This window comes from Mucilaginibacter ginsenosidivorax (assembly GCF_007971525.1).
In the GTDB taxonomy this organism is placed as follows: domain Bacteria; phylum Bacteroidota; class Bacteroidia; order Sphingobacteriales; family Sphingobacteriaceae; genus Mucilaginibacter; species Mucilaginibacter ginsenosidivorax.
Genome location: NZ_CP042437.1, coordinates 4374888 through 4432558, shown reverse-complemented (window position 1 = coordinate 4432558; position 57671 = coordinate 4374888). Strand labels below are relative to the sequence as shown.

The 57671-nt window shown below is 41.3% G+C and carries 56 protein-coding genes and 1 tRNA gene (2 of these 57 cut by a window edge); 20 read left to right on the top strand and 37 right to left on the bottom strand.

The window, feature by feature from the left end:
* The 11 genes from FSB76_RS18550 to FSB76_RS18500 form a co-directional block, all read right to left on the bottom strand.
* Nucleotides 1–983: the 5' portion of a lytic transglycosylase domain-containing protein gene (locus FSB76_RS18550; RefSeq protein WP_147055908.1), read on the bottom strand. The gene continues 304 nt to the left of window position 1, outside the view; the window shows 983 of its 1287 coding nt (coding positions 1–983); it begins with the start codon at nt 981–983; its stop codon lies beyond the left edge, outside the window.
* Between the two features lie 65 nt (nt 984–1048).
* Nucleotides 1049–2473 (bottom strand): Asp-tRNA(Asn)/Glu-tRNA(Gln) amidotransferase subunit GatA, encoded by a 1425-nt coding sequence (gatA, locus tag FSB76_RS18545; protein WP_147055906.1) that lies wholly within the window; start codon nt 2471–2473, stop codon nt 1049–1051.
* A 100-nt stretch (nt 2474–2573) separates the two neighbouring features.
* Nucleotides 2574–2741: a twin-arginine translocase TatA/TatE family subunit gene (tatA, locus tag FSB76_RS18540; protein ID WP_147055904.1), complete on the bottom strand. Its 168-nt coding sequence runs from the start codon at nt 2739–2741 to the stop codon at nt 2574–2576.
* Between the two features lie 78 nt (nt 2742–2819).
* Nucleotides 2820–3245 (bottom strand): Sec-independent protein translocase subunit TatA/TatB, encoded by a 426-nt coding sequence (locus tag FSB76_RS18535; protein WP_147055902.1) that lies wholly within the window; start codon nt 3243–3245, stop codon nt 2820–2822.
* A gap of 204 nt (nt 3246–3449) precedes the next feature.
* The gene (locus FSB76_RS18530; RefSeq protein WP_147055901.1) at nt 3450–4733 is read right to left on the bottom strand and encodes a murein hydrolase activator EnvC family protein; all 1284 of its coding nucleotides are present in this window, start codon (nt 4731–4733) and stop codon (nt 3450–3452) included.
* Between the two features lie 16 nt (nt 4734–4749).
* Nucleotides 4750–5538 carry a DUF4292 domain-containing protein gene (locus tag FSB76_RS18525; RefSeq protein WP_147055899.1) on the bottom strand — a complete coding sequence of 263 codons (789 nt, stop codon included), beginning with the start codon at nt 5536–5538 and terminating at the stop codon, nt 4750–4752.
* Nucleotides 5516–7144, bottom strand: a complete 1629-nt coding sequence (locus tag FSB76_RS18520; protein ID WP_158642935.1) for a tetratricopeptide repeat protein — start codon at nt 7142–7144, stop codon at nt 5516–5518. The genes FSB76_RS18525 and FSB76_RS18520 overlap by 23 nt, the downstream gene beginning before the upstream one ends.
* A gap of 216 nt (nt 7145–7360) precedes the next feature.
* A complete protein-coding gene (gene dut, locus FSB76_RS18515; protein WP_147055895.1) occupies nt 7361–7795 on the bottom strand; it encodes a dUTP diphosphatase in 435 nt (144 codons plus the stop codon).
* The gene (locus tag FSB76_RS18510; RefSeq protein WP_147055893.1) at nt 7792–9291 is read right to left on the bottom strand and encodes an MATE family efflux transporter; all 1500 of its coding nucleotides are present in this window, start codon (nt 9289–9291) and stop codon (nt 7792–7794) included. The genes dut and FSB76_RS18510 overlap by 4 nt, the downstream gene beginning before the upstream one ends.
* 33 nt (nt 9292–9324) lie before the next feature.
* Nucleotides 9325–9603 carry an acylphosphatase gene (locus FSB76_RS18505; RefSeq protein WP_147055891.1) on the bottom strand — a complete coding sequence of 93 codons (279 nt, stop codon included), beginning with the start codon at nt 9601–9603 and terminating at the stop codon, nt 9325–9327.
* Between the two features lie 113 nt (nt 9604–9716).
* Nucleotides 9717–10883: an amidohydrolase family protein gene (locus FSB76_RS18500; protein ID WP_147055889.1), complete on the bottom strand. Its 1167-nt coding sequence runs from the start codon at nt 10881–10883 to the stop codon at nt 9717–9719.
* Nucleotides 10884–11043: 160 nt separating this feature from the next.
* Between FSB76_RS18500 and rlmN the strand changes: the two genes are divergently transcribed.
* The gene (gene rlmN, locus FSB76_RS18495) at nt 11044–12105 is read left to right on the top strand and encodes a 23S rRNA (adenine(2503)-C(2))-methyltransferase RlmN (RefSeq protein ID WP_394349437.1); all 1062 of its coding nucleotides are present in this window, start codon (nt 11044–11046) and stop codon (nt 12103–12105) included.
* Between the two features lie 24 nt (nt 12106–12129).
* The gene (locus FSB76_RS18490) at nt 12130–12828 is read left to right on the top strand and encodes a ComF family protein (RefSeq protein ID WP_147055885.1); all 699 of its coding nucleotides are present in this window, start codon (nt 12130–12132) and stop codon (nt 12826–12828) included.
* A gap of 130 nt (nt 12829–12958) precedes the next feature.
* Here FSB76_RS18490 and FSB76_RS18485 read toward each other — a convergent pair whose 3' ends face one another.
* Both FSB76_RS18485 and glyA read right to left on the bottom strand, forming a co-directional pair.
* A complete protein-coding gene (locus tag FSB76_RS18485) occupies nt 12959–16090 on the bottom strand; it encodes a PAS domain S-box protein (protein WP_147055883.1) in 3132 nt (1043 codons plus the stop codon).
* Nucleotides 16091–17377, bottom strand: coding sequence for a serine hydroxymethyltransferase (glyA, locus tag FSB76_RS18480; RefSeq protein ID WP_147055880.1), 1287 nt, complete (start codon nt 17375–17377; stop codon nt 16091–16093).
* A 373-nt stretch (nt 17378–17750) separates the two neighbouring features.
* On the opposite strand from glyA, the gene FSB76_RS18475 reads away from it, so the two are divergent.
* Nucleotides 17751–18284, top strand: a complete 534-nt coding sequence (locus tag FSB76_RS18475; protein WP_225976244.1) for a GNAT family N-acetyltransferase — start codon at nt 17751–17753, stop codon at nt 18282–18284.
* A gap of 54 nt (nt 18285–18338) precedes the next feature.
* A tRNA-Ala gene (locus FSB76_RS18470) sits at nt 18339–18415 on the top strand.
* Nucleotides 18416–18528: 113 nt separating this feature from the next.
* Here FSB76_RS18470 and FSB76_RS18465 read toward each other — a convergent pair.
* Nucleotides 18529–19164 (bottom strand): hypothetical protein, encoded by a 636-nt coding sequence (locus FSB76_RS18465; protein WP_147055878.1) that lies wholly within the window; start codon nt 19162–19164, stop codon nt 18529–18531.
* Between the two features lie 540 nt (nt 19165–19704).
* Between FSB76_RS18465 and FSB76_RS18460 the strand changes: the two genes are divergently transcribed.
* The 4 genes from FSB76_RS18460 to FSB76_RS18445 all read left to right on the top strand — a co-directional run bounded on the left by FSB76_RS18460 (nt 19705) and on the right by FSB76_RS18445 (nt 22734).
* Nucleotides 19705–20469 carry a hypothetical protein gene (locus FSB76_RS18460; RefSeq protein WP_147055876.1) on the top strand — a complete coding sequence of 255 codons (765 nt, stop codon included), beginning with the start codon at nt 19705–19707 and terminating at the stop codon, nt 20467–20469.
* A gap of 9 nt (nt 20470–20478) precedes the next feature.
* Nucleotides 20479–20694: a hypothetical protein gene (locus FSB76_RS18455; protein WP_147055874.1), complete on the top strand. Its 216-nt coding sequence runs from the start codon at nt 20479–20481 to the stop codon at nt 20692–20694.
* A 331-nt stretch (nt 20695–21025) separates the two neighbouring features.
* A complete protein-coding gene (locus FSB76_RS18450; protein WP_158642934.1) occupies nt 21026–21817 on the top strand; it encodes a hypothetical protein in 792 nt (263 codons plus the stop codon).
* A gap of 107 nt (nt 21818–21924) precedes the next feature.
* Nucleotides 21925–22734, top strand: a complete 810-nt coding sequence (locus tag FSB76_RS18445) for a hypothetical protein (protein WP_147055870.1) — start codon at nt 21925–21927, stop codon at nt 22732–22734.
* Between the two features lie 458 nt (nt 22735–23192).
* Here FSB76_RS18445 and FSB76_RS18440 read toward each other — a convergent pair whose 3' ends face one another.
* Genes FSB76_RS18440 through FSB76_RS18430 form a run of 3 tightly spaced genes read right to left on the bottom strand, consistent with a single transcriptional unit; the run spans nt 23193 to nt 25717 of the window.
* Nucleotides 23193–23726, bottom strand: a complete 534-nt coding sequence (locus FSB76_RS18440) for an HAD family hydrolase (RefSeq protein ID WP_158642933.1) — start codon at nt 23724–23726, stop codon at nt 23193–23195.
* A gap of 2 nt (nt 23727–23728) precedes the next feature.
* Nucleotides 23729–25069 carry a DNA-processing protein DprA gene (locus tag FSB76_RS18435; protein WP_147055867.1) on the bottom strand — a complete coding sequence of 447 codons (1341 nt, stop codon included), beginning with the start codon at nt 25067–25069 and terminating at the stop codon, nt 23729–23731.
* An 18-nt stretch (nt 25070–25087) separates the two neighbouring features.
* Nucleotides 25088–25717: a phosphoribosyltransferase gene (locus FSB76_RS18430; RefSeq protein WP_147055865.1), complete on the bottom strand. Its 630-nt coding sequence runs from the start codon at nt 25715–25717 to the stop codon at nt 25088–25090.
* Nucleotides 25718–25874: 157 nt separating this feature from the next.
* On the opposite strand from FSB76_RS18430, the gene FSB76_RS18425 reads away from it, so the two are divergent.
* A complete protein-coding gene (locus FSB76_RS18425) occupies nt 25875–26336 on the top strand; it encodes a LexA family protein (RefSeq protein ID WP_158642932.1) in 462 nt (153 codons plus the stop codon).
* Entirely contained in the window at nt 26320–27579 is a 1260-nt protein-coding gene (locus FSB76_RS18420; protein WP_147055861.1) for a Y-family DNA polymerase, read from the top strand. Before FSB76_RS18425 ends, FSB76_RS18420 begins: the two co-directional genes overlap by 17 nt.
* Nucleotides 27580–27608: 29 nt before the next feature.
* Here the strand turns inward: FSB76_RS18420 and FSB76_RS18415 are convergent, their stop codons facing one another.
* The 3 genes from FSB76_RS18415 to FSB76_RS18405 all read right to left on the bottom strand — a co-directional run bounded on the left by FSB76_RS18415 (nt 27609) and on the right by FSB76_RS18405 (nt 30589).
* A complete protein-coding gene (locus FSB76_RS18415; RefSeq protein ID WP_147055859.1) occupies nt 27609–28847 on the bottom strand; it encodes a tyrosine-type recombinase/integrase in 1239 nt (412 codons plus the stop codon).
* 473 nt (nt 28848–29320) lie between these two features.
* The gene (locus FSB76_RS18410) at nt 29321–29722 is read right to left on the bottom strand and encodes a DUF5655 domain-containing protein (RefSeq protein WP_147055857.1); all 402 of its coding nucleotides are present in this window, start codon (nt 29720–29722) and stop codon (nt 29321–29323) included.
* A gap of 201 nt (nt 29723–29923) precedes the next feature.
* Nucleotides 29924–30589 carry a Type 1 glutamine amidotransferase-like domain-containing protein gene (locus tag FSB76_RS18405; protein ID WP_147055854.1) on the bottom strand — a complete coding sequence of 222 codons (666 nt, stop codon included), beginning with the start codon at nt 30587–30589 and terminating at the stop codon, nt 29924–29926.
* Between the two features lie 411 nt (nt 30590–31000).
* Here FSB76_RS18405 and FSB76_RS18400 point away from each other — a divergent pair, with 411 nt between their 5' ends.
* The 3 genes from FSB76_RS18400 to FSB76_RS18390 all read left to right on the top strand — a co-directional run bounded on the left by FSB76_RS18400 (nt 31001) and on the right by FSB76_RS18390 (nt 33290).
* The gene (locus tag FSB76_RS18400) at nt 31001–31354 is read left to right on the top strand and encodes a YciI family protein (RefSeq protein WP_147055852.1); all 354 of its coding nucleotides are present in this window, start codon (nt 31001–31003) and stop codon (nt 31352–31354) included.
* Between the two features lie 48 nt (nt 31355–31402).
* Nucleotides 31403–32641, top strand: coding sequence for an RNA polymerase sigma factor (locus FSB76_RS18395; protein WP_147055850.1), 1239 nt, complete (start codon nt 31403–31405; stop codon nt 32639–32641).
* Between the two features lie 148 nt (nt 32642–32789).
* Nucleotides 32790–33290: a VOC family protein gene (locus tag FSB76_RS18390; RefSeq protein WP_192910089.1), complete on the top strand. Its 501-nt coding sequence runs from the start codon at nt 32790–32792 to the stop codon at nt 33288–33290.
* A gap of 53 nt (nt 33291–33343) precedes the next feature.
* Here the strand turns inward: FSB76_RS18390 and FSB76_RS18385 are convergent, their stop codons facing one another.
* Nucleotides 33344–33862, bottom strand: a complete 519-nt coding sequence (locus FSB76_RS18385; RefSeq protein WP_147055847.1) for a hypothetical protein — start codon at nt 33860–33862, stop codon at nt 33344–33346.
* Between the two features lie 175 nt (nt 33863–34037).
* Between FSB76_RS18385 and FSB76_RS18380 the strand changes: the two genes are divergently transcribed.
* Nucleotides 34038–34982 carry an SDR family NAD(P)-dependent oxidoreductase gene (locus FSB76_RS18380; RefSeq protein WP_147055845.1) on the top strand — a complete coding sequence of 315 codons (945 nt, stop codon included), beginning with the start codon at nt 34038–34040 and terminating at the stop codon, nt 34980–34982.
* A 69-nt stretch (nt 34983–35051) separates the two neighbouring features.
* On the opposite strand, the gene FSB76_RS18375 is transcribed toward FSB76_RS18380, so the two are convergent.
* The gene (locus tag FSB76_RS18375; protein ID WP_147055843.1) at nt 35052–36083 is read right to left on the bottom strand and encodes a HAMP domain-containing protein; all 1032 of its coding nucleotides are present in this window, start codon (nt 36081–36083) and stop codon (nt 35052–35054) included.
* A gap of 246 nt (nt 36084–36329) precedes the next feature.
* Between FSB76_RS18375 and FSB76_RS18370 the strand changes: the two genes are divergently transcribed.
* Nucleotides 36330–37835 carry an NAD(P)H-hydrate dehydratase gene (locus FSB76_RS18370; protein ID WP_147055841.1) on the top strand — a complete coding sequence of 502 codons (1506 nt, stop codon included), beginning with the start codon at nt 36330–36332 and terminating at the stop codon, nt 37833–37835.
* A gap of 346 nt (nt 37836–38181) precedes the next feature.
* On the opposite strand, the gene FSB76_RS18365 is transcribed toward FSB76_RS18370, so the two are convergent.
* The 8 genes from FSB76_RS18365 to FSB76_RS18330 form a co-directional block, all read right to left on the bottom strand.
* A complete protein-coding gene (locus FSB76_RS18365) occupies nt 38182–39033 on the bottom strand; it encodes an anti-sigma factor (RefSeq protein ID WP_147055839.1) in 852 nt (283 codons plus the stop codon).
* A gap of 2 nt (nt 39034–39035) precedes the next feature.
* The gene (locus tag FSB76_RS18360) at nt 39036–39587 is read right to left on the bottom strand and encodes an RNA polymerase sigma factor (protein WP_147055837.1); all 552 of its coding nucleotides are present in this window, start codon (nt 39585–39587) and stop codon (nt 39036–39038) included.
* A 24-nt stretch (nt 39588–39611) separates the two neighbouring features.
* Complete coding sequence (gene lipA / locus FSB76_RS18355) at nt 39612–40493, bottom strand: lipoyl synthase (RefSeq protein ID WP_147061025.1); 882 nt, start codon at nt 40491–40493, stop codon at nt 39612–39614.
* Between the two features lie 367 nt (nt 40494–40860).
* Complete coding sequence (gene ytxJ, locus FSB76_RS18350; RefSeq protein WP_147055835.1) at nt 40861–41190, bottom strand: bacillithiol system redox-active protein YtxJ; 330 nt, start codon at nt 41188–41190, stop codon at nt 40861–40863.
* Nucleotides 41191–41556: 366 nt separating this feature from the next.
* Nucleotides 41557–42051 (bottom strand): 6,7-dimethyl-8-ribityllumazine synthase, encoded by a 495-nt coding sequence (gene ribH / locus FSB76_RS18345; RefSeq protein ID WP_147055833.1) that lies wholly within the window; start codon nt 42049–42051, stop codon nt 41557–41559.
* Between the two features lie 208 nt (nt 42052–42259).
* A complete protein-coding gene (locus FSB76_RS18340; protein WP_147055830.1) occupies nt 42260–42937 on the bottom strand; it encodes a tetratricopeptide repeat protein in 678 nt (225 codons plus the stop codon).
* Nucleotides 42938–43083: 146 nt separating this feature from the next.
* A complete protein-coding gene (locus tag FSB76_RS18335; protein WP_147055829.1) occupies nt 43084–44430 on the bottom strand; it encodes an efflux RND transporter periplasmic adaptor subunit in 1347 nt (448 codons plus the stop codon).
* A gap of 39 nt (nt 44431–44469) precedes the next feature.
* Entirely contained in the window at nt 44470–45918 is a 1449-nt protein-coding gene (locus FSB76_RS18330) for a TolC family protein (protein WP_147055827.1), read from the bottom strand.
* 94 nt (nt 45919–46012) lie between these two features.
* On the opposite strand from FSB76_RS18330, the gene FSB76_RS18325 reads away from it, so the two are divergent.
* The 4 genes from FSB76_RS18325 (at nt 46013) to FSB76_RS18310 (ending at nt 50466) form a co-directional block, all read left to right on the top strand.
* The gene (locus tag FSB76_RS18325) at nt 46013–46639 is read left to right on the top strand and encodes a polysaccharide deacetylase family protein (protein ID WP_147055825.1); all 627 of its coding nucleotides are present in this window, start codon (nt 46013–46015) and stop codon (nt 46637–46639) included.
* Nucleotides 46640–46797: 158 nt separating this feature from the next.
* Complete coding sequence (locus FSB76_RS18320; protein WP_225976243.1) at nt 46798–47208, top strand: four helix bundle protein; 411 nt, start codon at nt 46798–46800, stop codon at nt 47206–47208.
* A gap of 307 nt (nt 47209–47515) precedes the next feature.
* Complete coding sequence (locus FSB76_RS18315) at nt 47516–49783, top strand: aconitate hydratase (protein WP_147055823.1); 2268 nt, start codon at nt 47516–47518, stop codon at nt 49781–49783.
* 116 nt (nt 49784–49899) lie between these two features.
* On the top strand, nt 49900–50466 hold the full coding sequence (locus FSB76_RS18310) for a hypothetical protein (RefSeq protein ID WP_147055821.1): 567 nt from the start codon (nt 49900–49902) through the stop codon (nt 50464–50466).
* 59 nt (nt 50467–50525) lie between these two features.
* Here the strand turns inward: FSB76_RS18310 and FSB76_RS18305 are convergent, their stop codons facing one another.
* From FSB76_RS18305 to FSB76_RS18280, 7 genes are all read right to left on the bottom strand, one after another.
* Nucleotides 50526–52157, bottom strand: coding sequence for an ABC transporter substrate-binding protein (locus FSB76_RS18305; protein WP_147055819.1), 1632 nt, complete (start codon nt 52155–52157; stop codon nt 50526–50528).
* A 234-nt stretch (nt 52158–52391) separates the two neighbouring features.
* Nucleotides 52392–53414, bottom strand: a complete 1023-nt coding sequence (recA, locus tag FSB76_RS18300) for a recombinase RecA (RefSeq protein ID WP_147055817.1) — start codon at nt 53412–53414, stop codon at nt 52392–52394.
* A gap of 210 nt (nt 53415–53624) precedes the next feature.
* A complete protein-coding gene (gene nth, locus FSB76_RS18295) occupies nt 53625–54383 on the bottom strand; it encodes an endonuclease III (protein ID WP_147055815.1) in 759 nt (252 codons plus the stop codon).
* 306 nt (nt 54384–54689) lie between these two features.
* Nucleotides 54690–54833: a hypothetical protein gene (locus FSB76_RS32200; protein WP_158642931.1), complete on the bottom strand. Its 144-nt coding sequence runs from the start codon at nt 54831–54833 to the stop codon at nt 54690–54692.
* 276 nt (nt 54834–55109) lie between these two features.
* Nucleotides 55110–55694, bottom strand: coding sequence for an RNA polymerase sigma factor (locus FSB76_RS18290; protein ID WP_147055814.1), 585 nt, complete (start codon nt 55692–55694; stop codon nt 55110–55112).
* A 458-nt stretch (nt 55695–56152) separates the two neighbouring features.
* Nucleotides 56153–56485 (bottom strand): hypothetical protein, encoded by a 333-nt coding sequence (locus FSB76_RS18285; protein WP_147055812.1) that lies wholly within the window; start codon nt 56483–56485, stop codon nt 56153–56155.
* Nucleotides 56475–56708 (bottom strand): hypothetical protein, encoded by a 234-nt coding sequence (locus FSB76_RS18280; protein WP_147055810.1) that lies wholly within the window; start codon nt 56706–56708, stop codon nt 56475–56477. The genes FSB76_RS18285 and FSB76_RS18280 overlap by 11 nt, the downstream gene beginning before the upstream one ends.
* A gap of 387 nt (nt 56709–57095) precedes the next feature.
* On the opposite strand from FSB76_RS18280, the gene uvrA reads away from it, so the two are divergent.
* A protein-coding gene (gene uvrA / locus FSB76_RS18270) for an excinuclease ABC subunit UvrA (protein ID WP_225976542.1) crosses the window boundary here: on the top strand, nt 57096–57671 show its 5' portion. Its footprint extends 2361 nt past the window's final position; the window shows 576 of its 2937 coding nt (coding positions 1–576); it begins with the start codon at nt 57096–57098; its stop codon lies off the right edge, out of view.

The window sequence follows — 57671 nt, the reverse complement described above, 5'->3', positions numbered from 1 at the left end:
GCACTATTTAATACATTGTATAGAGCAGCAAAGTTCTCTTTAGCGGTTTGCGGAAGGATAAGCCTGCGTGGGGCTTTTGGTGTACCGTTTACAATTAGCCTGCGATAGGCTGGGTTAAGGATAGTTATTTCACTGATGCCCACATTTAAAGCACGGGCCACATTACTTAACGACACAAACTTTTTAACCATAACAGTATCCGTCTTCAAGGAAAAGTTACAGGCCTGCGCTACAATATTATGCTTGCCAAAATAGTTCATCACATAATTCATGGCTATAAAAGCAGGTACATAACCACGTGTTTCGGCAGGCAAATACTGACGTATAGCCCAAAAATCGCTACCGCCACCTGCTTTTTCCATAGCATGTTCCACATTACTTTTTCCGCAGTTGTATGATGCTATTGCCAACAGCCAGTCGCCAAATTCCTGGTACGCATCCTTTAAATAGGCTGCTGCAGCATAGCTTGCTTGTATTGGGTCGCGGCGTTCATCAACATACTCATTCATGTTTAGTCCATATATTTTAGCGGTAGTACCCATAAATTGCCACAAACCCGTTGCCCCCACCCGCGATACTGCGTTTGGATCAAGTTTAGACTCAACTATCGATAAAAATTTTATTTCGTCGGGAATCCCCGCATCATGAAAGGCCTTCTCATAAATAGGAAAATAATACCTGGTAAGGCCGGCAACCTGGCCCATTTCATCGCGGTTGTGCATGTATAGCTCAATGTAGCTTTGCACATACTCATTATAATCAAGCTGGATATCCTTCCTGATCGAGTCAAGACGGCGCTTATAAATATTGCCTTGCGCGCCTATTGGCAACGGATGGTTTATAACCGGCAAAATGATGGTATCGGCATTAATTTCGCCATGAAAAGCAGCAAAATGATGACTTTGCTTTACAGACGGGAGAGCATTAGCTTGAATGATTTGTAACAGCGACAGGCAGATGGTAAGCGTAAATAATCTCTTCATTTAGTTGGATTTGATTAAATAATGATGCTTCCTGCATCGGTTAATTTTACTAAAATATGGCTTTTTTACAGTTTTAAGAAATATTCAGCAAAATCTAACAGTTGTTGTTCGTTAAAATGTTTTGTTAATAATTGTAAACCTAACGGCAAACCCTTGCTATTATTGCCGGTGGGCAACGATATGGCGGGTACACCGGCTAACGATGCTTGTACGGTAAAAATGTCATAAAGATACGTTACCACCGGATCTTTTTCTTCGGCACCTATCGGAAATGCAGGTTCCGGGGCGGTAGGGATCAATATAAAATCGTATTCGTTCAATATCTCCTCCGTTTTTTCTTTTATCAATCTGCGTACTTTTTGGGCCTTGGCGTAATAGGCATCATAATACCCGGCGCTTAGTACAAAGGTGCCCAGCATAATGCGCCGCTTAACTTCTTTACCAAAACCTTCGGAACGCGACCGCTTATAGGTTGATTGCAAATCATCGGCCGCCGGGCTGCGGTAACCATAATGCACACCATCAAAACGTGCCAGGTTTGATGAGGCTTCGGCGGTAGCCAATATATAGTAGGTAGGTACCAGGTAATCTAATTGTTCAAACGCTATGGGTTTTACCGTATGGCCTTCGGCGCGTAATTTGTCAATGTATTGTACCAGTACGTCTTTAACTTCGGCATTAACGCCGGGACTCGACAAGGCTTCCTGTAAATAGGCTATTTTTTTCTTTCCCGGCTTTTGAGTATCCACGATTATTGGCGATACCGGCTGCTGAATTAATGTGTTATCATACTCATCGGGTCCAGCCATAACCTCGTATAACAAGGCAGTGTCTTCAACCGAACGGGTAATTGGCCCCACCTGGTCAAACGACGAGGCGTAGGCTATAATGCCGTGCCTGGAGATACGGCCGTAGGTAGGTTTAAAGCCTATCACCCCGCAAAATGCAGCCGGCTGCCTAACTGAGCCGCCTGTATCGGTACCAATGGCTGCGTGGCACATATTGGCCTGCACAGCAACCGCCGAACCACCCGATGACCCACCCGATACTCTTTTTTGATCGGCATAGTTTTTTACCGGACCATAAAATGAGTTTTCATTGGAGCCGCCCATAGCAAATTCATCGCAATTGCAGCGGCCTATAATTACGGCATCTTCTGCAAGCAGCCGTTCAACTATGGTTGATGAATATATGGAAGTAAAACCTTTAAGAATTTTGGACGAGGCCGTTACCTGGTGCCCTTTGTAGCAAATGTTGTCTTTTATGGCTATAACCATACCGGCCAGCTTGCCGGCTGTTCCGTTTTTAATCCGCTCATCAACATTTTTGGCATTGATAAGCGCTTCTTTTTCAAACACTTCATTAAAAGCGTTTAAGTGGGCGTTCTTTTTAATTTCGCCCAAATAGTTTTTCACCAAACCCTGAACAGTAATTTCCGCACGCTGCAACCCGCTCTTTATTTCGGTTAAAGAGGAATAAAATTTAGCCATGGGGCTAAAATAAAAAACTTATCCGTTGAAATAACAAATTAATTCAACAGATAAGTTTATATCGCAAATAAAGCTGCTAAAAGTATTACCTGTTAAGGTATTATACTTTCGGTTTTTCTTCTGTAGAAGTGCCTTCGTTGTTTTGCGCGTCTTTAAATTCTTTAACGCCTTTTCCTAAGCCTCTCATTAGTTCTGGTATTTTTTTACCGCCAAATAATAAGAGAATTGCCAAGATGATTAGAATAATTTCTGGTGCCCCTAAACCCATGATTTTAAGTTTTTATATAAGTTAATATTATTATTAATGATAGAATGCTCTTTTTATTAAACTGCCAACGCAGCTTTTTTAGTGTTTACTAAGGTCGATTTTTGATTCGGTAACCGTCTCCTGATCTGTACCTACGTGAAACTCAGCCGCAGGGATTGTATTCGGAACTTTATTTTCGGCAATCACCGGGTTGGGATGATGCTCGATACTTTCGGCAACTGGTGTTTCATCAACCGAATGTTCCTCAATAAGCGGTGTTTTATGCTCTTCAATTACCGGCTCAACAGTTTTAGTAGCCTCCGGTTTTTCCTGGAAATTATTGATCTGGTTATTGATTTCGCGTTTAACATCTTCAGATGCATCTTTAAAATCGCGCAGGCCTTTACCTAACGTGCGCGCCATACCCGGAAGCTTTTCGCCTCCAAATAGCATTAATGCTGCAAAAAGTATCAGTACCATCTCGCCTGTACCAATATTTAAAAATAAAAAAACTGTACTTAGCATTGCATTTTTTTTAAGGTTACAAATATAAACAATTAATATCTTTATAATTAAGAATCAAGAGTTAAGGGTCAAGAATCAATACAGCTGCAAAAAAGTTTTATATTAACTTACTGCCTTGTAAGCTATTTCTTCAGCTAAGCTGAGCGTAATTTAGCCCATTATTGTTCCCTGTCTTGACTCTTAATTCTTTTTTTTGATTTACAACTAATTAGGCGCCAGCCAAAACTTAGGATTTTGCGCTTCTTTAGCTTTATAAATATCAAAGTTCACTTCCGTTTCGCCTGTTGACGGATCGGTTGCCACAACACCCAAATTTTGTTTAGTGGTCACTTTTTGCCCGCGTGCCACTGTAACCGACCGCAAGTTCCCGTACACGGTAAAGTACTCCCCATGTTTTATCATTACCAGGTAGGTACCACTCACATCAACCACCCTGATCACTTCCCCCTCGAATACCGCTCTCACAGCACTGCCGGCATTTGTGCGAATATCTACCCCGGTATTTTCACTTCTAATACCTTCAGAGGTATACGTTCCAAATCCCTGGGTTATTATACCGTTACTAACCGGCCACGGTAAACGCCCTTTATTGCCTAAAAAGTCGTTAGATAATTTGGCCGCCTCTGGTGTGGCATTCAAATATCCCGAACTGGTTTTTACAACGGCTTTACGTTCAACAGGCGCCGGCTTATTTTCGGCTTTGGCTTTAGCTGCGGCCAAACGTGCTGCTTCTCTTGCCTCGGCCTCTGCCTTACGCTGCGCTTCCTCTATCTCGCGGCGAATAGCGCTTGCAATCTCGCGGTTTGTTTTGGCAAGCTTATTTTGAACATCTTTTTGTTGCTGCTTTAACAACCCCTCATGTTGCGACAAATCTTTAACTACTTTAACCTGGTCGTTCTTTTGTGCTCCCAGGGTTTTCTTTTCCTTTTCCTGATCTTGAAGCAGATTGCTTTTTTCCTGCTTGGTTTTATCAAGCTCGTTTATTTTCACATGCAGTTCTTTTTGCGTTCCCTGTATGTAACCAGCCTGCCGCTCACGATAAGCACCAAACTGCTGTAAATACTTCAACCGTTTGTAAGCCTGGTTAAAATCTTTTGATGCGAAAATAAACATCAGCTTGTTGTAAGCACTTTGGTTACGGTAGGCGAAAAGTATCATTGCTGCGTACTCCTTTTTTAGCTGATCCAACTGGCTTTGTAAGCTATGTACGGTATTATTGCTCTCGGAGATTTGACTATCCAAATTTCTTACCTCAGAGTTAATGTTATTTATCTTCTCTTCCCTTAGGTTTATCTGCGCTTTTAATAAGCTCAGTTGTTTTAATGTAGCTCTTTTATTATTTGATGTTTCCTGGTAATCCTTATTTAATTGATCAAGCTCTTCTGATAATTTATCGCGCCTGCGCTTTAGTTCGGCACTGCTTTGTGCATGTGCATCAACAGCGATTAGTACTGCTATAAAAAAGAGAATTGCTTTTAAAAATTTCATCAAACAAAAATAGGAATTATTTGGCCGGCTCATATCTATCCGGAATACTAAATGGATATTCCAGTTGCTGGTCAAAATCGACCTTGGTATAATGCAGGTTTACATGGATCTTTTTATCTTTTACTACCGATGCAATATCAATCTGCGACGGCAGGATACGGTTATTGGCTTGTATAAACGTATTATTGGCCACCTGCAACGATTGCCCTTCGTTTTGGTTGTTCAGGTTGGTTTGCGTTACTTTATTATCGGCACCAACTATCAATTTGTAAAGCAAGTCATCAAGGGTGCCGCTTAAAGTAGTATTGCCGTTGGCGGTTGCAAAATCAGCGTTTTCGGTAAGCAGCTCGGGGATAGCATTACCTATCAGCAATGATTCGAGCGTTTTATAATTCACCTGTTTGCTGGCATAGGCATAAACGTAGCTAAACGGCTTTTTCAGATAAACACCTTCCAGCCTGTTTATCAACAATATGCTATCCGGAGTAATTACAGCGCGGGCTACCTCAACGCCTAATATCGCTGTAATGGATACCCATATTTTTTTGCCTTTATTGATGCGGATATTAAGTGTAACATCATTGCTGTTGCCGTTAATATCCAGGTTTGTTTTGGCCTTGCCCGAAAACGTATTAAAATTTACCTGCTGCGCTTTTATAGCCGCCAGTTTTGTATTTATCTTATTATCAGGCTTGGCTACAGTATCGGGTTTGCGGGTTACCATAACCTGCTTGCGTGCTTTACAGCTTACTATGGCCAGCAAACCGCAAACTATCAGTAACCTATTCAAAATATTTCTTCTCATTTATCTTTCGATCTAAAACCGGCGATTGATCACCGTAGCCTTTGGCCTTTTTCCAGTTATCCACAGCTTCATCTGTTTTACCAAGGTAAAACAAAATATCGCCATAATGTTCATACTTAACCGCACTTTTATCTTTATCGTGTGTTAATGCTTTCTCCATCCATACCCTGGCATCGGGGTATTTTTTTTGCATAAACAGTATCCATGCATAAGTATCTTCAAATGATGCCGTATTGGGCTGCAGCTGAGTTGACCGCGCCGACATTTGCGCCGCTTTATCCAACTGCTCATTTCTTAACGATAAATAATAAGCATAATTGTTTAGGGTATACGCATTATCGGGATTAACAGCCAGTGCCTTATCATAAGCATCGTCTGAACTTTTGTTGTTCTTCATGTCATGATAACAATCGCCTAATAACGAAAAACTAAGCGAAAGTAGTTCCTTATCCTGAATTTCTAATGAAGTTGCATTTTTAACATAGCCCAGCGCTTTGTTAAAATCCTTTTTCTGCGCCCATGCCACGCCTACCAAATAATTCATCCAGGCCTGGTTCGGGAACAAGGAAAGTGCATTTTCTCCGTCCTTAACTGCGCCATCCAAATCGTTCATACTTAATTCAATACGCACCAGTTGCTCATGTACCTGGTATACCTGCCCATCCAGCTCTATCGATTTTCTGTAGGCATCTTTTCCTTCTTTCAATTTATCACTTTGCAGCAGCATATCGCCATACATGGCAAAAGCTTTACTATCCTTAGCATGCGTAATGGTCAGCATCCGGCTTAATTCAAGCGCACTGGCTTTGGCATTAGGATCCGGAAATTTGGGGTAATAACCGGTTATGATCCTTATTTTTTGATCGATGCTTACCTCGGGAATGGCAAAAGCCTGGGTAAGTTCTTTATAGCTTGCATCGTTATTCTTTTTTTCGCGGTAAATATCGGCAAGCGCCAGGTGTACCATGCCGTTACCCGAATCAATCTTCTCGGCCTGCAGCAAAACTTTTAACGCCTTATCGCCAAATCCGTTTGAGTTATATATCTCTGAAAGTAACAGGTAGTAGCGAATTTGACCTGGGTTATTGGCTATCGCTTTTTCAACATCGGCTGCGGCCTGGTCAACTTTGCCTTGTTTGAGGTAAATTTTTTGACGGCTACCTAACAAGTCATCGCTGGGCCCGGTAATTTGCTCCAACTGATCATAAACTTTGAGCGCATCGTCATATCTTTTCAAGATGACAAACGCGTTGGCTTTATCAAAATAATACTCAGGCTTGTTTGGGTTAAGGCGGATAAGCTGGTTAAACACGTTTTCCAGTTTGTTAATGTTGTTACTTTTTTCGTAACTATCGGCAAGTGCGCTCCAATACCATTCGTTATTGGGCTTTACGGCAACAGCACGCTCAAGCAGCGGTTGCGCGCCGGTATAATCGTTTTGTATTTTTTTCAGGTTAGCCAATTCGTACAGCGATGCATCATTACCCGGATCGGCCTGTATTACCCGCTCAAACAACTCCGACGCGTGTTTCAGGTTTTCCACCGTTTTCTCACGCAAAGCCGAGAAAAACAACTGCCTGATTTCGCTGCTATCCAGGCTGCCCATTTGTTTTGGAGCAACTGCGGTTTGAGCCCTTAGCTGAAGAGGCAGGAACCAAGAACCAAGAAGCAAGACAGCTGCAATTTGCGACCGCCACATCTTGTTTATCGTATTTCCAGGTCTTAAGCTCTTATCCATCATATTCAAATCTACACTAAATTGCTCATTTTGCCTTCTCACCAATTTCAAAAAGTCTTGATTCTTGACTCTAACCTCTTGATTCTATTTTACCGCTGTATGTCCAAAACCACCTTCGCCCCTTGTGGTATCATTCAATACCTCAACCTGGGTCCAACTTACGGTTTCGTGCTTAGCAACTATCATCTGGGCTATCCTGTCGCCATGATTAATCTCAAATGATTCTGCACCAAAATTAATGAGCAATACCTTTATTTCGCCCCGGTAATCAGCGTCAATAGTCCCCGGCGAATTAACAATACCTATACCATGCTTGAACGCCAAACCACTACGTGGCCGTATCTGCGCTTCAAAACCTATAGGTAACTCGATATACAGACCTGTTGGCACCAATTTACGCTCCATAGGGTTTAACCTGATGGATTGTTCCAGGTTGGCCCTTAAATCCATACCCGCGGCATGCGCCGTTTCGTAAGCAGGTAAGCTATTGTTCGATTTGTTAATTATGCTGATGGTCATCTTTTAAAGATAATCTTTAGTTCTTTTTGTTCAAAATAAAATGCGCCTGAGGCAAATAACAGAAAAAGCCCATTCCCCACAAAAACATTATGATTGAATACCGAAAATGAAAGATATACCAACGTTATCGATATTAAAACGTACGCCAGGCACTTTTTAAGATTATAGGGAATAGGATAGTTTTTTTGCCCCCACAGGTATGATAAAACCATCATGGTTGCGTAGGCAATTAACGATACCCACGCCGATGCCATATAGCTGTATTTTGGAATGAATATCCAGTTTAAAATAAGCGTTAATATAGCGCCGATTCCTGAGATGTAAAGGCCATACTTTGTTTGATCGGAAAGCTTATACCATACCGAAAGGTTTACATAAATACCAAGGCTCACATAGCCAAATAACAATAGCGGCACAACGCCCAACCCCAACCAATACTGATTGTGCACAGTGTGCCTGCCAAATATAAAGGTGGCTAAAATATTGATATTGGCTGTAAGTGCAACACATATCATTGCCATGGCAATTACAAAATAAGTCATGATACGGGCATAGGTTTCGCCGGAGTTTTTATTTTTTGAATGGCTGAAAAAGAAAGGCTCGGCACCTAATCTAAATGCTTGAATAAACAAACTCAGGAACAATGCTATTTTAGCGCAGGTGCCATAAATCCCCACCTGCTGATCGCCAATGGCTGCTGGCAGCATTTGTTTAAGCATAGCTTTATCTACCGATTCGTTGATGATAAACGAAATGTTGGCTACCAATACAGGCCAGCTGTATACAAACATATCCTTGAACATGGTACCATCAAATTTTAACCGCAATTTCAACACTTCGGGAAGCAACAAAACAATAGTTAAAATACTTGCAATAGCATTGGCTAAAAAAACATAACCAACCCAATGCGGTCGGTACCAGCCAACCATCCAATGAGCGCCAGGTAGCTGATGCTTAATAATAAAAGGCACGCCAAATAAAAAGAAGAGGTTAAGCAACATTACAAACAGAATGTTGGTGCATTTAATAAATGCATATTTAACCGGCCGCCCATCTGCCCTGATCTTGGCGAATGGTATAACACAAAAAGCATCGCACACCAGTATCACCAGGAAATTTTTAACATAGAAAGCATAGTCTGCATGGTCAGCTTTTACGCCCGCCTGCATATAGTTAATAATACTATCTAAAAATAAAAAGCTAAAAAGCATGAATACTAGCGCAACCACAATGACTACGCCAAACGCATTATTATAAACCTGTTGCTTATCATCGGCCCTTTTTTGCAGATACCGGAAGTAGGTAGTTTCCATACCAAATGCTAATACAGCATTTACTATAGAAGCGTTACCATACATTGTAGTAAATATGCCATTACTCCCTACCGAAAGCGTGCGGGTATAAATTGGCGTAAGCACAAAATAAATCATCCGGGAAATGATAGTGCTTAAGCCGTAGATGGCCGTTTGCCCGGCAAATTTTTTAGCGGTTGACAATGTTGAATGTAATTAATTTGCTATCCGTAAAAATTACGGCCGCCTTTTTACAACCTCAAAATTACGATAGTTTTTTAATTCGCCCTCATGGGTTTCTACAGAAGTTACTTCGCCATATTCAGGGCCTTCATTGCACCAATCCATAAACATTTCCATCGCAAAATCATCGCCCTCGGCTTCAATAAACACGTCGCCGTTTGGCTCATTTAAAATAAAGCCCTTTACGCCCAACTGATCGGCCGTAGCCTTGGTTGATTTACGAAAGGAAACGCCCTGTACCTTGCCTTTAACTGTTATATTGAGATGTTTCATTTGTGGTTGATTGAGTTAGATTAAGTTGATTAGGTGAGTAGTTAAAAACTTTAAACGACTAACCGTTCTCAACATGCAAAATAACTTAATTCAACTCAATCAACCTAATCCAACTAAATCAACTTCTTAACTTTACTCTCCGGTGTTATCTTCAAACCATCAAGCCCTGTTATCAAGTTAAGCCCTGGAATTTTGCCAACTTGTAACGAGCCTTTTTCGTCATCGATGCCTAAAAACTCAGCGCCATTAAGGGTGCCCCATTTTATTAATCTTTCGGTACTTAAAGCAGGGAATTTTTTTTGAATAACACGCATTTCGCTCAATATGCATAAGCTATCATTGGATGCCAAACTATCGGTGCCCAGGGTAATATTAAAACCCTGGTCAACAAAAAGTTCAATTTTGGGCAGTTTGCCTTCAATATACATGTTGGCATTAGGGCAAAAACAAAAATTCACTTTACGGTCAAAACGTTTAATGAAATAGATGTCCTTTAAGTTGGTGCAGGTATTGTGCACAAGCAAAACCTTTTGCTTATTAGTAAGCAGCGGTATTACTGATTGCACCGAATTGCGCGCCTGTGGCTTAAAAAAACTGATATCGATACCAAAATATTGGTACAGGTCTAAAAATCCGCCGAGTTTATAGCGATAAAACTTGTTTTCGTCTTCGCACTCCTGGTTGTGGATACTGATGAGGTTATGCCCCTCTTCGCTATGTTTCCTGATAAGCTTAAACAACTCCTTTGAAACCGAATAAGGAGCATGCGGAGTCACCGAAACAGATTGGGGTTTAAACTCGCTCAGCAATGCTGTCGCCTTATCAAAAACATCAGCGGCATTTTGCGGTAAAAAACCAAAAGTTTCTACAAAAGTATGGTAGTATAATTTGCTTTTTGCTTTAACCGGAATACTTAAATTGGTATTTGAAATATCGCCAACAGCAACAATGCCATTATTGTACATTTCCTGATCGGCCTTTTCAATAGCCCCGGCTACTTGTTGCTCATCGGAATTTCTGAAAGCCTGAACTTCTTTTATAAAGGAAACCAGGCCACCGCCTGTTTTAATTTTGTTTTTTAGATGAGAAAGTTCAATGTGGCAATGGGTGTTTACAAATCCCGGGCAAATAATACCGCTAACATTTTCTATGGGGCCATTTGGAGGGTTGCTTGAATCTGTAACCGAAATTATTTTACCAACATCATCAACGGTAACAATTCCATTCTTAATCGGATCGGCATAAACTGGAAAAACGTAATCGGCTCTAAAACTTTTCATTCATCTGTTAAACTTTGGTATCTGTCTAAAAACGTTTTCTAAAATATGCCCAGTTCAAATCAATACAATTAACTTTTAGTTATTGTTTTTTTACCATCAAAAAGAATGACTTTAAAAAAGAAAAACATTTTTTTAAATTAAGTACCTTTGCAACGTGAATATTGCAAAAAACAAAATAGACATCCGCAGCCTGAGTTTGAACGCTTTACAGGAACATTTTATTCGTATGGACGAAAAAAGTTTCAGAGCTAAGCAAGTTTATGAATGGCTTTGGAAAAAATCATGTTTCTCATTTAATGAAATGAGCAATATTTCAAAAGAACTGCGCACTAAACTTGATGAAAACTTTGTTATCAACAACGTTAAAATAAACACATCACAGGTTAGTGCTGATAAAACTATAAAAAATTCTTTTATTTTACACGATACTCACCTAATTGAGGGTGTTTTAATTCCAACTCCCGGCCGAATGACGGCTTGTGTGTCGTCTCAGGTGGGTTGCAGCCTTACATGTAAATTTTGCGCTACGGGGTATATGGAGCGTAAAAGAAACCTTAATCCTGACGAAATATACGACCAGGTTGTACTTATTGACCAGCAAGCCCGCGAAAATTACGGCATCCCGTTATCAAACATTGTATACATGGGCATGGGCGAACCATTACTTAATTACAAAAATGTAATAGACTCGATAGAGCGCATCACCGCCGAGGATGGCCTAAACATGTCGCCAAAGCGTATCACCGTATCAACAGCGGGCATAGCCAAAATGATAAAAAAACTGGGAGATGATGAAGTAAAGTTTAACCTTGCACTTTCGTTACATGCCGCTAACGACGAAAAGCGTAACACAATTATGCCCATTAACGAGCAAAACTCGTTAAAAGCGCTTGCCGAAGCCCTTAAATACTATTACGCCAAAACTAAAAACCCGGTAACATACGAGTATATTATTTTTGACGGTGTAAATGATGGTATACAGGATGCTATGGAGCTTGCCAAATTCTGTAAGCACCTGCCTTGCAAAGTAAATATCATCGAATATAATCCAATCTCCTTCGCAAGCTATATTAATGCCGATGAGGATAAAGTAGAGGCTTTTGCCAATTATTTAACCAAACAAGGTATCAATACCCACCTTCGCCGTAGCCGCGGTAAAGATATCGACGCAGCATGTGGTCAGCTTGCCATTAAAGAAAAATCAAAAACTGTAGAAGTTTAAAAAAATGTGCCTTACATTAAGGCCATGAAATTACCAGGCGGCTACCTTGCCGATTTTGTTTCGCTGTTTTTCCCTCAGCTTTGCCCTGCATGTAATGCCAGCCTGGTAGCCGGTGAGCATATCATTTGTTCGGATTGCCGGTATAATTTGCCGTTTACAAATTTTCATACACAGCCAGATAACATTGTTGCACAACAGTTTTATGGCAAATTAAAGGTTGAGGCTGCCTACGCCCTCTATTTTTTTAATAAAGGCGGCAATGTGCAAAACCTCATGCACCATTTTAAATACAGCGGCATGAAACAGATTGGTAACCTTGCCGGGAACATTGCCGGCACCCAATTAAAAGAGAACCCTATTTTTAATGCCGTAGATTATATTATTCCCGTGCCCCTGCATAAAAAACGTTTAAAAGAGCGCGGCTACAATCAAAGCGCTTGTTTTGCAGATGGCTTGGCTGATAAGTTGACCGCTAACGTTGAATTGGATAATTTAATACGGAAGGTTGCCACTGCTACTCAAACCCATAAATCGCGTTTTGCCCGGTTTGAAAACATGCAGGAAGTATTTGCTGTTGCTAAACCGGAAATACTGGAAGGCAAGCACGTTTTGTTGGTAGATGATGTTGTAACTACAGGATCAACCCTGGAGGCCTGCGGGATAGAGTTATTGAAAGTGCCTGGCTTGAAGCTAAGTATCGCTACTATTGCATATGCGGTTTAGGTGATTAAGCAGCGCCTCGTAGTAAGTTCCGCTGAAAGCTGAAAATAAGTATAGCCACGAGCTGGAAGCGCGCGGCAGCATTTGCTTGCGGCAGCGTTTATTTAGCTCCCCTTCAGAGGGTTGGGGGGACCTATTGATGCTGATACCGGCTCAATTTCTCGAAAAGTATTTTTGGATCAAATGGTTTCAGGATATAATCGTTCATGCCGGCATTATCTATTTCGCCCATTTGGTTACTTAGCATAGATGCGGTTAAAGCAATAATAGGTAATTGCTGAAAATATGGTTCGGGATTTGAACGGATAACCTGGGTAGCTTCTAACCCACCCATTTCGGGCATGTGTATATCCATTAAAACTACGTTATAGTTTTGATTGGCTGTCACCTTATTTACTGCCTCAAGCCCATTTTCGGCAAAATCGGCATCGGCGCCCCATTTTTTAAGGATTTTATTAATTAATAACCGGTTTATCTGGTTGTCATCAACTACTAAAACGTTAATTTTTAATCCTTCTTCCACTTTATTATTATTGGTATTTAATTGCTTATCTGCTTTGTCAAAAGTAATGGTAAACCAAAAGGTGGAACCCTGCCCCGGCACACTATCTACATTTATACGCGAATCATGCAGCTCGATAAGGCGTTTACTAATCGCCAGGCCTAAGCCGGTGCCCCCATATTTACGCGTAGTATCAGCTTCGGCTTGTTTAAATTGCTCAAATATCACATTTATTTTGTCGGGGGCAATACCTATTCCTGTATCTGCGATCGAAAACCTGATCCTTACATCCTTATCAGTTTCTTGTATTACCTTTAAATCGACATTAACACCACCTTTATCAGTAAACTTAACCGCGTTGCTTACCAGGTTTAATATAATCTGGCTTAAACGGGTCCGGTCGCCTAAAACAACTGACGGTACATCGTCATCGATGCTTCTGCTAAGATATATATTTTTTTCCACTGCTTTGTATTGCAATGAATTGTTGATGCTCTGTACCATATCGCGCAGGTCGAGACGTACGTGTTCAAGTTCAACGTTGCCTGTTTCCATCTTGGCAAAATCGAGCACATCATTAATCAAAGTCAATAAATTTTCGGCCGAAAATTTAAGAATAGCCAGGTTTTCCTTTTGCGATTCCAACGGATCTTCGTCCATCAACAGGTGCGACATACCAATAACTGCATTTAGCGGCGTACGGATTTCGTGGCTCATTACCGATATAAACATATCCTTGGCCCGGCTCAGCTGCAGTGCCTCTTCTTTGGCGGCAATTAATTGAATCTCGGCCTTCTTTTTCTCAGTAATATCAATAATTACCTCTACATACTTATCAACTTTACCTTTAGCATCCAATATTACCGAATTGATAACAGATACCCACAAAGGTTGTCCGTCTCTGCGATATATAAGTAAATCAACCTCAAAAGATTGTTTATTCCTGGAAAGCTCACGCGCCCGTTCAATAATCGCTACGTCAGTTAATGCGCCTTTCAATACGTCGCCCAGGTGGTTTCCCCGCACCTCTTTTATCTGGTATCCGGTAATTTTCTCAAAAGCTTCGTTAACCCACTCAACCCGGCCCTCACTGTTATTAATAACAATACCGCTGGTAACTTTGCTTGCCACAAGGGATAACAGGGTAAGTTCCTCTTCGGCCTTCTTGCGTTCGGTGATATCAACCATTACCCCTATCTGCCGGTCAACCTTACCTACTTCGTTAAAAATCGGGCTGTTTGATAGCCAGGCCCATATTGGCGTACCGTCTTTTTTGTATACTTTTATTTCAACCTCATAAGGCCGGTTTTCTTTTACGGCCTGCACAGCACCTTCAAAAACGCTCAGGTCAGAGTCCTTACCCAACAACGATGTGCCAATTGCCTTACCCTCCAGCTCGGCAAATGAATAACCTATAATATCTTCAAGAGCCTGGTTCATCCACATAAACCGCCCCTCGATATCACGAATAAATATGCCTCCGGGCGATTTCCGGGCGGCAAAAGATAATATCTCCAGATCCTGCTCAACTTTTTTACGGGCCGATATATCAATAATAACCCGGATATATTTATCAACATCGCCAACACTGTTACGTATAACAGAGTTAATAATTGTAACCCATAAAGGCTTGCTGCTTTTTGGTGTTATTAAAAGGTCAACCTCATATGATTCTTTATTTTTTATGGACGATAGCAATTTTGCTTCTGCAGCGGCATCTACAACGGTACCTTTAAGCGTGGCACCCAACCATTTATTTTTAACCTCGGCTAAAGTAAAGCCGGTAATGTGTTCAAATGCATCATTCACCCAAACAACCTCATCGGCGGCGTTGCTTATTACAACGCCGTTACTAACTTTACTGGCTACCAGGGCCAATTGTTCCAATTCCTGGGAAATGTGTTTTTGATAAGTAACATCGCGCCCGCTTGCAAACCATTTATCACCACTGAATTTAACAGACCAGCTTAACCATTTAACAACTTCATCAGGAGTTAATACAACAGTTTCGATATTAAATTTACCTTGTTGTTTACCTAATCCCTCCTTAAGCAAATTCAAAGTCCGAACTCTCTCCTCTTCAGGAAAAAAGTTCCAGATGGGCTGCCCAATGGCACTATACGGGCTTATACCCAAAACCGTATCAACCGAACGATTGATTTGTTCAATATTAAAATCCCTGTCCATAATGCAATGAACATCGGGCGAACTATCAAACAGGTTGTAAAAATCTTTATGAATTTGCAGGTTGCGCTCCAATTCGCGCTTTTGTTTGCGCAACTCAAGGTGCGACATCACATCTTTGGCAAGCGTTTTTAACGCATCCTCCTGCTCGGCGTTCAGAACCTTTATTTTTCGATCAAAAACACAAAGAGTTCCTATGCGGTAACCTTGCGGATCAATTAAAGGCGCACTGGCATAAAACCTAATACCCATATCACCTTTTACCAGGTCGGTATTGGCATATAAATCATTTTTGGTAGCATCCGGAACGATAACTATATCATCGCCCAAAATAGTGTGGCGGCAAAAAGATTCAGTTTTGGGGATATAATCAACCTGCAGGCCAACTTTTGATTTAAACCATTGCCGGTGATTGTCAATAAAGGTGATAAAAGCTAAAGGCGCCTGGCATATATAGGATGCCAGGCGCGTTATAGCGTCATATTCTTCTTCGGGCAATGTATCAAGCACATGGTATGATTGCAGCGCGGTTAAACGCTCTTCCTCATTGTCTATAAATCCATGCTGCTTTGCTGCCATTTATTCTGATCCTTCTTCGCGATACAATGGAAAATCGTGCATCAGCTTGTGCACCCTTTTACGAATTTTCTTTATAGAATGTTCATTTTCCGGGTCGGAAATTACCGCATCTATCAGGTCAACAATTTCTTCCATATGTTTTTCTTTCATATGGCGGGTGGTAATAGCCGCTGTACCAACACGAATACCCGATGTTACAAACGGCGACTTATCATCATAAGGTACCATGTTTTTATTCACAGTAATATCGGCACTAACCAAGGCATTCTCGGCAGCTTTACCAGTGATGTTTTTATTACGCAAATCAATCAGCATCAGGTGATTGTCGGTACCGCCTGAAATAATTTGGTAACCACGTTTTACAAATGCTTCGGCCATAGCTTCGGCATTCTTTTTTACCTGTACAATGTATTTCATATAGCTATCGCTCAAAGCCTCGCCAAAAGCAATGGCTTTAGCAGCGATGATGTGCTCCAGCGGGCCGCCCTGGGTACCAGGGAACACAGCCATATCTAATAATGACGACATCATCCGGGTTTCGCCTTTAGGCGTTTTTACACCGAAAGGGTTTTCAAAATCTTTACCCAATAAAATCAGGCCACCACGCGGGCCGCGCAACGTTTTATGCGTAGTAGTGGTAACAATGTGGCAGTGCGGGAGCGGATCTTTAAGCAACCCGCGGGCGATAAGACCTGATGGATGCGAAATATCGGCCAACACCAAAGCACCAACCTCATCGGCAACTGCACGGATAAATTCATAATCCCAATCGCGTGAGTAGGCAGAAGCACCACAAATAATCAACTTTGGTTTTTGCTCTAAAGCCACTCTCTTTAGTTGATCGTAATCAATTAAGCCAGTTTCTTTAACTACACCGTAAAAATGTGGCTCGTATAATTTGCCCGAAAAATTTACCGGCGAACCATGTGTTAAGTGGCCACCGTGCGAAAGATCAAAACCTAATATTTTATCGCCGGGCTGTAAACAGGAAAGCATAACAGCAGCATTAGCCTGCGCACCAGAGTGTGGCTGCACATTTGCCCACTCGGCATTAAACAGTTGTTTTGCACGCTCAATAGCAATGGTTTCAATTTCATCAACTACCTCGCAACCGCCATAATAACGTTTGCCCGGTAAACCTTCGGCATATTTGTTGGTCGCAACAGAACCGGCCGCTTCCATTACCTGACGGCTTACAAAATTTTCAGACGCAATCAGTTCAATGCCCTCTTCCTGGCGTTGCTGCTCTTCGTCCAAAAGTTTAAATATCAGTTTATCTCTTTTCATTGTGTGTTTTTAACGGCGCTAAGTTAAGTAATTGATACAGAATTGAGATGTGAGATATAAGATTTGAGGCAAAAGTAATCTGAGATTCTATCGGTTATAAAATTAGCGCAATATAATTTGCTATACAAGCTATAATAACTAATATGTTTTTGTAAAAAACGTATTCCACAGCCTAACAATCCGAAGCCAAGATTGCCACCCTGACGCTATTGTAAAGTAACCAATTTGATACCGACCGCAACCATAACTATGCTCACCTTATTCCGCTACATTTATTCTCATGGCATACACCAACCATTTAAAGTTTCACTTGGTTTATTCGTACGTAATTCACAATGTATATATTTATATATCATTCCATTAATAAAGATATATGGACAAAAACAGCAATGATCTAATCATTCGCCAGGCATCTATAAAGGATGCCGGTGACATTCTTGACATTTATAACGACGCCATTTTAAATACAACTGCGGTTTATAGCTATGAACCACACACCATTAATATGAGACTGGAGTGGCTGGAAGAAAAAAAACGGAATAATATACCTGTTTTTGTTGCCGAAGCAGATGGAAAAGTAGCTGGCTTTGCATCTTACGGACCGTTCAGGGCCTGGGCTGCATATCAATATACTATAGAGCATTCTGTTTACGTGCACAAGTCTTACAGGCAACAAGGAATAGCCGGAAAACTGTTAGTGCACCTCATTGAAACCGTTAAGCAAAAACAAGTACACACCATAATTGCCGGTATTGATGCCAATAATATAGCCAGCATTAGCCTGCACCAAAAATTGGGCTTTGCAGAAATAGGCACCTTTAAACAGGTTGGCTATAAATTTAACAATTGGCTCGATTTGAAATTCATGCAATTGATATTGGATAATGATTTCAAGCCGGACAACTAATTTTAAAATCAATTCTTTTTTAATACTTAAAATTATATATTTGCCACCCGAAACGGGGGATTAGCTCAGCTGGCTAGAGCGCTTGCATGGCATGCAAGAGGTCATCGGTTCGACTCCGATATTCTCCACCAACCCAAATACCCTTTAAAATCGACGTTTTAGAGGGTTTTTTTATGCCATTTTGGGTGATTTTAGTGTTTAACCAGCACGTTTACCAGCACGAAAATTTATTACGAAAAGTGCCTTAGTTGCCCTGATTGTGCCTTTTTTGAAGTTCTTTCAGGTCTTCCTGTGCAATCCTTTTTGTCGCCTCGGCTTTTAATTGCTCTTTTTTAGTCATTTTTTGCTCAGGTTTTGGCGGGTTAGCAACATGCTCTACAAATTTTTCTGCAAGGTCGGCAGGGTCAATAACGGGGATGTTGCCTACTGCGGTACCCACCTTGTTTACGTTGGTGTTAATTATTGCCAGCATATCCATGACCTGAGAGAATGAAGCGGTACCATTAGCTAAAGCTGCATTTGCTTTCGCCAGTTCTTCTTCCTGTAAGTTGATAACATAGTCATAAAGCTTCTTAATCATTTTAGGTATCGGTACATCAATGTTATAAATACCGTCATCATATCGTCTATAGAACTTAACCGGGCCTCGGTCAAATATATTAACGTACGCATCACCAAATTCATCTAAAAATTCAAAGTCAGTTTCTAACTCATATAATTCGTAATCGTCAGGGTGATTAGCTTTCATCCAGTTGATAAATTCTAACACATGCCAAAAATACCAGAACGTGGTAAACGGGTCATGCTCTTCCCTCAACTTGTCAAGCCCATCCATTACTAACTGTACCGATTGCAACTGAGATAAGATGTATTCTTTCATCCCTCAAATATAAAAGTTTAACCCTTGATGACTATACCTCAGCTACGTCAATACAGACAATTACATGACATTTAAATGACAATAAAAATAAGGTTTTCGCTTGACAAAAATGGCTGCTTGACAACGGAAATTTATGGTGTATTTTTGCTCAGTGTATGACCCAATGCACGGTTTTAACTCTATTTTCTCAAAGTCCGGGGGCTGGTTTTGCCCATGCTGGTAGCATCTAAATTGTTTCAGCCCTTACTCAAAAACTAAATAGCTGTAGAAATATCCTGTTGTTGTCGCAATACCTTTTCAACCCATTTGATTGGGTCAGGTGCCAAAAAATTTTTTTGCCCCAAAAAATTGGAAAAGTTTGCCTTTATCAAAGTTGTGTCATTTAATCCGGGATTACTGTAAATCCCGGTAATAGAAGATAGTTATAATAAATACCCATTACTGAACCCTGAAAATTAGGGACTGGATGCCGCTGCCTGCCTTAAAGTGAATGGATAGTTTAACAAAAAAACAAACATAAGTTATTAATAATCAGTGAAGATGATGAGTGCGATTGAAATAAAAAAGAGAAAGAAAAGGAAACCAAAGTATCCTACGGAAACAGAACGGGTAAACGCCGTAAGAGCATCAAAAGTTAGATGTAATAAAAAGAAGAAACCAAAGGCAATGATAAAGCCCTTGTATGGTAATTTTAATGATAGGTACAGGTCTGGCTTGTTTAAATATTTGATATTGAAAAATTTTCATGCTATGGTAACCCTTACTCATAAGAGTAGGACTACACTTAAACAGCATGAGGTGTTGATAAACCGAAAGTTAAAATTAATGGTGGGCAAAGGTTTTATCAGTTGTTTTTTTAAAGTTAATGAGTACAAGGATAACAAATATCACTGCCATATTTTGGTGGAAGATGCAGCGGTAGCCAAAGACCTTGCCGGGGTCTTCAAGCGTTGGTGGAAAGAGAACGGTAACTGTGACTACAAGAGAATTAAGTCAGAACTCGATAAAGGTAAAGCAGTTAACTACTGCTTAAAGCAACTGCAACCTGAGAGTAGAAAACACAGTATTCAGGAATTAATAGATACGTGGGATTACTATCAAATACCTGAGCCAGTAGTACAGGTTGATTTGTTTAGAAACCCCGACTTTTTAGCCTATATAAGACGGAGTAAAGATTACGAATACAAACGCCCGGCAGGTTCCTTAATTATTCCGGGAATGACCTTAAATGAGGCTTTTAATAGGATACAAGCGAAGATGGATAAGCGCATAACACCACAAAACAAACTTGTGGCTATTTATTAATAAAAAGATATGGAACTAATATTAAAAAAGAAAAAAGCTGATGCTTTCGTCAGTGCGATGCAGGGATTAGCAAAAAAATTTGATGGTGTGTATTTACCGGGACAAATAGAAGAATTTGTCAAACTGGATGTAGTTAATGGTAAAATGCAATTAACCTTTGATAAGGTAGTCCCTGAGATGGTGCGTATCGCCTGTACCATGGCGTTTGTTGAAACCTTGCTATAAAATCCCTAAGTAAACTACCGAGGTTAACTGAAAAGTCATACTTTAGTGGTGAAAAAATATTAACGTACAATACGTTCATTGCTTCCACGAATTACGACAAATAGAGGAACAAGCAATAATGTGTGTGGTACGCCCGTATGGGCGTGGCTATACCTTTGCTTGTTCGGGGCGTCGTAACCCTGTGGTGGCTTGGTATGTGTCCACGCCCTATTTTTTTGCTGAGCAAACCACAATTTACGACAATATGAAACAAATCTTTAAACCTGTCACCCTGTTATGGGTACTTCTAATTAGTATCGTCACTCAGACTAAAGCACAAGACCTACCGCCCATGGCTCCACTTAATCGGGAGTACTTAGTTTCTCAAATTGACGGCGATGGTTACACTATGAAATACCAATACGATAGTAAGTATAGGTTAACTTCATTTACCATTTTTAATAAGTATAACCTGAACGATGTTAAGCGGTTTACGTTACAGTACCTGCCTAACAAAATTGTGATGACAAGCCGGGGTACCGAGTACGGTGACAGTCCGCAAACCTTTAAAACCGACCTTAACGGACACGTAAAAGAAATTACCTCGGCTGCATGGAGTTCAAAAGAATATTTTTTTGATTACATCTGGAAATTTACATATTCAAATGCCGGGTACTTGGAACGTATAAATATGTATTCGAGGGGGGATAAGTCATTGCAATATATCTATCAAGTCATGTATGACAGTGGTAATATTAGCGACCTCAAAACTGCTTTCAACGCCGGGCAGCCGGATAATAAAGGTATAGATTTCGCTATGACATACTACGATAAAGAGTCAGTCCTCAATATGAATTTCATTTTGCAAATGTTATACACTCAAAAAAATCTTTACGGAGATTACTTAGCCGACCGGATGTTTCTTGGCATACCGGGAGAGTTATTTGGGGTGCAAAATAACAGACTGATTGCAAGTATTACCTATAAAAATATGTTCTCGCCCTACAATGATTCAAAGGGTTACCATGAGAGTTGGAACAAAACATATAACATCAAATACGATTTCGACGACAAAGGATTAATAAGGTCGGTCATAATTGATGACCATGTGTACAAGATAACTTTTAAAACCGGCAAAGGATGAGAAGTTTATTAATATGCTTGGCATTAGCAGTATTGGTTACTGCTTGCCAAAATAAAACAAAATCTAACTCAGGTATTGGAGAAGCAGTAGACACCAGCAACATGGTGATGCCTAACACATCACAAACGAGTAGCCAACAAGTAAAGGCTACATTTCAAGCTAATCGATGCTTCGTTAACAGCAGCAATACGGTAACCTATTTGATTAACGGCTCATACTGTTTCTTTACGAACAAAATTTGCTCATTCACCTATGACGAGGTTAACAATATTATAGCCATAAACTACGCCGGGGTAATGTCAGACAAGAAAGATGACATGGTTTACTATGAAATTGAATCAGGGTACGATGTGAAAGACCGGGGTTATCAGATGGGTATAAATGTAAGCGAAGTAGAACGCAGTTACAACCTAAACGGCAACCTAAGTAACCCATGTTACGCACTTGTACAGATGGATAAATTATCTGAGGGGCGTTACCAACTAAGTAGGTCGGGCGACCGATTTAGCTTCTACAAACCTTTAAATATTAATGACGTACTTAATGACTTTTCATACGCTATGGACGGGCTAAAACAGACTTCCAGTAGTTACAGTCAGGCTTTCCTCGTTACTGAAAATAAAATGAACCTTATCGAGAGTCAGGGTGCTGAGAACATTGACGCTGTATTGAGCAATAAGGTAGACCATACCTATAAATCACTTATGGCGAAATGGAACCAAATAAACAAGGGTAAAAACACTGTAGACGACTATGTAGCAACTCATCAACAGGTTAGTAATAATCAGGAATACACGCCGTCTATCTTTAACGAACTAATAGCAAACATGGAACGAATGAAAGAATTAATTGTTGAGAACGAACAATTTAATCAGACACTGGATACCGAAGTCATACCGCTGCTACAGCAAAATTAATTGTACTATTTGGTACCAAAACCCATCTTTATCGGTACCATAATACCCCCTAAAGGCTCCGGCCAGGAGCCGGGGTCTTTAGGGATATTTAGAAATTGATATTAAAATCGGAATAAGTGACCAACCGATGACATCGATAGGGTACTTACTCCGACAATTCACCGGCTTTATAAGTCTAAAATTTTTCAAAATTTGGGTTTACCACTGCATTTGAAATAAAAACCCGGTCAGGTTTTACGCTGCCGGGTATCTATTAACAATGGTGTTTTAAATACTCAATTGCTACAGTAGTAAGGATTTTGATAATCGCATTGATTATCGTCTTCTTAGTTTCTTTTGCCATTAGATTATGGGTAAGAGTGTTTAAGAAGCGATTTTGCGAATACCCCACAACAGGGTTTCATCTTTACGGTTTAGACAAAGGTAAGGAGCATTTTGCAGAGTAAAAAATTGGTACCTTAAAAGGCGTATTCGGGTTTGTAGTATGGCTCCAAACCTAACAACGTCAAAATTTCAATTGGTTGGTCAATCAAGAAGTCAGGCTTTGAGTTAATCAACAAGTTTAACTCGTCAGACCCCCATTTGCAGCCTACACTTTTAATACCTGATGCTTTGGATGCTTCAATGTCAATAGCACGGTCGCCAAATGAATAAATAGCGTCACAGTCACACTCCATTAAACTCATAGCTTTAATAAACGATTCAGGGTGAGGTTTTCTGTTCTTTACAGCGAAGTAATCTATTAGGTGTTTATAGGGAATGTTGAAATGCCTTAAAACCATTTGAGCATACTTACCGGGGCTGGTGGTGATAACGCATATTTCAATATCGTTATGGTTTATAGTATCCAAAACTACCCTCATACCCTCATACAATTTGAATGATGGGATTAATGAATATACGGCAGACCAGTTGCGATTTTTTCGCTCGGTTTCAGCTAAAGAACTATCAACCAAAGTTTGGTCAAGGTCAAAAATTATTGATTTTTTCACGATTAAAATAGTTTAGGTTGGTTTGTTATTTTCTTTTTTACGGATTCCTTTCTCTCCTTTGCTACTTGCCCTTTTGACGGCTTTTCTTTTGCCGTTGATGTTAACGGCTTAACTGTAGGTACATCGCTGGTTAAGGACTTCTCAGGCTCTACCGTAGGCATATTACTGGTTACAGGTTGCTCAGGCTCTACCGTAGGCATCTCACTGGTTACAGATTGCTCAGGCTTTACCGTGGGTATTTCACTGGTTTCAGGATGCTCAGGCTCTACCGTAGGTATCTCATGGGTTACAGGATGCTCAGGCTCTACCGTAGGTGCCTCACTGATTACATGTTTCTCAGGCTCTACCGCAGGTATCTCACTGTTTGCCGACTCTGTTAATTCTACCGAGTTTTCCTGCTTAGTTAATAGTGCCGGGGCTGGTAAACTATTCGCTGTTTCGGACTTGTTAAAAAGGGAGATAAACTCTATAAGATTATCAGAAGTTAATGCAAACGCCTTGCCCTCTCTGATTAATTTTTCATTGCCTTTTGTTTTGGAGTACTCCAATTCAGCACCTTTATACTTAATTGCAGCTAATGATTTTCTACTAACTAAGGTTGCGTTGACTGCGTGCATAGTGCCGCCTTTCTCGTCTGTCTGAATTACAATGGTCGCCTCAGAAAGTCCCGCCTGTAATCGGTCACGTTCAACAAAATAGTTCGCTAATGCACCTGTACCGACAAAGTACTCACTTAATAACACACCTCCTTTGTCTAAAATTTCCTCAGCTAATGCGTAGTTTTCTTTGGGATAGATGGTATGTAAACCGTGCGCTAATATTGCAGTAGTAAAGCCGTTAACTGATAAGCACCCACGGTGACCCGAAGCATCACAACCCTTTGCTAAACCGCTAACGACATTGAAGTTCTGCAATGCTAACTGTTTACCAAAGTACTCACCTGCTTTAATTCCCGCTGGACTTGGCTCTCTCGTACCAATTACTGCAACTCCTATTAAATTCGATAAGTCATCTAAATTACCTTTGGTGTTTATTATTAGCGGAGGGTCGATAATATTCGTCAATGCCGGAGGAAATTTCTTGTCGTAAAAAGAAGTAATCTTAATGTTGCCCCGGTCTGATTTTTCAAGGATGTCGTCCCCCTTTTTAAAAGCTTCATTTATGTCGGGTTTGGAATACTCAGGAAAACGCTGTAAGGTTTTGCTACTGCTTACTTCGAGTATAAAGTCTACAAGGTCTGCGGTGTCACCTGAAAAGTCAAGGTCGCACAGCTTCTTAGCGGTCTTACGCCCCATGCCCCGCAATTGCAAAATCCTTACTAAGTCTTCGGTTCTTATCGCCATGTTTTAAGTTCGTTTTCGTTAAAATAAATCATCAATATCAAACACATCAAAGTCAGGCTCATACTGCACATAAGTGGAAACAGTTTTTGCCAAAAACAACCCTATAACATTAGATGCCCCGGTACGTAGAAGTTCAGCAGCTACTTGCTTAAATGATGTTGCACTGGTACAAACATCGTCAAATAAGTAAACAGTTTTACCAGTGTACTTAGCATTGTGAAAAGTAAAATGTTCAATCTTATTGCCCCCGGCGTGTCCTTTGGTTGCTTCGTGCGCTACAGTGGTGATACCATCGTAGCAGTTTGGTAAACCTAAAGCGTTACCTAATGAGTTTGAGAAGTTTCTGAATCGGTTGGTATTTCTGATTGGGTCGGATGCAGGAATTACCATTAAACAGGCATTGGTAACAGAGAAGCCTTTTGCCCTAAAAGCCTGAGCGATTTTGTTCGCTACCGTTGCGCTATTATTACCGTCCTTGAATTGCCATATTAATCTTCTTACCCATTCAATGTTGCCGTCAACTTCGGCAAATTTGTTTTTCCCATAGTAGTCATGAATGGCATAGGTTTTTAGTTGTTTCCCTGATACGTGGTACTCTTTTACAATTCTAAATTCTGCGATGTCTTTGTTGTAGGTTAACTCGGTCATGTGTATGAAAGAGGGTTTAGATTAAACTATTATTTTGTGATGAAACAAATATAGTTTTTTGCCCAATTACTTGATGGTACCAGCTTGTATTACAACTAAATAATTAAATTTTTAACAACAGCATCATATTGCTAACATTATTAGCATTTTTGTAATTGTGAAAAGTGTTGCAGATATTCAGGTTTACAGGTTTAAGAAGTCGGATAATGAGTTACCGCTATTTCTATCACAGATACGATGCGGTTTTCCCTCCCCGGCAGATGACTACTTAGAGGAATGTCTATCATTAGATGATATATGTATAGCTAACGCAGCCAGTACATTTTTAGGCAGGGTCACCGGGCATTCACTAAAAGACCTACTGATTTACCCCGGTGATATAGCCGTAATTGATAAAAGCCTGAAACCTGAACACCGGGATTTGGTGCTATGTGCAATTGATGGAGAATTTAATGCTAAGATACTGCATATAGATAAATTACAGGGCATACGACTGTTATCGGCAAACACCGACTTTCAACCTATAATCATTAATGAACTTACTGATTTTCGGGTTTGGGGGGTGATTACATATATTATCCAAAACATTAAAAGCCGTAGCGATGGTTGGCATTATTGATTGTAATAATTTTTACGCATCCTGTGAGCGGGCATTTAATCCTGCCCTGAAAGATGTACCCGTTATTATCTACAGTAACAATGATGGTGCGGTAATCGCCCGAAGTGAAGAAGCCAAAGCGTTAGGTATCGGAATGGCAGTGCCGATGTACGAAATTAAGCGGTTAATGAAAATTCACAACATTCAGGGATTTAGTAGTAACTACACCCTATATGGCGACATGTCAAAGCGCATTAAAGCTATTATTAGGCAGTTTTTCCACGAGGTTGAGGATTATTCAATCGATGAGAGTTTCGTGTCCTGTAAGGGCTTAAAATACCGTGACCAGTTTAGCTACATTAAGGATGCGAGGGATAAAATTAGCAGATGGTCTGGCGTACCTGTATCAATTGGCGTAGCCGAAACTAAGACGTTGGCAAAGCTTGCAAACAGGATTGCTAAGAAGCAATTTCGAGAAACCGGGGTCTATATACTGGATACCGAAGATAAACGCATTGATGCCCTTAAAAACACTGAAATTACCGATTTATGGGGTGTGGCAAGACGTTTGGGCGCAAAGCTAAATGCTAAGGGAATTGCGACCGCCTACGACCTTTCAATGGTTGCCCCTGAGTGGGCAAAGACAAATTTTAGTGTAGTGTTGCAGCGTACTATTTATGAACTCAACGGGGTGCAGTGCATCCCCTTGGAACTGGTGCAACCGGACAAACAAAACATTGCCTCACAAAAAAGCTTCGGTAAATTTCAGACTGAATTTGAGCCGATGGCAGAGGCTTTAGCCAACTACACTGCACGAGTTGCTGAAAAGCTACGACGGCAAAATTTTGTTGCTGGTGGTATCCGGGTTTGGTTGGGTACAAATAATTTTTCAAAGACAGATGCTCAGTATTTCCCGGAGATAAGCACGGTATGTGATGTACCTACTGATTACACACCATCCCTGATTAAAAGTGCTATCGAGGCATTGCATGTCATCTATAAAAAAGGGTACTTGTATAAACGTGTAGGTATTATGTTGATAGACCTACGGCATAACAGCGATGGTACACAAAATTTATTTCGGGCTGATACCCGGCAAAGGGAAATTGCAATTATTAAAAGAGTTGACCGCCTGAACCATCTTAACGGTCGTGACACAGTGCGGTCGGCGCAACAAGGCTTTCAGGCTGATTGGAGAATGAAGCAGGATAACCTAAGCCCTAAGTACACTACACGGTTAACCGATATAATACACATAAAATAAGAAACCCCGGACTTGCCGGGGCTTGATTGCTATATTGCTTGTGTTTTTAAATGCTTAGTTTCAACAAATGTACCTAAGTCTTTTAAATAGTTTTCGGTCATTGAGATACTACCGTGGCGGTTGGCACTCATGATTTGCGCTAAACTCCATTCTCCGCTAAGGTAACGTTTGATATTGCTTGTGTGTTTAAACCCGTATAGGTCATAGCCTTTATTGATTATCCTGTCAGTTTCTTTCATGTCCGGGTTATCAATCATATCCTGAGCATCGATTTTTTTTAAAGCGGTCATCAACTTTTCATACGGTGTGTTAATACCCACCTTGTATTTTCCGACAATATTAGTAGTTGAGCCAGTTAAGAAATAATCGCCGGGATACTCGGAAAGGTTTAGTTTTTCAAGTGCTGTCCAAAAATTACCATCAATATCAACTGTCTGATGTTTATTGTTATGGGTGTTTTTTTTAACCGATGCAGGGACAGTGATTTTACCTGTAGTCAGGTTCACGTCCTTAACTCTTAAACCACGAATTTCACCGGGACGGATACAAGTGTAGTAAACCATCCTACAGAAAAAAGCTGCATAGGTATCATGTTCATCTAAGTAAGTTAATATACGCTTTAAGTCAGTATCGCTATATGGCGCATGCTTTTTTGGAATTTCCTTAACACTTTTGATTTTCTTATCGAAGCCATCTTTTGGATTTTCTGTAATGTAATCTAACTTCACCATAACACTAAAGAATGCACTGAAAATTCTTTTAGCCGCACCTACTGTGTTATGAGAGTACGTACCATCACTAATTTTTAATTGAACAAATTTCTCTAAGTCACGTGTAGTAACATCTTTTAGTAATTTGCCGGGGAAGTAAGAAGACAAGGCGTTTAGCTTGCTTAGGTAGGTGCCGATAGTTTTGGCACGGCTGTTATGTAAGATGTGGTAATCTTTAAAAATGATAATGGCTTCTGCTACCGTGGTAAAATCTTTTTTACGTTTTTCGATGTATTCGGTTGGTGCGAAAGGGTTATAGCCATTAGCTAATCTTTGCTTAGTCATTTCTAAAATGATTTCAGCCTCTTGCTGCTTCTTTTGGTGGTCATGGTTAAGTCTGTTAAGTCCCTTTTTAATCCTAACCTGTCTACCTTCGTAGTAGTATTCAATATACCACAACTGCTTGGCTTGCTCCGCAGCCTTACTGCTACCTTTTGGAGCAGATGTAACCTCTTTACCTTTCTTAATAACCGGGGGCGTATATTTGCGTGTTTCCATCTTTAAATCGTATAGTCAAAGATAAACAACGTTTGGGATAATTCAGCACGTTTTTAGGATTTTTTTCTCAAAAAAAACGCATTTTTGTACTTGAAAAGCCATTTAGTGGAGTATCCGATATTCTCCACATATTAAAAACAGGCTTTTAGATTAATTTCTAAAAGCCTGTTTTTTGATCGGGTAATTTTGTAATTTTCTGGTTGCAACTAAATTACATTCGTAAAGTACCCCCGCAATATTTTATGGCCGTGGTCGGCGTTCGAATTACTTATGCCCAAAACATTTTTTTATTGACGACTTCACACGCAGCACACATTTACAGGCTGGCGTGGTCGACTTATAAGTTTATCCTAATTTACCCTTATAAACGTTGTGGTGTCAACGAACGTTGAAAAGTTAGCTGTTACTTTTGTGGTGTAAGAGCTATCCGTTGTTTATAGGCTATCCGTCAATTTACCTTTGACATAACACCGCTATAAAAGTTCATATGATTCCCGCAGATAAGTAAACAATTTGGGGTGCAGCTCATCCAGCAACGCAATACGGATATGGTTCTCAAACTTATTACCCACGGCCACACTTTTAAGAACTGGCTTTTCTGTATGTCCCATTTTCGAGTAAAACTTAATGTCCAACTCTTTTTTCATCGGCCGGATTACCAGGAAAGTCAGCCGCCGGGTGAAAACGATGCAATTAGGCGTAGTGCCAACCAGCACATCCTCCCAACCGGCTACTTCGGCCAGTATCTTATCAAATACCAGCACAAGTTCCGGCGGGCGGCCTCCAAGCAAACTGTCAAGGCTAACCCGTGCGCAATAATGGCGCTGTTCAGGCTTCGGCAGCTCGCGCTCACATTTCGGGCAGGTCCAGCTCATAGTCCATTTTTTGCCTAAATTTAGCGAATGCTCCCCAGGTCATGAAAAAAACTCTGCCTTTTGATTTATTGCCTCCCGGCCAGTACTATCCAAAAGCGGGCCATTGGCATGAGGAGTATTTATTTTGATCGAAACATAAATTAACTCCAACAATCGATAAAATCAAAACAACAATGGGCAAATTTGCAGCACCTCCCGGTTTCAGAGATTAAACAGCTTCCAGTGTCCCTCAGTAATAACCTCAATGCTGTCGTCAGTCACTTTTATGGCAGTCTGATCGTCAATCGCATATGAAGGCACTGCTATAGTAGCGGCCAGTTTTTGGATATTGTCGATAGAATTCTTCGGGAACCATTCATGATCTAAATGAGGATGTAATGCAAAATCAACCAGTTTCAGCGACTTATCGCTTCCGGCCGGCAAATTATGGTTGCCGTAGGTAGTTCCAAAACGGGTCATGATCATGCTTCCGGCGCTTAGGCCCACATATACTATCTTTTGCAACAACGAGGGCAAAAGTTTTGCCAGGCCCGATTGCTGCATCCAGTAACACAAATACTGGCAATCGCCCCCTCCAACCAGCAAGGCGTCAGTTTCCTGCAACATGGGCAACCAAAGCTCTTCCTTGATGCTTGGCAGTGCGGTAAGTTCCAGTATTCCTAATGATTTCCAACCCAGCTCACAGAAAGGGTCGCCTAACTGCCCGCAAATTACGTTGCGCGATATATCGGCACCACCGGCTATGGCGTATATGGCAGTAGGGATAAAAAGCGCTCGGGCTTCTGCAACGGGCTTCCCCAGTAATTCAATCAGTGCGTTAAGGATACTCGTATTGCTTATACCGGCAGACGTGAGAAGCAGCTTCATGATGTTTAAAATTAGTGCGTTAAAATAATTATAATGCTTGTATAAAATTAAAATGAAGGGAGTAAACACATGTGGGGCAATCGCGCCAATATGGAGGTATTTTGCGACGATGTTCATTGGCATAGTGCTAAGTCAAGAGTACTAAGTCGCAAGTCTAAAGTTGATTGTTTTCTTTTTGGCTTAGAACTTAAGGCTTTGCGCTATAGACTATCCGTCAATTTATCATTGACAAGACAATAGAGGCGTTTAGGGGGCTTTTTAAAGAACTTAGCAAAGATAGCTGGCAGTACCCGAGTTCAAACCTTTCGATCAAATGAGCGAACACTTTTTTCAGCACTTGTCCAATTCCAAAAACCTCAATTGTTATCGGGTTATAATTCATAAATTCAATAACAATTAAAGCTTAAGAAAATGAACGAGTACGCGTTAATTATGAGACACGAGGATGGCACAAAGATAGCCTCGCCGGAGCAAATGCAAATATGGATGAAACAAACCATGGACTGGATAGGAAGTATCGCCGCCCAAAACAAATTTGTGAGCGGTACGGGCCTGCCTTTTGATGATGCCCGTGTAGTACACTCCAACAAAATGGTTACCAACGGCCCGTTTGGCGAGATTAAGGAAACCATAGGCGGGTTTATTGTGGTGAGGGCCGAATCTGCCGACGAGGCTGCTGAATTTGCAAAAGGCTGCCCGGTTTTGCAGGGCGAAGGCAATACGATGGAAGTACGCCGCATTGCCAAAAATGATGGAGCACACTAAAAGCTTAAAAAAAGCCTCTGTACATTTACAGAGGCTTTTCCACTTTTTATGGAACAACAGGAATTAATACCACATTTATTCAGGTCGGAATACCGGAAGATTGTCTCGGTATTGTGCAGGCGCTTTGGGTTTGATGAAATGGAGACAGCCGAGGATATTGCCAGCGAAACTTTCCTTACCGCCGCGCAAACCTGGGGGTTTAACGGCCTGCCCCAAAACCCTGTCGCCTGGTTGTATCGTGTTGCCCAAAACAAGGCAAAAAATTATTTACAGCGCAATTTAACCTTCGAAACTAAAGTTGCGCCGCAAGTAAAAAGTAATTTTTCAGAACATTATGAAACCGGGATAGATTTGTCGCCGCAAAACATCAGCGATAGCCAGTTACAAATGATGTTCGCCATTTGCCACCCGTGTATCCCTCCCGAGGCGCAGGTGGGCTTATCGCTCAGGATCCTTTGCGGGTTTGGCATTGATGAGATCTCCGAGGCTTTTCTGAGTAACAAAGAAACCATAAACAAGCGTTTATACCGGGCCCGGGAAAAGTTACGCGAAGAGAAAATCAGAATAGAACTTCCCGCTCCGGCGGAGATAGATAAGCGGTTGGATGCTGTATTGACAACCATTTACCTGCTTTTTAACGAGGGCTACTATTCCATTAGCCAAAACCAGGTGCTTCGGCAGGACTTGTGTTTTGAGGCCATCAGGCTTTGCCAAATGCTTGCCGATAACGAGCATACCCATAAGCCCCCGGTTGATGCCTTACTTGCGCTGATGTATTTTCACGCCTCGCGGTTTGATGCGCGGGTAAATGAAAACGGCGGGATCATTTTATACGACGATCAGGATACAAGCCTGTGGAATGCGGATCTGATCCTCAAAGGCGGATATTATTTAAACAGGTCGGCCGTTGGCAGCACACTTTCAAAATACCACCTGGAAGCCTCAATAGCCTATTGGAATACGCAGAGGGCGGATACCAAGGAGAAATGGGAAAACATATTACAGCTTTACAATCGTTATTTGCAGGTTGCTTATTCGCCTGTGGCGGCACTTAACCGTACCTATGCCCTGGCTAAAGCCAACAGTAAAGAGGAAGCCATTGTTGAAGCCGAGAAATTGAACCTGAGGGACAATCAATTTTATTTCGCGCTATTGGGCCAGCTTTATACCGGTATTGATAATCGGAAAGCGAAAACGAATTTTCAAAACGCCCTGGCTATTGCCAGGACCCCGGCAGATAAAAATATCATTCAGAAAAAAATAGGTGAACTTGAATTACTTTTTTGAAAATTACCCGCTGTCCGAAGTAATTATGCAATAAAGCATAGCGCAGTATGAGCCGAGGTCACAAACTCGATCAGCGGATTAATTTGACATAAATAACCTATCAAATCCGGCGCATTATTTAGCTATCTTTAAGATAAAATTATTGCTGATGAAAAAAATCACACTCGCTGCCTTATTGTCACTTGCTTTTTTGCTGGGTTATGGCTTCAATCAATTAACCCGCCCGTCTATCAGCGGCCCAAGGGTAACAGGGCTTGGCGGAATCTTTTTTAAAGCCAAAAACCCTGCGGTGCTAAAGGCCTGGTATGAGAAAAACCTGGGCATGCGCATGGTGGGCAGTGGTACCAACTTTGAATGGCACCAGGGAATAGACAGTACCAAAAAAGGCTTTACCTTATGGGCGCCGTTTAAGGAAACAACCAAATATTTTCAGCCCTCAGAAAAGCAATTCATGATCAATTACCGGGTAGAACAGCTGGATGCATTGCTTATCAAACTGAAAGCCTCCGGCATTTTGCCCACAGATTCGGTGGAAAGGGTCAGTTATGGCAGTTTTGTTCACCTGATGGACCCGGAAGGTAATAAGATTGAACTTTGGGAACCCAATGATGTAGAATATGCCAAAATGGGTACGATAACTACCAAATAGGTATTCACCTCGCCAAACACAACGAAAGGGCCGGAGCTTGGAATTTTGATTACTTATCGATCCTGAATTTCCTCTTTATTCCAGCGCTTCCCTTTATAAGATACCATGGTGCCGTTAAACAAATCAACATCCTTTGGCGCAACCCATTCCTCAATCCGCCTTACCATGCCATAAGGCGATGTTGTGCGCAGCGCCCGCGGCTTTTGCCAACTGGTGGTTACAAAGGTTTCCTTTTCCTGTATTACCAGGTAATCGTTGCCATTGTGGTAAACCGCGCCATCCTTCCATTCAAAATCCGGCAGTACCAAACTTGCGGCAAATAGGGCACTTACAGGCAATACAGCAATGCTTAACAATATGGCTGCAAGCAAGGCAAATGGCGGCTTATACAACATAAAACTAATAAGCAAAGTAAATAACAGCCCAGCCAGTCCAAACAAACTTAAGCTTGTACCTGTAAGCAGCCTTAAAACACCATTCATAATTTGGATGGATAATAACGACTCCCATGGCACCAGGCCCAGTAGAACAATAAAAGCAAACGCCACGATGCGTTTAACAGGCCATTTCATTGATGGTTTAACTGGAATAGGTTCGTGCATATGCGAAGGAAAGTAATTTGCAGAGACTTTACAATGGTAAAGGCACCTTTGATCGCTGCGCCCGAGCATAATTATTGATTTGAGCCGCGCACCTTTTGAAAAAAATCACCCATTTAATTTTGTTCTGTTAATTTTATCACTCCATATGAAAACAGAACAAAAACCAATTCACTCCGGGTTTAATGCAACCAGCACAGCGGCCGAAGTTGCCGCAGGCCATAACTTAACCGGGAAGATAGCTGTAGTAACCGGCGGAAACTCTGGGATAGGTTATGAAACCGTTAAAACGCTGGCCGATATAGGGGCGCATGTTGTAGTGGGCGCCAGGGATACAGGCAAATCAAAAGAGCGCCTTGCCGATCTTAAAAATGTATCCTTTGTCCCCCTTGACCTGGCCGATCCCGCTTCTGTTGATGCATTTGCCGAACGCTTCCTGTCTGAATATAACAGCCTGCATTTACTCATTAACAATGCGGGGTTATACCGTCCGCCACAATTCCTTACAGACAAGCGGGGCTACGAACTTCAGTTTGGTGTAAACTACCTGGGGCACTTTGAACTGACCGGGAGGCTGTGGCCCGCTTTAAAAAATGCCGGCGGTGCACGGGTGGTGTCACTATCTTCCATAGGGCACCGGTACATGGGCCTGCAGCTGGATGACCCCAACTTTGAAAAGCATCCTTTTGATAAATCGAAAGCTTACGGGCAATCCAAAACCGCCACCTCACTTTTTGCCGTCGAGCTGGACAAACTTGGACAGCCACACAACATAAGGGCATTTGCAGTACATCCCGGCGCCATACTTACCGATGCCTTCCGTTATATGACCGACGAAGAAGTACAAGCCTGGGTACAGCGGGTAAAAGGCATTAAAACAACACAGCAGGGGGCAGCTACCTCCGTCTGGTGTGCCCTAAGCCATCAGCTTGACGGTATAGGGGGCGTTTATTGCGAAGATTGCGATATTGCAGAACTGGTACCCGACGATTTGCAAGCAGGGTACGGCGTGCGTTCCTTCGCCATCAATCCGGGCCAGGCAACCGCCTTATGGCAGTTCAGCGAAAAAGTCACGGGTGTGGTTTATGGTTGACTCGCCCTACCTGGCAGGCTTGAGGGTTTGGACATTAAAGCGAAAAAGCGTTGTGTTTCAATCAATAATCTACACCCCCACTGCTTTAAAAACATGGATTGTACCTGCCGGATAGCTTGCAACGGTAAGCGCGTCAAGATCGGGCTTTAAATTGGGCACCATTACTTTAAGCGTTTTCTGTTGAAAATGGGCGGCTTTTAAAGGATTTTCGGTATCGTCTACTAATATTTTCAGTAGTTTATTGGTTTCGGACAACGCGATAACAGACTGGCCAATAACGGGCTTTTCGCCCAGATTTAACATTTTTTTCGCCTCCTGGTTTACAAACAGTATCTCTTTGCTTTCGCTGATGCCAATTACAGCATCGGGTATTTCTTCTGCCAGTGTTTTTATCCGCAATTCGGCTGCTATGAGTTTGGTAAGGCCGGCATTTTCCTGTTCGCCAAGTTTGGTTGCCATGGTATTAAAAGCTTCGGCCAGGCGGGCAAACTCGTCGCTTGTTTTAAAATGCAAACGGGTATCATAGTTTTTTATGCTGATTTGCTCCAGGCCATCGGCCAGCTCCTCTAACGGGTTAAGGATAAATCCCGGAAAATTGACAATTAATATAAAAAGGATCAAAAAGGTAATAAATACCATCCCCCCAAGGTACAGGGTTGATTTGTTGACGGTGGAGTGGGTGTAATTATTTTTAAGTTCGATTGCGTGCATGTTTAAACCCTCAATATCTTTCAGCTGCAGGCGTGCATCACGCTCGGCCTGTTGCTGCTGATTTAAAGGCAGCGAAGGATTGCTTAACAAAACAAAAGCCTTGCGCAACTGGGCTGTCGCCGCGCTTTCGCCCGGTTCGGTAATGTTGTTCTCCTGCTTTTTTAACGACTTGTCAAATATTTCGGCTACTGCGGACTTTAGCGGCAGGTCGTTTTCATCCAAAACAGCACGCATCTGGCGGGTATAAGTTAACGTAGCGTAGTTGTTTTTTAAGGTTACGCTGGCTGTCTCGGATATTACTTTGATGTAATAGATAGAAACAATGCCAAAAACAACCACAACAACAAACAAGAGGCCAAATCCTAACAAAAGCTTTTTTTTGATTTTCATAGCTATACAATGTGTTAAAATGTAATAGTACCTTGAGCAGGAGGAAGACTAAGAGTAAAGGTAATTAAAAATATATCCGGATTATAAGGTTTTTGAAGCAAGGATTACTATTTTGATTCATTTAGAGCATCATTACGCCATCTGTAAAATACAGTTATTACACCATTCACACGCCAACTATGCGGAATTAGTTTGCAACACCATTTAAGCCCAAACAAAACATATAATTCTTAACTTTAACATTATATGCTGCCTTTACTCCTCTCCCACCAAATACGCCAGGCTGATGCCTTTACCATCGCCAACGAGCCTATAGCATCTATCGATTTGATGGAACGGGCCTCGAAAGCATTTGTAGGCTGGTTCGTCAATCATTTTCCGGATAAAAATGTAAGTATATCCTTTTATTGTGGCACCGGTAATAATGGCGGCGACGGATTGGCCATTGCCCGCCTGCTAAACGATCATCAATATAAAAAACTAAGCGTTAAAATAGCTTACTTCAGCGAACGGCAGACTGACGAATTTGAGATCAATCTGCAAAGGCTAAAACAAACAGGCATTAATATTATCAAAATAAACAAAGGCGCTGCGCTGCCACCAGACGAAGGCACTATACTAATTGACGCCTTGCTTGGCACCGGGTTAAATAAACCGCTAAGCGACGACTATGAGCGCCTGGTAAGCTACATCAACAACCTTGACAGAACAATAGTTGCGGTTGATGTGCCAACCGGCTTTTTTTCGGAACGCGAGATATTACCTAAAGCTGTAGCGATAAAAGCCGACCTGGTGATCACCTTTCAGCAGCCTAAAATCAATTTCCTGCTGCCCGAATCTGCGCCATATATCAATTGCTGGGAAGCGGTAAATATTGGCATTAATGAAAGTTTTGTACAATCGTTAAAAGCCGAATACCAGTTTATTGAAGAGAAAGATATTCGTAAAATACTGAAACCTCGCCGCCCTTTTAGCAATAAAGGCACTTACGGGCACGCGCTTATCATAGCCGGGCAGGAAAAAACCATGGGGGCGGCCTTACTTAGCGCATCCGCTGCGGCACATGCCGGCGCGGGTTTAACAACCGCCTGTGTGCCCGCGAGCGGGTTAACCGCTTTAAATAGCTACCTGCCCGAAATTATGGCAATAGTACGTAATGAGCGTGAATTACCGGAAGTTGAATGGGCAAAATTTAATGCCGCAGCCGTTGGGCCCGGTTTGGGGCAGGGCGATGATGCCGTAAAACTATTAACAGCCCTTATCAAAAATTATAAAAAACCATTGGTTATTGATGCCGATGCCGTTAATTTATTGGCGGGGGATAAAGATTTGTTAAAAAATCTGCCCGCAGGAAGTATTTTAACGCCGCACATGAAAGAGTTTGACCGCCTGTTTGGCGAACATTCAAGCTGGTGGAAAAGACTTGAAACCGGCCTGGAACAAGCCAAGAAACTGAATATTTATATTGTATTGAAAAACGACTATACCATAACTATAACCCCTGAAGGCAAATGTTATTTTAACCCCACAGGGAATGCAGCGATGGCAACCGGAGGAATGGGCGATGTGCTTACCGGCATAATTACCGCCTTGCTGGCTCAAAAATATACTCCCTTAGAAGCTTGTTTGGCAGGAATTTATATACACGGAAAGGCCGGGGACGAACTTGCCTTGCCAAGCCGGCTTAATGTAGTATTGCCGGGTAAACTTATTACTCAATTGCCGGTTACCATGGCAAAGTTGATGGCATAAAAAAAGGATGCAAGTATCATACATCCTTTTTTATTAACTATTAACTGATCTTATAAAGAACTAAATACTCATGTTTATGAGTTAGATCTATCACTTTCATTTTCGTTACTTCACAGGCTCTGTTTAATCTAACTGGTTATAAGACGTCGGTGACATCCTAATAGTTACAAAAAAACGAATAAATGGTTTGGCTTATTGTTAAATAACCATTAAATAATTCACAAAACGGGTAACTACTTAACAAACAGACTGCAATTTGCCTCAAAATGACAATCAACAGATATTAAAAAGCACACAATACAGCATAATATATGCTTAATGTATAATAATCAGGAAAATTTTTGAGTTAAAATTTACCAATAACCATCATTTGGTCCATAGTTGGGTTAACACTGCCGCCACGTGGCTCAAGCGTTACCGCAAATGCATCTGCCGAAGCCAGCGATTTCATCTCCTTAATATTGGTAAGCGTATCAGCCCCCGCATCAAATACACCCAAATCAACGGGCTTGCCGCCTACCAAGGCCCAAAGCTGGTATTGATGTGCTTTATCATTTACCGGCATTTTCATGTTGGCCATGTCGATAACCACTTTTTGATGTACCGGGCTAAACGCCACTGTTAATGCCGATCCTGGTGTTTTGGCGGTGCCTTTTAATCTTAGCAGCTTGAAGGTAGTATCGCGGTAAACCGTCAACTCGCCGTCCATCAGCTTAACCTGATTGGCAAAATGTTGTTTATCTGATTGCAGGGCAACCAATTGCTCGTTTGAGGCTTGCAGCTTACTGTAAACATTCAGCAGGGCAATGGTACTTGCTACCAGAAGCGCAAGGCTGGCCGCAAAAGCATATTTATAAAAACCACTTTCCTTTTTTTGAACAGTCAGGGTTACAATATTATCCTCATCCTCTTCGTACGTCTCATTATCTTTTTGGGGATGCGCTTTGCTAAAATTCCTGTCATCGCCCAGGTTGGTAAGCAGGCTGCCTAACACGCGGTCGCGCAAATTTTCTGAGGGTTCAACCGCGTTAACTTGTGCATATAATTCCATCGAGCGTTCAATTTCATCCAGTTCGGCTTTTATCTCCGGATATTTTGAAGCCATCTCTTCCACCTGGCGCTTTTCGTCGGGGGTTACATCCCCCAAAACGTAAAGTTCCAGTACCCCTGTCTCTATATATCCTTTTAAATCTTCCACTTTCAATTAAAATGTTTTCTGAGTTCCTGTATGCCCATTCTCAACCTTGTTTTAATAGTACCCAACGGGATGCCCAGCTCTTCGGCGGCTTCCACATGTGTGTACCCTTTAAAATAAACCAGGTCGATAATTGATTTCTGATCAGGCTTTAACGCCTGAACTAAATCCTTAACACCCATTAACTCAGGCTTGTAAACTGTGCTCCTTTGTTCGTCAATAAAAGTTACGTTATTTTCAATCTCCTGGTTTTTGTTTTGGTTTTTAAAATCTTTTGATCTGATTTTGTCAATTGCCAGGTTGCGGGCAATGTTAACCATCCAGGTAAATAAACGGCCTTTTTCGGCACTGTAACTTGAAAAGGAATGCCAGATTTTCACGAAAGTTTCCTGCAAAATATCTTCTGCTACGGCGGTATCAATAACTATGCGGGATATTACACCATATAATGATGCCGAATACATGTCATAAAGTGCCTCGACGGCAATTTTTTCATGGTTCCTTAATGCAAGCACCAATTCATCTTCCGAAAGCGATATTTTGTGTTTCTTACTCAACGGGGTGAATATATAAAGGAAATGTTATAATTCAAATAAGTGTTTTTCAGCATGATATGATGACCTTACAAGGGGGCCGCTTTCCACATACCTGAAACCCTTATCCAGGCCAATTTGTTTTAAACGGGCAAACTGATCGGGGTGAATCCAATCTAAAACAGGGTGATGGTTACGGGTTGGCTGCAGGTACTGGCCCAAAGTTAATATATGCACACCAGCTGCCAATAAATCGTCCATAGCTTCCAGCAAATCATCTTCTGTTTCGCCCAGGCCAAGCATAATACCCGATTTGGTACGTAAGCCGGCAGCCGATACATGTTTCAATGCTTCTAAACTACGGTCGTATTTAGCCTGGATACGTACTTCCTTAGTAAGGCGCCTTACGGTTTCCAGGTTATGGGATACCACCTCGGGGCGGGTTTCTAAAACGCGCGCAAGATTATCCCAATTGCCACGAAAATCGGGCAATAAGGTTTCTAAAGTAGTTTCGGGGCTTTCGCGGCGGATGGCATTGATGGTTTCGGCCCAGATGATAGAGCCACCATCTTTAAGGTCATCCCTATCTACCGAGGTTATCACACAGTGTTTTACCTGCATTAGTTTAACCGACGTAGCAACACGGTTGGGCTCATCAACATCAACAGCCAGCGGTCTGCCGGTGGCTACGGCGCAAAACGAACATGACCGGGTACAAATATTACCCAATATCATAAAAGTGGCCGTGCCGGCACCCCAGCACTCGCCCATATTGGGGCAGTTACCACTTTCGCAAATGGTGTGTAGTTTGTGCCCGTCAACCAGGCCGCGCACGTGAGCGTATTCTTTTCCGATGGGGAGCTTCACTCTAAGCCAATCGGGCTTACGTTGGATCTGGCTCGCAGCAGGAACTACCGGCAATTCAATCATGGTACAAATGTAGTTAAAAACCATATAACCAATTATAAGGTTACACGCAGGTTGTAAGAATTATTACAGAATACTGATGTGCAAATACTGCGGATGTGCAGATTCCAGATTTCAGATGTGCAGATGCTTTTGGTGTTCGCTTTTTTACGAGACCGTTCGGGTGTTCGGCGCCGAACACTTAAAAATTTGACTGTCAGCAAATTAAACGTTCGGGGCATTACTCAACACGCAAGTAGCCGATTATGTTACATATATGGTATAAAACCTCATTATACTAACGCTTATACACAACAATATAATAATATTGCGTTACTACAACGGTACTTTTAAACACCTGCTTAGCAATCAGGAGGCAAACCGGAAAATTTTAGCTTAAAACGCTTAGTGCTTCTTCTACCGAGATGGCTCCGTGCGATTGATCAAGCACACACTCGCCGTCTTTTATCAACAGCAATTGCGGCGATTCGTGGTGAACCTGGAACAGCTGGGCCACCTGGGCCGATAACTCGCGATAGCTAATCAGGTCTAAAAAGTAAAGGGGCATATCTTCGGGAAGGTCTTCCCAATCCAGCTCGAAACGCCGCTTGGCCATCATGCTGATAGAGCAACGTGTGCTATGTTTAAAAATCAGGCTGTAACCCTCACGGTTCTTTATCTCGTGCAACTGATCGGCCGACGTAAGCAATATCCAGTTCATATTTTTAGAATTAAGAATCAAGAGTCAAGAATCAAGATAGCTGCAATAAAGTGGTCAGTTAACAAGACAATATCATTCCTTTAAGTTTGCGGCAACAGTGTTACTACACGGTTGCTTTTTTGTCTTGATTCCTGACTCTTGATTCTTAAGTCTTCTTCACAAATGTAATTATAACACAAAATGTGCCGATAGCTACCGGCAGATTACAAAAATGACATTTGCCTGTTAGCGGCCGCTTTTAGGGTATGAACCATAAGCAGGGCACAATTTATTGGAGCATGACGATATGGTACCAACCGCAAGAGCTATAATAGCTATGTAAATAAGTTTTTTCATTGTATTTTATGCTTAACAGTATAACGTAAATCAGCCCTTCAATGTTTCGGCCAGCGCTGCCATTTTTATGGCGGTAATTGCAGCCTCATCGCCTTTATTGCCATGTTTACCACCTGCGCGGTCAATGGCCTGTTGCTGATTATCAGTAGTTAATACACCAAATATAACAGGTTTTGCATATTTTATGGCAACATTACTTACACCATTTGCAACGGCATTACAAATAAAATCAAAATGGCGGGTTTCGCCCTGTATAACGCAGCCCAAACAAATTACGGCATCAAGCTTGCCGGTTTTTAGCAGCAGGTCGGCACCAGATGTAAGCTCGAAGCTGCCGGGCACCGTGTAGCTCACGATATTAGCATCCAAAGCCCCGTTAGCAACCAGGCTGTTGTAAGCGCCCTGGTACAGTGCATTGGTAATTTCGGCGTTCCACTCGGCCACCACAATGCCAAAACGATATGGTGCGGCAGACGGGATGGTAGTATGCGAAAAATCTGAAAGGTTTTTTAATTGCGATGCCATTGTTGTTTCTCGTTATTTTAACCTGTCATCCTGAGGTACGAAGGATCTATCAACTATGCATGGCCAGATAGAAAAGTTCGCTAATAGATGCTTCGTTCCTCAGCATGACAGGGTGCTTATTATATAAAAAATGTTCGATTCCTGATTTGCCAAAGGTAATATTACCAATTTGCAAATCCGAAATCGAACATCCGAAATCCGAAATCAATTAAAGTTTCGCGTCTACACGAGCAATATACTCGTCAATATTTTGTGCTTCGGCGCTTTCAGGATATTCTGTTTTAATCCTGTTGTAAGCCTCGCTGGCCGATTTATTGTCTTTGGTTTCTTCGTAAACCAAACCTAATTTTTTAAGGTAAAGCGGCGACAGGAATTTGTTTTTTGCCTTATCAACAGCTTTGTTAAAATAAGTTACAGCGTTGCTGTAATCTTTCAATTCAACATAAGCATCACCTGCACTTCCGTAAGCCTCGGCAGCAACCATGCTGTCGTCGCCACGGTAATTGGTCAGGTTTTCTATCGCTTTGTGGTACTCGCCTTTGTTCAGGTAAGCGGTGCCCAGGTAAAAATAAGCCAGGTTTGCGGCTTTGGTATTGCTGTATTCGCTTATGATCTTTTTAAAGCCGGGGTAGCTGGCATCGCCGTTAATGGCTTTGTCCCAATCTTTTTTAGCCCAAAAATCCTGCGCAACATACATTTGGTTGGCCGCCTTGGTTTCCAGCGGACCTAAGTACACTTTAAGGTATAAAAAGTAAATTACAATAAGGGCCACTACAGCACCGCCTATAAAAAGTAAGCTTTTTTGATTCTCGCGTACGAAGTTGCCACTCTGGCCGAAAGTAGTATCCGGTGCAGCAACTTTGGTATTCGCCTGGGTTTTTGACATTGTTATAACAAAATTAAGTTTGCAAAGTTACGGTTTTCAAAATTTCTGGCAATAGCCTGGTGTTAATTATTTAAGGGTATGTTTATAAAACAATAAAGCCGCAACCCAACAGGCCTGCAGCTTTATTAATATCAAATATCTTCTGTTTAGTTGCTCTTGTTATTATCGGCATTAAATAGCTTTGCTTTATCAACTTTTTCAATAATCATCCCATCGGCCAGCGTTTTAGTGATGGCAGCATAAGGGGCAGATACCACCTCTTCGCCTCCTTTAAGCCCGCTCAATATCTGGATATAAGAATCGTTCTGGATGCCGGTAGTAACCTGTACTTGTTTTAACTTGTTACCTGCAGTTAACACAAATACATATTCTTTTGATGGTTGTGTAATTGATGGCTTACTCTTGTCATCGTCCTTTTTTGGCGGCCCGTTCTGGTCTTTTTTCTCCTCGCGGGTGGTTACCGATTGAATAGGCACCGATAATGATTTTACCTGGTTGGTGTTAATATCAACCGTAGCTGTTAATCCCGGGCGGAAAGGTGACGGGTTATCTGCAGATTTTTTTAGTAACGACATGTATGAATCTGCATTGATGCGTACTTTAACAGTAAAGTTAGTCACCTGGTCGGCAGTGGTACCAACCACGTTGGCCGAGCTTCCTATTTCAGAAACAACACCCGTAAATTTCTTACCCAAAAACGCGTCAATCTCGATATTCGATGAATCGCCTAATGAAATGCGGTTAATATCGTTTTCGTTCACATCAACGTTAACATCCATTTTGCTCAGGTCAGATATGGTCATGATCTCGGTACCTGCAAATTGCTGGGTACCTAAAACACGCTCGCCCAGCTCAATGGATAGTTTTGATACCACGCCATCAACCGGCGAGTAAATGGTTGTTTTTGCAAGGTTGTCCTGCGCTTCTTTAACAGATGCCGATGATTGCGCCAAACCATATTGTGAACCAATTACATTTTGCTTGGCCGCTTCTAACGAAGCTTTGGCACCTTCATAAGCAGCTTTGGCATTTTCATATTCAGATACGGTAAGTACCTTATTTTTATATAGCTCCTGGCTGCGTTTAAATATACCGGCCTGGTTATCAAATGTAGCCTGGGCTTGTTTTAACAACTGACCGGAGTTACCCACACTGGCTTTTTGAGTATTGTATGATGCAATAGCCCTATCGTAACCCGACTTTAAAATGTCCGGGCGGATTTTACAAAGCAATTGGCCTTTTTTAACCACGTCGCCTTCTTTTATTGGCAGTTCAACCACTTCACCAGATACTTCGGGGCTTATTTTAACCTCAACATGCGGCTTTATTTTACCGCTGGCAGATACGGTTTCATTAATTACGCGGGTATCAGCTTTTTCGGTGGCAACCTGCGTTAAAGGCGGCTTCCCAATAAGGCCGGTTGCTTTGGCAATGATCAGCAGAACAATCAGCGAGCCAAGTCCTATCAGAATATATTTAGTAGTTTTTCCCATGATTATGAGTTTGGATATTTACGGTTTTAGTTTTTTTATTTACAATGATATAGGTTTGCCCAGGTAGTAATCAATCACTTTCGCCCTAAACACAACCATATATTGCGCGTTGATCATGTCAAACTGCGATTTATTGAGGTTGGTTAACGATGTATTATAGTCAAGCGAGTTTACCAAGCCAACATTATAACGCTGTTGTATAATATTAAAGGCTTCTTTATTGGCCTGGTAAGTTTGCGTATATGACAGGTATGATTTTTCGGCAGCTTTTACATCCAATACTGCCTGGTAAATAATCTTACTTAAGTTATTACGTGCCAGTTGCGTGGTTACTTTTGCGTTTTCATACTGTATTTTTGCTTTGCGTACCGATGTACGTGAGCTAAAACGGTTAAAGATGGGTATCTGCAAACTAACCCCTACCGACTGGTTAAAGTTATCGCTTAGTTGTTTAAAAAACGGATACTTGTTATATACAGCAGCATATTGAGGTACTGTAGCCGGCTGGTTACGGTTGCCGTTAACAAAACCAACGGTGTCTATCCGGCCGGTGGGCGTTATCCCCCCTAATAAGGTACGCGCGTCTGAATAATTTGAACCTAACTGGCCAAACAATACCACGCTGGGGTAATAATTGCCCTGGGCTATTTTAATCCCCTGTTGGGTGGCCTTTTCCCGTTGTTCTGCCAGCAATAAATCCGGGTTAACCAATTCGGCGCTTTTTAAAACCTCCTCGGCATTATATAATGTTTGAACATCTGTAAGCTTGCTGATATCGGGTTTCTCAACCACGATATTTGTTTGCGGAGCCATTTCCATGTATTGCTTTAACGTAAGCAATGAAATTTCATAGGCATTTTGAGCATTAGTGTAGTTCAAATCGGCTGTTGATACGGTTGCTTTAGCCTGCGACAGATCGGCCAGTGTTTGGTTGCCAACATCAAAGTTTTTTTGTGCCCTATCTAACGTAATTTTAGACACATCTATTTGCTGTTGAGCGGCCTTTACCAAATCCTGATTGGTTAATACCTGTAAATAGGTAGTAACCACATTTAAAATAAGGTCGTTCCTTACTTTTGCTGTGGCTGTTTTATCGGCATCAAGCAATAAACGGTTCTGAATGATAGTATTGCGCAACTGGCCACCCTGAAACAAGGTTACCTGTGTTTGCACGGTACCATTTAACGCAAAAATCCGCTGGTTGATGAACTGGTTGGTAGATGGATCGATGTTACGGCCAAAGTTGAACGATGCCTGTGGGCCTGCGGTAAGGTTTGGGAGCTGATTATATTTCGACTGTTTTAAAGTTTCATCATCCAAAGCCTCGGTAAACTGCGATTGTTTGATGGTAAGGTTACGCTCCAGGGCCATATCAACAGCCTTTTGCAACGATATTACCTCCTGCGCTTTAGCCCGGAAGCTTAACGACGAAAACATAATGGCGCAAATTACAGTAGCTTTAAAAGATGGTATAAATTTTAGTTTCATAAGGTTTTTCTATACAATGGTAAGCAACTGATTACTACCTTGCGGTGTTGTTTTCTATCTACCGGAAAATTTAACATTAACTTTTGTTTTGAATATGTACCTGGTTAAAACTCCCTGGCTGCTAAAAAAGCTTTACCCCGAGCTTATTTGGAATGTAAACCAAACTAACCGTTGTATTTATCTCACTTTTGACGATGGACCCATACCTATTGTTACACCATTTGTTTTAAATATTTTAAAACAGTACCATGCCAAAGCAACATTCTTTTGTATTGGCGACAATGTAGGCAAACATCCTGATATTTTTAAGCAGGTAGTTAACGATGGCCATGCTATTGGCAACCATACCTACAACCACCTTAAAGGATGGAAAACTGATAACAAAACTTATCTTGATAATTATCTGTTGGCAGATAAAATACTGCACACTAATTTATTCAGGCCACCTTACGGCCGCATCAAAAAACAACAGGTAAAGGATTTAAAAGCTGTTAAACCCGACATCAAAGTTATTATGTGGGATGTGCTTAGCGGCGATTTCGATATTAACCTGAGGCCGGCAGATTGCCTTAAAAAGGTTATAAAACATACCGAAACAGGATCAATAGTTGTTTTTCATGATAGTTTGAAAGCATTTGACAGGCTGAAGTATGTTTTGCCGAGGGCGATGGAGATTTGGAGTAAAGAGGGGTATAGTTTTGAGTTGATTAAGTTGGAATGAGTTGATTGGGTTGATTGGGTTGATTGGGTTGATTGGGTTGATTGGGTTGATTGGGTTGATTGGGTTGATTGGGTTGATTGGGTTGATTGGGTTGATTGGGTTGATTGGGTTGATTGGGTTGATTGGGTTGATTGGGTTGATTGGGTTGAAAATTAACTATGAGGAAGTACCTTCACAAAAAAATAAAATATTATATGGCATCATTTACCGAACTGGAAACCTGGAAACAGGCCCGAAAAATACGGACGTCGGTTTCTGACCTTGTCAAAAGCTTTCCAAATGAGGAAAAATTCAGGTTAACGGATCAAATAATTCGATGTTCAAGATCAATAGGAAACAACATCGCCGAAGGTCATGGCCGTTTCCATTTTCAGGATAATATTCGTTTTTGTATCATAGCCCGCGGCTCACTTTCAGAAACGCTTGATCACATGATTATTGCGAGAGATGAAAACTACATTAATGACGCTGTATTTAAATCATTTCAAAATGACTACGATCAATGTCTCAAATTATTAAACGGCTACATCTCGTTTATCAAAAAGAAAAAGAATGACGAGTTAGGTTGAGTGAGTGGTTGATTAAGCTGGATTGAGTTGAATAGGTTATTAATCGAATTGGACACAACCTAGTCAACTCAATCCAACTTAATCAATCAACTCAATCCAACTCAATCAACCCAATCAACTTATTCCAACCCAATCAACTCAATCCAACCCAATCAACCACAACCTAATTTAGAACCTATCCAAATAAGAATTGACGAAACCTTGATTATTAATTAGATGTTATATTTTGTAAATTCGCCGCACTAAGTTTCTGACAATCAATTTTAGTGTCAATTTCTTTTACTTTTCACCTAAAAATCAAATACAAATGGCTTTTGATTTAGATATGATCAAAAAAGTTTACGACCGCTACAGCACCCGCGTGGATGCTGCCCGTAAAGCGACTGGTAAACATCTTACTTTAACCGAGAAAATTTTATACGCCCACCTTTCAGAAGGCGACGCCAAAACAGCGTTTGGCCGCGGTGTGGATTATGTTGATTTTGCACCAGACCGCGTGGCTATGCAGGATGCAACAGCGCAAATGGCTTTATTGCAGTTTATGCAGGCTGGCCGTCCGCAGGTTGCTGTTCCATCTACCGTACATTGCGATCACCTGATACAGGCAAAAGTTGGCGCCGTTGCCGATTTACATACAGCCGTTGATATTAACCGCGAGGTTTATGATTTCCTGGCTTCAGTATCTGATAAATATGGTATTGGTTTCTGGAAAGCAGGGGCTGGTATCATTCACCAGGTGGTGTTAGAAAACTACGCATTCCCTGGCGGTATGATGATTGGTACCGATTCGCACACGCCAAATGCGGGTGGTTTAGGTATGATAGCTATTGGTGTTGGTGGTGCCGATGCCTGCGATGTTATGGCAGGCTTACCATGGGAGCTTAAATTCCCTAAATTGATTGGTGTTAAATTAACCGGCAAATTATCCGGCTGGTCATCAGCTAAAGACGTCATATTAAAAGTAGCAGGTATCCTTACCGTAAAAGGCGGTACAGGTGCTATTGTTGAATATTTTGGCGAAGGTGCACGTTCACTTTCTGCAACAGGTAAAGGTACCATTTGTAACATGGGTGCCGAAATTGGTGCAACCACTTCGGTATTTGGTTATGATGATAAAATTGCTGCTTACCTTAAAGGAACAAAACGTGCAGATATTGCCGAATTAGCCGATGCCGTTGCAGAACACTTAACCGGCGACGAGGAAGTTTATGCCAACCCCGAGCAATATTTTGACCAGGTTATCGAAATCAACCTGAGTGAATTGGAACCACACATTAACGGTCCTTTCACCCCGGATCTGGCCTGGCCTATATCTAAATTTGCTACCGCCGTTAAAGAAAACAACTGGCCTGCAAAATTAGAAGTTGGCTTAATTGGCTCATGTACCAACTCATCTTACGAAGACATTACCCGTTCTGCATCTATTGCAAAACAGGCTATTGATAAACACCTTACTACTAAGGCCGAATTTACTATCACCCCGGGATCGGAGCTTGTGCGTTATACGGTTGACCGCGATGGCTACCTTGACACTTTTGCGCAAATGGGTGGCGTAGTATTGGCAAACGCCTGCGGACCATGTATTGGTCAATGGGCCCGTCATACCGACGACCCTACACGCAAAAACTCTATCATCACATCGTTTAACCGCAACTTTGCTAAACGCCAGGATGGTAACCCAAACACCCACGCGTTTGTAGCATCACCAGAAATTGTAACGGCTTTGGCTATTGCCGGTGATTTAACATTCAACCCGCTAACTGATACCTTAACTAACGCAAATGGCGAGCAGGTGAAACTTGATGAGCCACTGGGTATAGAAATGCCGGTTAAAGGCTATGCGGTTGAAGATGCCGGCTACCAGGCCCCTGCCGAAGATGGCAGCCAGGTACAGGTATTGGTTGATCCAAAATCATCGCGCTTACAATTGCTGGAGCCCTTTGCCGCATGGGAAGGTGTAGACATTAAAGGCCTTAAATTGCTGATCAAAGCAAAAGGCAAATGTACTACCGACCATATATCGATGGCCGGCCCATGGTTAAAATTCCGTGGCCACCTGGATAACATATCAAACAATATGTTGATTGGTGCCATCAACTACTTTAACAACACTGCAGATAGCGTTAAAAACGAACTGACCGGCGAGTATGGCCCGGTTCCTGCTACTCAACGTGATTATAAAGCAAACGGCATTGGATCAATAGTAGTAGGCGACGAAAACTACGGCGAAGGTTCATCACGTGAGCACGCTGCTATGGAGCCACGTCACCTTGGTGTACGTGCCATATTGGTAAAATCATTTGCCCGTATCCACGAAACCAACCTTAAGAAACAAGGTATGCTGGGTATCACTTTTGCTGATAACAACGATTACGACAAAATTCAGGAAGACGATACTATCGACATCACCGGCCTAACAGAATTTGCCCCCGGCAAACAGTTAACCGTTGTGTTAAACCACAAAGACGGCTCGGTTGAATCATTCCCTGTTAACCATACTTATAACGCTCAGCAAATTGAGTGGTTTAAAGCAGGTGGTGCGCTAAACATCATCCGTAAACAAATGGCATCTTAATTTCGGATATCGGATTTAAGATTTCGGATTTAGTTATTTTTTTGAAAGCCTTCCTTTGGGGAGGCTTTTTTGTTGTATACAATTAAATATATTTACTCTCCCTCAACTTTTACAATATGCGACCTTGTTTAGCAATTCTGATTTTATTAATGATGTCAGGTCATATCTATGGCCAGAAAAAGTCAGCTAAACAGCCGCAACCCGCGAAAAACAATACGATTAGCAGTATTAAATACAATGGCGACAGTATTTCAATTAATCAGATGGTCATTGTTAAAAATAAAAACCTCCAAGCCTTTGTTACCGATCTTAAAAAAGTAAAATTAGCCCCGTCCAGTAGTTTGAATTATATACCGTGGTTTGTAAAATCCTTTTTAGAATCTTTTGGTAATACCAACTTCACTATGGCAAAACCCGATCAAGATTGGAACTGCTGCTGTGTTCAGAATGATCAATTGCCCAACCGTCAACTGATTTGTCAAGGTAAGGGTCAAAACTTATATTTCATAAGCTATTTAACCGGGGGCTTTGGAGTAACAGTTCACCTTGTTTTAATAAGATATAATAATGAAACGATAACAGATTTTTGGACCGGAACTATTAATCGACAATTGAACAATCAAAATGCCATTATTGAATATTTACAAAACAGTAAGAATGTGCATTACTCATTAAGTATTTAAATCAGGGATAGGTAATTGATAAGAGTACATCTAAAGCATCTCATTAACAAAAGTTGTTCTTACCGTTTCACAACCCTCTTCAACACTAACAAATTTTGCCCGTTTAAGCTAAAGCCCGATATGTTATTTTGATAAAGGTTTACCAATTTATCATAATACAAAACCACCACCGGCGATTGCTCCATTACCAGGTTATCCATTTGCTGGTAAATGGCATAGCGGGCCGAATCGTTTTTTACCTGGTAGGTTTGTTCAAACAATGCGTCAAACTTTTTATTGTTAAAACCGGTATAGTTGGGGCCAAAGGGGATCTTGTTTTTTGAATAGAAAACCGACAGGTAATTTTCGCCATCCGGGTAGTCGGCTATCCATTGACCGTAAAAAAAATTGATGCCATTTTTGGATACCAGCTCCCGCAGGCTGGCCCCCTGGGTAATTTCTACACTGGTTTTAATGCCTATCCTGTCCAACTGGCCTTGCACATATTCAATCAGGCTGCGATAGCCTACGGTGGTAGCCAACGATATTTCGGGCAAGCCTTTACCGTCGGGAAAACCGGCTTCGGCTAATAGGCGCCGGGCTTTATCCGGATCGTAAGCGTACCCTTTAACACATTTACCATCAAAACCCGGCATGCCCTGCGGAATAAAGCCTGCATAGCCAGGAGTCCCCATGCTATTCCGCAGGTATTTTATCATCTTTTGGCGGTCGATAGCGTAGTTTATGGCCTGCCTTACTTTTAATATTTTCAGTGGCGATTTTTTGACGATGGCCAGGTTACTATCTACCAATATCCCCAGGTACATGGTGTTTAAATAGGGAGCAGTATTAAGTATGAATTTGCCCTTATACTTTTGAGTAACCGCGCCCGATTTGGTAAGGATATCATCGCGATAGCTACCATCGATATCATTCAAAAAATCAAGTTTCTTTTTCACAAACTCCAAAAATGACGTTTGTTTATCGGCAATAAATGTAGCCCTTACGGCATCCAGGTATGGCAGGTGCCTGCCATTTTTGTCGGTCTCCCAGTACCTATCATTTTTAAGCAGCACCAGCACCTCCCCCTCTTTCCAATACTTAAACCTAAAGGGGCCCGTGCCAATAGGATGGCTCCTGAAATCTTTGCCATAAAACTCAACAACCTCCTTAGGTACAACCGAGCAATATTGCGCCGTAAGCATGCTTAAAAAAGGCGCGAAAGGCTGTTTCAGCCTGATCCGGAACGTGCTATCATTAGGCGCTGTAAAGGCATCGCAACCTTTTACTTTATCGCTAAAAATCCATGAGCCCGATGAGGCAACTTTAGGATCTATCAATCTGCCAAAACTGTAAACAAAATCAGATGCCACAGCCTTCCGGCCTACGCCGTTTTTAAAATGCAGATCATCGTGAAAATAAACATCATTGCGCAGGTGAAATGTATACAGCAATCCATCAGCAGAAACATCCCAGCTTTTTGCAATGCATGGTGTAACCTTTAAACTATCATTAACCTGTACCAGGCCGTTAAAAACCTGGTTATCCATCCAAATGGTGTAGTGGTTACGGCAAAAGGCAGGATCGAGCGAGGTGAGGCCTTCCTCCAGGTTGATATTGAAAACTGTTTTATGCGAATTTGCAGATTTTGAAGAGCAAGCAGAAAGCTGGATCATCAATCCCAAAAACAGCAATAAGATCAGTTTATTCATCAAAAGCTAATGTAATAATTATTGACTAAGCGACCTGACGCGTTAATGATTTATTACGCAGGGATGAAGGTTTTTGAATAGTGAGTAGTTGGATTAGGTTGATTAGGTGAGTGGTTTTAATCGGCTCGTAAAGGCGTCCATGTTAGTTTAAATAAAATCCATAAAAAAGGCCTCCAAAATGGAAGGCCTTTTTATATCTGTCAAAATCCGAAATCGAAATTCCGAAATCCGAATTTAAACTTCTGCTAAATGATCGCCGGTAACGGTTTCTTTAATTTTAGTTTCCAGTTCTTCCATCAGCTCGGGATTATCCAATATTAATTGTTTAACCGCATCGCGGCCCTGGCCTAAGCGGGTATCGCCGTAGCTAAACCACGAACCTGCTTTTTTAATGATGTTATATTCAACACCCAGATCGATAATTTCGCCGGCTTTAGAGATGCCTTCGCCAAACATAATATCAAACTCGGCAATACGGAATGGAGGCGCAACTTTATTTTTAACAATCTTCACCTTTACGCGGTTACCGGAAACTTCGTCGGTATCCTTAATTTGTGATATACGGCGTACATCCAAACGTACCGAAGCATAAAACTTCAAAGCGTTACCACCGGTGGTTGTTTCGGGGTTACCAAACATCACGCCGATTTTATCGCGCAGCTGGTTGATAAAAATACAGCAACATCCCGTTTTGCTGATAGTACCGGTTAATTTACGCAAGGCCTGCGACATTAAACGTGCATGCAAACCCATTTTTGAGTCGCCCATTTCGCCTTCAATCTCGGCCTTTGGCACCAACGCGGCAACAGAGTCAATAACCAGGATATCAATAGCCCCCGAACGGATCAGGTTATCGGCTATTTCCAATGCCTGCTCACCGTTATCTGGTTGAGAGATCAACAGGTTCTCCACATCTACCCCTAATTTCTTGGCGTAGAAACGGTCAAATGCGTGTTCCGCATCAATAAATGCAGCAATGCCGCCTTTCTTTTGCGATTCGGCAATGGCATGAATAGCCAAAGTAGTTTTACCGGATGATTCCGGCCCGTATATTTCAATAACCCTGCCTTTAGGCAAACCGCCAACGCCCAGGGCGATGTCGAGCCCCAATGAGCCGGTTGATATTACCTCCGTAGCCTCAATAACAGAATCGCCCAGCTTCATGATGGTGCCTTTTCCGTATGATTTTTCAAGCTTATCCAGCGTAAGCTGTAATGCCTTTAATTTGTCTGAGTTATTTTTATCTGTGTTAGCCATCTTCAAATTATCTTTAGCAAATATAAATGTATTATTTAAAAATACTAATTTTTTTAGTAAATATTTTTTTGTTTGGTGAGTGGTTGATTAAGTTGGATTAGGTTGATTAAGTTTTAGCTGCCGGAAAAGCATCAAATATACAAACTAACTACCCACTTAATTAACTTAGCCAACCACTCACCTAATCAACTCAATCAACCACTCACCTAATCAACTTTTCTCCACACTCCTTTTCTTTAATTCCTTACTGATCTTATTAAGTGCAGTCTTTTTCTTAGCTTCTTTGGCTTTTTTAATTTTTGCGGCCTCGGCTTTCAATAAAGCGGTTTCTGTATTGTTTCGCTCATAATACCTGCAGAACCAGGTGAGCGGGCAAATATCGCATTTGGGACTGCGGGCTACGCAAATGTACCGGCCATGCAATATCAGCCAGTGGTGGGCCACGGCTATATGCTCTTTAGGAATGTGTTGTATCAATTGCTTTTCTACAGCCAAGGGTGTAGTGGCGTTATTGGTTAAACCTATGCGGTTGGCTACTCTAAAAACGTGTGTATCTACCGCCATTGCCGGTTCTTCAAACACTACAGATGCAATAACATTAGCGGTTTTACGGCCAACGCCCGGCATTTTTTGCAGGTTATCAATGCCCGATGGCACCTCGCTGTTAAATACATCTACCAGTATTTTGGCCATGCCCACCAAGTGCTTTGCCTTATTATTAGGATAGCTTACACTGCGGATATAAGTAAAAACCTCGTCGGGGGTTGATGCCGCCAATGCTTCAGGCGTAGGGAAACGTTCAAACAGCGCCGGCGTTACCTGGTTAATGCGTTTATCGGTGCATTGCGCCGACAGGATTACCGCCACCAATAACTGGAACGGGTTATCATAATGCAGTTCGGTAACAGGATTGGGCTGATTTTTAGAAAAGTATTCAACAAAGTGTTTGTAGCGATCGGCTTTCAGCATAGTTCATTTGTTCACTGGTTCATTAGTTCATTGGTAGCTACACGCTTTATTAGTATGATTGCTAATCAATATACTGCAATTATGCTCAATAAATTGCAATTGGCAAAACCACTAAAAATATCAACTATAAAATTTATTGAACTATTCACCAATGAACTAATGAACAAGCGCAGCGACAATGAACCAATGAACTAATAAAAATAGAAAGGTTCATAAATCATTTATCGGATTTTTGGCAGGATCGATTCACATCGGGTACCGTAATCAACAATTTATGATCTATGAACCAGTGAGGGGGTGCAATGCTTAACGCAGGCTCTTCGAATAGTCCAATATCTGGTGTATGGTTTGCACTTTGGGCTTCTTAGCCAAAAGGTCCAAATCGGCGCGAATTGAATTGTAAAAAATCAACTCGTCGGCGTCCAGGTTTAAATGTACATTATCGTTCATTTCAGCTTGGTTAGCATTAGCATTCAACGTTCTTGTAAAGGTTTCATCCATAAGCTTTATTACTGTAATTTTTATACGATTTATAACGGTGGCTTAAAGATAATATTTTGTTAGATGAAAATTAAATGAAATATTTTTTATTAATTAATTTTTCCTGATTATTTAATTAACTGGAAATGTGATTAATAAAGTTACCTACACAAAAAATCCGGTTAATTGATAATTAATCAACAACCGGATTCAATATTAAAATAACTTATTACTTAATGCTTATGACTAATTTTTAAGGCTAAGTTCCCTGCCCTGCATCATTTTGCGCAGGTTATTAAGTGCATAGCGCATACGGCCAAGAGCGGTATTGATGCTTACGTCGGTAATATCGGCAATCTCTTTAAAGCTCATATCGCCAAAGTGACGCATAATCAGCACCTCTTTTTGTTCAGATGGCAAAAGCTGTATCAGGCCTTTAAGGTCTTTATAAGTTTGCTCTCTAACCATCTTGTCTTCAGTGCTTTCATCATAGTTGCCCAACACCTCAAAAATATCAAAGTCGTCGCCATTGCTTACCATTGGCGCACGTTTTTCACGGCGAAAATGGTCGATAACCAAATTATGTGCAATACGGGTAACCCAGGGCAAAAACTTACCTTCTTCGTTGTACTTCCCGGCTTTAAGGGTATTTATTACTTTTATAAAAGTATCCTGAAAAATATCCTCGGCAAGGTATTCATCTTTTACAAGCAAGTAAACAGAGGTGTATATTTTTGATTGGTAACGCCTGATCAATTCTACAAGCCCCGCTTCATCACCGGCAATGTATAGATGGATTAGATCCTGATCACTCTTCAATTGAAAATCCATAGAAAGTACTACTTTAAACTTAATTTTTAGTTAAACTCTTGAAAAGTAAAGTATTTCCTATAGCGTTCTTGTTAGGGTAAAAAAATTGTTACGTCAAATAAAACAAATTCCCGGATAAAAAACAAATAAAATTTTTCCAACCAGTCATTTTTTAAATATTCGTCGGGTTAATTAGCGATAAAACAATTTATTATTTGGCAGCAATAATATTAGACTAAATTATATTACCAAAGGTTTAATGGGTACCAAAATAAATTTTAAAAATTGAATTGATAAAAAAATATGGTACTGTTAAATTGTATTAAGTCCGTTACAAATATTTTGTACTGTAAATTTATTAAAAGGCATCAACTTATTGCCCGGCAAGATGTTAAAAAATGTTAAATATTAACTGTGATTGGCGTTAACAAAGACTAATGCCGTGGATAAGGAATAAAGATAAGACGCATAACAAGAGTTTATATCAAGCCATCGTCCTTTAAATTTTTTAAAAGCACGTTGATATCAGATGTATCATATTCGCTTTTAAGATAAATCTCTGCCAAAATAACGGTTTCACCATCTACTATTGCGTATGTTATCACCCTGACTCCACCTGACTTTCCTTTGCCGGTTCCGGTAATAGCCATCCTGATCTTGTAAAAGTTCTGTCCCAGGTTTGTCCCGATAGTGGGATTTATTTCTAAATCAGCAATGAGTTTATTGATATCTGATTTTATGCCAGGATGTTTTTTAGAAATTCTCTTAGCTTCTTTACCAAATGCAGAAGCAATAACAACTCTATAGCTCATTTAAAAATTCTCTTGCATCCTGAAGTTCGATTTTACCTTCTTTATAAAGATTTATTTCTTTTACAGATCGTTTTAGCCGGTTATACATCACCTGTTCCGACTTTGATAACGGGCGTTTAGTGTTGTCTTTCGCAACATTATAATCCAGGCCAAAAGCGTCCAATACAGCTTTGATGGCTTTCTCGGTTTTTTTATCCTCAATATTTACAGTTAGCGTAGTCATTATATTAGCTTATATTGTAAAATTACAAAATGATGCCAGCTTTCAAAAGCATTATTACACCAATATGCAGGTATCGGTTAAATCAAAAGCTTAAAAGTTTAACTCCTGCGCGTGTTTACACTAAAGTAATTTGGCTCATTGCCAATCCCCAAAAATTCTTCCTAAACAATTAAAAGTCAACAAACTGTAAACTCGGATATTTAATTACAATAATCATCTAAACAAAGTGAAAGCGATTTGGATTATGCTAAATATTTTAGGATTTTTGCACTCGCAAAAAGTTCATAGTTGATAGATCATGGTTCATGGTATAAATTTTGCCATCAACCTATTTAGCTTCCTTACAGCTATGATCCATGAACTATGAACCATGAACTAATTCAACGCATGAGCAAAGAAGCAGAAAAAGATCCATCAAAACATATTATTATAAAAGGGGCGCGTGTACACAACCTTAAAAATATGGATGTGGCCATCCCCAAAAACAAGCTGGTTGTTGTAACAGGCATGTCGGGCTCGGGTAAATCGTCGCTTGCTTTTGATACGTTATATGCCGAAGGGCAACGCCGCTATGTAGAGAGCCTTTCATCGTACGCCCGCCAGTTCCTGGGCCGCATGAACAAGCCGGATGTTGATTATATAAAAGGTATAGCCCCGGCAATAGCCATTGAGCAAAAAGTAATCACATCAAACCCGCGTTCAACTGTGGGCACCTCAACAGAAATTTATGATTACCTTAAACTGCTTTTCTCGCGCATTGGTAAAACCATTTCACCCATATCCGGCCTGCCGGTAAAAAAAGATTCGGTTACCGATGTGGTAAACTTTGTACTCAGCCTGCCCAATGAAAGCCAGGTAACCATACTGGCACCTTTATACCCGCACAATAACCGCAGCTTAAAAGAAGAGCTGGCGGTACTCATGCAAAAGGGTTTTGTACGGGTGGAGTACCAAGGCAAGCTA

Bases quoted from the DNA above. Each gene is read 5' to 3' on its own strand.
- FSB76_RS18380 (WP_147055845.1), top strand. From the start codon at position 34,038: ATGAAAACAGAACAAAAACCAATTCACTCCGGGTTTAATGCAACCAGC.
- FSB76_RS18520 (WP_158642935.1), bottom strand. From the start codon at position 7,144: ATGGGCAGCCTGGATAGCAGCGAAATCAGGCAGTTGTTTTTCTCGGCT.
- FSB76_RS18330 (WP_147055827.1), bottom strand. From the start codon at position 45,918: ATGAAACTAAAATTTATACCATCTTTTAAAGCTACTGTAATTTGCGCC.
- tatA (WP_147055904.1), bottom strand. From the start codon at position 2,741: ATGGGTTTAGGGGCACCAGAAATTATTCTAATCATCTTGGCAATTCTC.
- ribH (WP_147055833.1), bottom strand. From the start codon at position 42,051: ATGGCATCGCAATTAAAAAACCTTTCAGATTTTTCGCATACTACCATC.
- FSB76_RS18410 (WP_147055857.1), bottom strand. From the start codon at position 29,722: ATGAGCTGGACCTGCCCGAAATGTGAGCGCGAGCTGCCGAAGCCTGAA.
- FSB76_RS18525 (WP_147055899.1), bottom strand. From the start codon at position 5,538: ATGAGAAGAAATATTTTGAATAGGTTACTGATAGTTTGCGGTTTGCTG.
- nth (WP_147055815.1), bottom strand. From the start codon at position 54,383: ATGCTGAAAGCCGATCGCTACAAACACTTTGTTGAATACTTTTCTAAA.
- FSB76_RS32200 (WP_158642931.1), bottom strand. From the start codon at position 54,833: ATGAACGATAATGTACATTTAAACCTGGACGCCGACGAGTTGATTTTT.
- FSB76_RS18445 (WP_147055870.1), top strand. From the start codon at position 21,925: ATGCCTAACACATCACAAACGAGTAGCCAACAAGTAAAGGCTACATTT.
- FSB76_RS18395 (WP_147055850.1), top strand. From the start codon at position 31,403: ATGGAACAACAGGAATTAATACCACATTTATTCAGGTCGGAATACCGG.
- FSB76_RS18375 (WP_147055843.1), bottom strand. From the start codon at position 36,083: ATGAAAATCAAAAAAAAGCTTTTGTTAGGATTTGGCCTCTTGTTTGTT.
- FSB76_RS18370 (WP_147055841.1), top strand. From the start codon at position 36,330: ATGCTGCCTTTACTCCTCTCCCACCAAATACGCCAGGCTGATGCCTTT.
- FSB76_RS18415 (WP_147055859.1), bottom strand. From the start codon at position 28,847: ATGGAAACACGCAAATATACGCCCCCGGTTATTAAGAAAGGTAAAGAG.
- gatA (WP_147055906.1), bottom strand. From the start codon at position 2,473: ATGGCTAAATTTTATTCCTCTTTAACCGAAATAAAGAGCGGGTTGCAG.
- ytxJ (WP_147055835.1), bottom strand. From the start codon at position 41,190: ATGAACTGGATATTGCTTACGTCGGCCGATCAGTTGCACGAGATAAAG.
- FSB76_RS18460 (WP_147055876.1), top strand. From the start codon at position 19,705: ATGATGAGTGCGATTGAAATAAAAAAGAGAAAGAAAAGGAAACCAAAG.
- FSB76_RS18490 (WP_147055885.1), top strand. From the start codon at position 12,130: ATGAAATTACCAGGCGGCTACCTTGCCGATTTTGTTTCGCTGTTTTTC.
- FSB76_RS18485 (WP_147055883.1), bottom strand. From the start codon at position 16,090: ATGGCAGCAAAGCAGCATGGATTTATAGACAATGAGGAAGAGCGTTTA.
- FSB76_RS18335 (WP_147055829.1), bottom strand. From the start codon at position 44,430: ATGGGAAAAACTACTAAATATATTCTGATAGGACTTGGCTCGCTGATT.
- recA (WP_147055817.1), bottom strand. From the start codon at position 53,414: ATGGCTAACACAGATAAAAATAACTCAGACAAATTAAAGGCATTACAG.
- FSB76_RS18405 (WP_147055854.1), bottom strand. From the start codon at position 30,589: ATGAAGCTGCTTCTCACGTCTGCCGGTATAAGCAATACGAGTATCCTT.
- FSB76_RS18455 (WP_147055874.1), top strand. From the start codon at position 20,479: ATGGAACTAATATTAAAAAAGAAAAAAGCTGATGCTTTCGTCAGTGCG.
- FSB76_RS18535 (WP_147055902.1), bottom strand. From the start codon at position 3,245: ATGCTAAGTACAGTTTTTTTATTTTTAAATATTGGTACAGGCGAGATG.
- FSB76_RS18430 (WP_147055865.1), bottom strand. From the start codon at position 25,717: ATGACCGAGTTAACCTACAACAAAGACATCGCAGAATTTAGAATTGTA.
- FSB76_RS18285 (WP_147055812.1), bottom strand. From the start codon at position 56,485: ATGAGCTATAGAGTTGTTATTGCTTCTGCATTTGGTAAAGAAGCTAAG.
- FSB76_RS18420 (WP_147055861.1), top strand. From the start codon at position 26,320: ATGGTTGGCATTATTGATTGTAATAATTTTTACGCATCCTGTGAGCGG.
- dut (WP_147055895.1), bottom strand. From the start codon at position 7,795: ATGACCATCAGCATAATTAACAAATCGAACAATAGCTTACCTGCTTAC.
- glyA (WP_147055880.1), bottom strand. From the start codon at position 17,377: ATGAAAAGAGATAAACTGATATTTAAACTTTTGGACGAAGAGCAGCAA.
- FSB76_RS18340 (WP_147055830.1), bottom strand. From the start codon at position 42,937: ATGTCAAAAACCCAGGCGAATACCAAAGTTGCTGCACCGGATACTACT.
- FSB76_RS18280 (WP_147055810.1), bottom strand. From the start codon at position 56,708: ATGACTACGCTAACTGTAAATATTGAGGATAAAAAAACCGAGAAAGCC.
- FSB76_RS18315 (WP_147055823.1), top strand. From the start codon at position 47,516: ATGGCTTTTGATTTAGATATGATCAAAAAAGTTTACGACCGCTACAGC.
- FSB76_RS18385 (WP_147055847.1), bottom strand. From the start codon at position 33,862: ATGAAATGGCCTGTTAAACGCATCGTGGCGTTTGCTTTTATTGTTCTA.
- FSB76_RS18305 (WP_147055819.1), bottom strand. From the start codon at position 52,157: ATGAATAAACTGATCTTATTGCTGTTTTTGGGATTGATGATCCAGCTT.
- FSB76_RS18310 (WP_147055821.1), top strand. From the start codon at position 49,900: ATGCGACCTTGTTTAGCAATTCTGATTTTATTAATGATGTCAGGTCAT.
- FSB76_RS18530 (WP_147055901.1), bottom strand. From the start codon at position 4,733: ATGAAATTTTTAAAAGCAATTCTCTTTTTTATAGCAGTACTAATCGCT.
- FSB76_RS18435 (WP_147055867.1), bottom strand. From the start codon at position 25,069: ATGGCGATAAGAACCGAAGACTTAGTAAGGATTTTGCAATTGCGGGGC.
- FSB76_RS18465 (WP_147055878.1), bottom strand. From the start codon at position 19,164: ATGAAAGAATACATCTTATCTCAGTTGCAATCGGTACAGTTAGTAATG.
- FSB76_RS18500 (WP_147055889.1), bottom strand. From the start codon at position 10,883: ATGAAAAGTTTTAGAGCCGATTACGTTTTTCCAGTTTATGCCGATCCG.
- FSB76_RS18475 (WP_225976244.1), top strand. From the start codon at position 17,751: ATGGACAAAAACAGCAATGATCTAATCATTCGCCAGGCATCTATAAAG.
- FSB76_RS18290 (WP_147055814.1), bottom strand. From the start codon at position 55,694: ATGGATTTTCAATTGAAGAGTGATCAGGATCTAATCCATCTATACATT.
- FSB76_RS18505 (WP_147055891.1), bottom strand. From the start codon at position 9,603: ATGAAACATCTCAATATAACAGTTAAAGGCAAGGTACAGGGCGTTTCC.
- FSB76_RS18320 (WP_225976243.1), top strand. From the start codon at position 46,798: ATGAGGAAGTACCTTCACAAAAAAATAAAATATTATATGGCATCATTT.
- lipA (WP_147061025.1), bottom strand. From the start codon at position 40,493: ATGATTGAATTGCCGGTAGTTCCTGCTGCGAGCCAGATCCAACGTAAG.
- FSB76_RS18400 (WP_147055852.1), top strand. From the start codon at position 31,001: ATGAACGAGTACGCGTTAATTATGAGACACGAGGATGGCACAAAGATA.
- FSB76_RS18390 (WP_192910089.1), top strand. From the start codon at position 32,790: ATGAAAAAAATCACACTCGCTGCCTTATTGTCACTTGCTTTTTTGCTG.
- FSB76_RS18325 (WP_147055825.1), top strand. From the start codon at position 46,013: ATGTACCTGGTTAAAACTCCCTGGCTGCTAAAAAAGCTTTACCCCGAG.
- FSB76_RS18450 (WP_158642934.1), top strand. From the start codon at position 21,026: ATGGCTCCACTTAATCGGGAGTACTTAGTTTCTCAAATTGACGGCGAT.